69 protein-coding genes and 1 pseudogene are annotated in these 55,401 nt (G+C 26.9%); 54 read left to right on the top strand and 16 right to left on the bottom strand.

Translation table 11 applies throughout. The annotated features are described in order from the left end of the window. The first annotated feature begins 12 nt into the window (after positions 1–12). The 8 genes from KGF36_RS17555 (at position 13) to KGF36_RS17520 (ending at position 6,838) form a co-directional block, all read left to right on the top strand. Positions 13–228, top strand: coding sequence for a hypothetical protein (locus KGF36_RS17555; protein ID WP_227829922.1), 216 nt, complete (start codon positions 13–15; stop codon positions 226–228). Positions 229–241: 13 nt separating this feature from the next. Beyond that, on the top strand, positions 242–1,282 hold the full coding sequence (locus tag KGF36_RS17550) for a hypothetical protein (RefSeq protein WP_227829921.1): 1,041 nt from the start codon (positions 242–244) through the stop codon (positions 1,280–1,282). Beyond that, on the top strand, positions 1,283–1,606 hold the full coding sequence (locus KGF36_RS17545) for a hypothetical protein (protein WP_227829920.1): 324 nt from the start codon (positions 1,283–1,285) through the stop codon (positions 1,604–1,606). A gap of 1 nt (position 1,607) precedes the next feature. Then, positions 1,608–1,745, top strand: a complete 138-nt coding sequence (locus KGF36_RS17540; protein WP_227829919.1) for an XkdX family protein — start codon at positions 1,608–1,610, stop codon at positions 1,743–1,745. A gap of 128 nt (positions 1,746–1,873) precedes the next feature. Continuing rightward, a complete protein-coding gene (locus KGF36_RS17535; protein ID WP_227829918.1) occupies positions 1,874–3,529 on the top strand; it encodes a glycine rich domain-containing protein in 1,656 nt (551 codons plus the stop codon). Positions 3,530–3,856: 327 nt separating this feature from the next. Then, positions 3,857–5,650: a hypothetical protein gene (locus KGF36_RS17530; protein ID WP_227829917.1), complete on the top strand. Its 1,794-nt coding sequence runs from the start codon at positions 3,857–3,859 to the stop codon at positions 5,648–5,650. A 121-nt stretch (positions 5,651–5,771) separates the two neighbouring features. Then, the gene (locus KGF36_RS17525) at positions 5,772–6,038 is read left to right on the top strand and encodes a hypothetical protein (protein ID WP_021382756.1); all 267 of its coding nucleotides are present in this window, start codon (positions 5,772–5,774) and stop codon (positions 6,036–6,038) included. After that, positions 6,038–6,838: an N-acetylmuramoyl-L-alanine amidase gene (locus KGF36_RS17520; protein ID WP_227829916.1), complete on the top strand. Its 801-nt coding sequence runs from the start codon at positions 6,038–6,040 to the stop codon at positions 6,836–6,838. The genes KGF36_RS17525 and KGF36_RS17520 overlap by 1 nt, the downstream gene beginning before the upstream one ends. Before the next feature lie 114 nt (positions 6,839–6,952). Here KGF36_RS17520 and KGF36_RS17515 read toward each other — a convergent pair whose 3' ends face one another. The 5 genes from KGF36_RS17515 to KGF36_RS17495 form a co-directional block, all read right to left on the bottom strand. After that, entirely contained in the window at positions 6,953–7,318 is a 366-nt protein-coding gene (locus KGF36_RS17515; protein ID WP_227829915.1) for a hypothetical protein, read from the bottom strand. Beyond that, a complete protein-coding gene (locus tag KGF36_RS17510) occupies positions 7,318–8,124 on the bottom strand; it encodes a ParA family protein (RefSeq protein ID WP_227829914.1) in 807 nt (268 codons plus the stop codon). Before KGF36_RS17510 ends, KGF36_RS17515 begins: the two co-directional genes overlap by 1 nt. 366 nt (positions 8,125–8,490) lie before the next feature. Beyond that, on the bottom strand, positions 8,491–8,934 hold the full coding sequence (locus tag KGF36_RS17505) for a hypothetical protein (protein WP_227437160.1): 444 nt from the start codon (positions 8,932–8,934) through the stop codon (positions 8,491–8,493). Between the two features lie 452 nt (positions 8,935–9,386). Next, entirely contained in the window at positions 9,387–10,091 is a 705-nt protein-coding gene (locus tag KGF36_RS17500) for a DUF4367 domain-containing protein (RefSeq protein WP_227437162.1), read from the bottom strand. Then, positions 10,084–10,626 (bottom strand): RNA polymerase sigma factor, encoded by a 543-nt coding sequence (locus KGF36_RS17495; RefSeq protein ID WP_227437164.1) that lies wholly within the window; start codon positions 10,624–10,626, stop codon positions 10,084–10,086. The genes KGF36_RS17500 and KGF36_RS17495 overlap by 8 nt, the downstream gene beginning before the upstream one ends. Positions 10,627–10,917: 291 nt before the next feature. Here KGF36_RS17495 and KGF36_RS17490 point away from each other — a divergent pair, with 291 nt between their 5' ends. Together KGF36_RS17490 and KGF36_RS17485 are read left to right on the top strand one after the other, a co-directional pair. Next, entirely contained in the window at positions 10,918–11,430 is a 513-nt protein-coding gene (locus KGF36_RS17490; protein WP_227829913.1) for a nitroreductase family protein, read from the top strand. Positions 11,431–11,475: 45 nt separating this feature from the next. Continuing rightward, entirely contained in the window at positions 11,476–11,787 is a 312-nt protein-coding gene (locus tag KGF36_RS17485) for a hypothetical protein (RefSeq protein WP_227829912.1), read from the top strand. A 249-nt stretch (positions 11,788–12,036) separates the two neighbouring features. On the opposite strand, the gene KGF36_RS17480 is transcribed toward KGF36_RS17485, so the two are convergent. The 5 genes from KGF36_RS17480 to KGF36_RS17460 all read right to left on the bottom strand — a co-directional run bounded on the left by KGF36_RS17480 (position 12,037) and on the right by KGF36_RS17460 (position 17,241). Then, positions 12,037–12,420 carry a hypothetical protein gene (locus KGF36_RS17480; RefSeq protein ID WP_227829911.1) on the bottom strand — a complete coding sequence of 128 codons (384 nt, stop codon included), beginning with the start codon at positions 12,418–12,420 and terminating at the stop codon, positions 12,037–12,039. Positions 12,421–13,238: 818 nt separating this feature from the next. Next, positions 13,239–13,388, bottom strand: a complete 150-nt coding sequence (locus tag KGF36_RS17475) for a type I toxin-antitoxin system toxin (RefSeq protein ID WP_227829910.1) — start codon at positions 13,386–13,388, stop codon at positions 13,239–13,241. 203 nt (positions 13,389–13,591) lie between these two features. Next, the gene (locus KGF36_RS17470; protein ID WP_227437176.1) at positions 13,592–14,806 is read right to left on the bottom strand and encodes a replication initiation protein; all 1,215 of its coding nucleotides are present in this window, start codon (positions 14,804–14,806) and stop codon (positions 13,592–13,594) included. 1,284 nt (positions 14,807–16,090) lie between these two features. Continuing rightward, the gene (locus KGF36_RS17465) at positions 16,091–16,285 is read right to left on the bottom strand and encodes a hypothetical protein (RefSeq protein ID WP_227829909.1); all 195 of its coding nucleotides are present in this window, start codon (positions 16,283–16,285) and stop codon (positions 16,091–16,093) included. A gap of 248 nt (positions 16,286–16,533) precedes the next feature. After that, complete coding sequence (locus KGF36_RS17460; RefSeq protein ID WP_227829908.1) at positions 16,534–17,241, bottom strand: hypothetical protein; 708 nt, start codon at positions 17,239–17,241, stop codon at positions 16,534–16,536. 658 nt (positions 17,242–17,899) lie between these two features. Here KGF36_RS17460 and KGF36_RS17455 point away from each other — a divergent pair. Continuing rightward, positions 17,900–18,418 carry an FxLYD domain-containing protein gene (locus KGF36_RS17455; protein ID WP_227829907.1) on the top strand — a complete coding sequence of 173 codons (519 nt, stop codon included), beginning with the start codon at positions 17,900–17,902 and terminating at the stop codon, positions 18,416–18,418. A 380-nt stretch (positions 18,419–18,798) separates the two neighbouring features. Here KGF36_RS17455 and KGF36_RS17450 read toward each other — a convergent pair whose 3' ends face one another. Both KGF36_RS17450 and KGF36_RS17445 read right to left on the bottom strand, forming a co-directional pair. After that, on the bottom strand, positions 18,799–19,005 hold the full coding sequence (locus tag KGF36_RS17450; RefSeq protein WP_227829906.1) for a helix-turn-helix transcriptional regulator: 207 nt from the start codon (positions 19,003–19,005) through the stop codon (positions 18,799–18,801). 4 nt (positions 19,006–19,009) lie between these two features. Then, the gene (locus KGF36_RS17445; protein WP_169470180.1) at positions 19,010–19,321 is read right to left on the bottom strand and encodes a DUF6442 family protein; all 312 of its coding nucleotides are present in this window, start codon (positions 19,319–19,321) and stop codon (positions 19,010–19,012) included. Between the two features lie 236 nt (positions 19,322–19,557). Here KGF36_RS17445 and KGF36_RS17440 point away from each other — a divergent pair, with 236 nt between their 5' ends. Together KGF36_RS17440 and KGF36_RS20305 are read left to right on the top strand one after the other, a co-directional pair. Beyond that, positions 19,558–19,953, top strand: a complete 396-nt coding sequence (locus KGF36_RS17440; RefSeq protein ID WP_227829905.1) for a hypothetical protein — start codon at positions 19,558–19,560, stop codon at positions 19,951–19,953. 1,394 nt (positions 19,954–21,347) lie between these two features. Next, positions 21,348–21,482 (top strand): hypothetical protein, encoded by a 135-nt coding sequence (locus tag KGF36_RS20305; RefSeq protein ID WP_255287871.1) that lies wholly within the window; start codon positions 21,348–21,350, stop codon positions 21,480–21,482. Between the two features lie 9 nt (positions 21,483–21,491). Here KGF36_RS20305 and KGF36_RS17435 read toward each other — a convergent pair whose 3' ends face one another. Then, complete coding sequence (locus tag KGF36_RS17435; protein WP_227829904.1) at positions 21,492–21,866, bottom strand: helix-turn-helix domain-containing protein; 375 nt, start codon at positions 21,864–21,866, stop codon at positions 21,492–21,494. 157 nt (positions 21,867–22,023) lie between these two features. On the opposite strand from KGF36_RS17435, the gene KGF36_RS17430 reads away from it, so the two are divergent. From KGF36_RS17430 to KGF36_RS17380, 11 genes are all read left to right on the top strand, one after another. Beyond that, positions 22,024–22,197: a hypothetical protein gene (locus KGF36_RS17430; RefSeq protein WP_227829903.1), complete on the top strand. Its 174-nt coding sequence runs from the start codon at positions 22,024–22,026 to the stop codon at positions 22,195–22,197. Positions 22,198–22,200: 3 nt separating this feature from the next. Beyond that, positions 22,201–22,407 carry a hypothetical protein gene (locus KGF36_RS17425; protein ID WP_227829902.1) on the top strand — a complete coding sequence of 69 codons (207 nt, stop codon included), beginning with the start codon at positions 22,201–22,203 and terminating at the stop codon, positions 22,405–22,407. A gap of 29 nt (positions 22,408–22,436) precedes the next feature. Continuing rightward, positions 22,437–23,309 carry a conserved phage C-terminal domain-containing protein gene (locus KGF36_RS17420; RefSeq protein ID WP_227829901.1) on the top strand — a complete coding sequence of 291 codons (873 nt, stop codon included), beginning with the start codon at positions 22,437–22,439 and terminating at the stop codon, positions 23,307–23,309. Positions 23,310–23,672: 363 nt separating this feature from the next. After that, positions 23,673–23,987, top strand: a complete 315-nt coding sequence (locus KGF36_RS17415; protein ID WP_227829900.1) for a hypothetical protein — start codon at positions 23,673–23,675, stop codon at positions 23,985–23,987. Continuing rightward, a complete protein-coding gene (locus KGF36_RS17410) occupies positions 23,974–24,189 on the top strand; it encodes a hypothetical protein (protein ID WP_227829899.1) in 216 nt (71 codons plus the stop codon). The genes KGF36_RS17415 and KGF36_RS17410 overlap by 14 nt, the downstream gene beginning before the upstream one ends. 24 nt (positions 24,190–24,213) lie before the next feature. Continuing rightward, positions 24,214–24,501 carry a hypothetical protein gene (locus tag KGF36_RS17405; protein WP_227829898.1) on the top strand — a complete coding sequence of 96 codons (288 nt, stop codon included), beginning with the start codon at positions 24,214–24,216 and terminating at the stop codon, positions 24,499–24,501. Positions 24,502–24,504: 3 nt separating this feature from the next. Beyond that, positions 24,505–24,669, top strand: coding sequence for a hypothetical protein (locus tag KGF36_RS17400; RefSeq protein WP_227829897.1), 165 nt, complete (start codon positions 24,505–24,507; stop codon positions 24,667–24,669). 16 nt (positions 24,670–24,685) lie between these two features. Further along, entirely contained in the window at positions 24,686–24,898 is a 213-nt protein-coding gene (locus KGF36_RS17395; RefSeq protein WP_227829896.1) for a hypothetical protein, read from the top strand. Between the two features lie 11 nt (positions 24,899–24,909). Further along, positions 24,910–25,059, top strand: coding sequence for a hypothetical protein (locus tag KGF36_RS17390; protein WP_227829895.1), 150 nt, complete (start codon positions 24,910–24,912; stop codon positions 25,057–25,059). A 14-nt stretch (positions 25,060–25,073) separates the two neighbouring features. After that, on the top strand, positions 25,074–25,352 hold the full coding sequence (locus KGF36_RS17385) for a hypothetical protein (RefSeq protein WP_227829894.1): 279 nt from the start codon (positions 25,074–25,076) through the stop codon (positions 25,350–25,352). Positions 25,353–25,473: 121 nt separating this feature from the next. Further along, entirely contained in the window at positions 25,474–25,914 is a 441-nt protein-coding gene (locus KGF36_RS17380) for an RNA polymerase subunit sigma (RefSeq protein ID WP_227829893.1), read from the top strand. 320 nt (positions 25,915–26,234) lie between these two features. Here the strand turns inward: KGF36_RS17380 and KGF36_RS17375 are convergent, their stop codons facing one another. The 3 genes from KGF36_RS17375 to KGF36_RS17365 all read right to left on the bottom strand — a co-directional run bounded on the left by KGF36_RS17375 (position 26,235) and on the right by KGF36_RS17365 (position 31,340). Beyond that, positions 26,235–28,868 carry a binary toxin-like calcium binding domain-containing protein gene (locus KGF36_RS17375; RefSeq protein ID WP_227829892.1) on the bottom strand — a complete coding sequence of 878 codons (2,634 nt, stop codon included), beginning with the start codon at positions 28,866–28,868 and terminating at the stop codon, positions 26,235–26,237. Positions 28,869–28,918: 50 nt separating this feature from the next. Beyond that, entirely contained in the window at positions 28,919–30,304 is a 1,386-nt protein-coding gene (locus KGF36_RS17370; protein WP_227829891.1) for an ADP-ribosyltransferase, read from the bottom strand. Between the two features lie 280 nt (positions 30,305–30,584). After that, complete coding sequence (locus tag KGF36_RS17365) at positions 30,585–31,340, bottom strand: LytR/AlgR family response regulator transcription factor (RefSeq protein WP_227829890.1); 756 nt, start codon at positions 31,338–31,340, stop codon at positions 30,585–30,587. Between the two features lie 293 nt (positions 31,341–31,633). On the opposite strand from KGF36_RS17365, the gene KGF36_RS17360 reads away from it, so the two are divergent. The 30 genes and pseudogenes from KGF36_RS17360 to KGF36_RS17215 all read left to right on the top strand — a co-directional run. Next, complete coding sequence (locus tag KGF36_RS17360) at positions 31,634–32,773, top strand: Fic family protein (RefSeq protein ID WP_227850732.1); 1,140 nt, start codon at positions 31,634–31,636, stop codon at positions 32,771–32,773. Between the two features lie 25 nt (positions 32,774–32,798). Next, the gene (locus tag KGF36_RS17355; protein WP_227437227.1) at positions 32,799–32,987 is read left to right on the top strand and encodes a hypothetical protein; all 189 of its coding nucleotides are present in this window, start codon (positions 32,799–32,801) and stop codon (positions 32,985–32,987) included. Between the two features lie 252 nt (positions 32,988–33,239). Further along, positions 33,240–33,917, top strand: coding sequence for a Bro-N domain-containing protein (locus tag KGF36_RS17350; RefSeq protein ID WP_227829888.1), 678 nt, complete (start codon positions 33,240–33,242; stop codon positions 33,915–33,917). Between the two features lie 14 nt (positions 33,918–33,931). After that, on the top strand, positions 33,932–34,474 hold the full coding sequence (locus KGF36_RS17345) for a hypothetical protein (protein ID WP_227829887.1): 543 nt from the start codon (positions 33,932–33,934) through the stop codon (positions 34,472–34,474). A 3-nt stretch (positions 34,475–34,477) separates the two neighbouring features. Next, positions 34,478–35,122, top strand: coding sequence for a tyrosine-type recombinase/integrase (locus KGF36_RS17340; protein WP_227829886.1), 645 nt, complete (start codon positions 34,478–34,480; stop codon positions 35,120–35,122). A 204-nt stretch (positions 35,123–35,326) separates the two neighbouring features. Then, positions 35,327–35,782, top strand: a complete 456-nt coding sequence (locus KGF36_RS17335; protein WP_021382780.1) for a helix-turn-helix domain-containing protein — start codon at positions 35,327–35,329, stop codon at positions 35,780–35,782. 223 nt (positions 35,783–36,005) lie between these two features. Continuing rightward, positions 36,006–36,563, top strand: coding sequence for a recombinase family protein (locus KGF36_RS17330; protein ID WP_227829885.1), 558 nt, complete (start codon positions 36,006–36,008; stop codon positions 36,561–36,563). 304 nt (positions 36,564–36,867) lie between these two features. After that, on the top strand, positions 36,868–38,607 hold the full coding sequence (locus tag KGF36_RS17325; protein ID WP_227850730.1) for a hypothetical protein: 1,740 nt from the start codon (positions 36,868–36,870) through the stop codon (positions 38,605–38,607). Between the two features lie 22 nt (positions 38,608–38,629). After that, positions 38,630–39,907 carry a phage portal protein gene (locus KGF36_RS17320; protein ID WP_227829883.1) on the top strand — a complete coding sequence of 426 codons (1,278 nt, stop codon included), beginning with the start codon at positions 38,630–38,632 and terminating at the stop codon, positions 39,905–39,907. Beyond that, positions 39,885–40,640, top strand: a complete 756-nt coding sequence (locus KGF36_RS17315) for a minor capsid protein (RefSeq protein ID WP_227829882.1) — start codon at positions 39,885–39,887, stop codon at positions 40,638–40,640. Before KGF36_RS17320 ends, KGF36_RS17315 begins: the two co-directional genes overlap by 23 nt. A 58-nt stretch (positions 40,641–40,698) precedes the next feature. Then, positions 40,699–41,301, top strand: coding sequence for a DUF4355 domain-containing protein (locus tag KGF36_RS17310; protein ID WP_227829881.1), 603 nt, complete (start codon positions 40,699–40,701; stop codon positions 41,299–41,301). A gap of 24 nt (positions 41,302–41,325) precedes the next feature. Further along, positions 41,326–42,249, top strand: coding sequence for a hypothetical protein (locus tag KGF36_RS17305; RefSeq protein ID WP_021382814.1), 924 nt, complete (start codon positions 41,326–41,328; stop codon positions 42,247–42,249). An 11-nt stretch (positions 42,250–42,260) separates the two neighbouring features. Further along, positions 42,261–42,542, top strand: coding sequence for a Rho termination factor N-terminal domain-containing protein (locus KGF36_RS17300; RefSeq protein WP_227829880.1), 282 nt, complete (start codon positions 42,261–42,263; stop codon positions 42,540–42,542). Continuing rightward, positions 42,535–42,906 (top strand): phage head-tail connector protein, encoded by a 372-nt coding sequence (locus KGF36_RS17295; RefSeq protein WP_227437250.1) that lies wholly within the window; start codon positions 42,535–42,537, stop codon positions 42,904–42,906. The genes KGF36_RS17300 and KGF36_RS17295 overlap by 8 nt, the downstream gene beginning before the upstream one ends. 11 nt (positions 42,907–42,917) lie before the next feature. Beyond that, positions 42,918–43,265: a hypothetical protein gene (locus tag KGF36_RS17290; protein WP_227829878.1), complete on the top strand. Its 348-nt coding sequence runs from the start codon at positions 42,918–42,920 to the stop codon at positions 43,263–43,265. Next, positions 43,265–43,621 carry an HK97 gp10 family phage protein gene (locus KGF36_RS17285; protein WP_169470315.1) on the top strand — a complete coding sequence of 119 codons (357 nt, stop codon included), beginning with the start codon at positions 43,265–43,267 and terminating at the stop codon, positions 43,619–43,621. The genes KGF36_RS17290 and KGF36_RS17285 overlap by 1 nt, the downstream gene beginning before the upstream one ends. An 8-nt stretch (positions 43,622–43,629) precedes the next feature. Next, positions 43,630–44,079, top strand: a complete 450-nt coding sequence (locus KGF36_RS17280; RefSeq protein WP_227829877.1) for a DUF6838 family protein — start codon at positions 43,630–43,632, stop codon at positions 44,077–44,079. Further along, positions 44,080–45,135 carry a phage tail sheath subtilisin-like domain-containing protein gene (locus KGF36_RS17275; protein WP_227437124.1) on the top strand — a complete coding sequence of 352 codons (1,056 nt, stop codon included), beginning with the start codon at positions 44,080–44,082 and terminating at the stop codon, positions 45,133–45,135. It abuts the gene before it with no gap. Between the two features lie 15 nt (positions 45,136–45,150). Continuing rightward, a complete protein-coding gene (locus KGF36_RS17270) occupies positions 45,151–45,591 on the top strand; it encodes a phage tail tube protein (protein ID WP_227437126.1) in 441 nt (146 codons plus the stop codon). 15 nt (positions 45,592–45,606) lie between these two features. Continuing rightward, entirely contained in the window at positions 45,607–46,023 is a 417-nt protein-coding gene (locus KGF36_RS17265; protein ID WP_227829876.1) for a phage tail assembly chaperone, read from the top strand. Positions 46,024–46,049: 26 nt separating this feature from the next. Then, positions 46,050–46,199 carry a hypothetical protein gene (locus KGF36_RS17260; RefSeq protein ID WP_227829875.1) on the top strand — a complete coding sequence of 50 codons (150 nt, stop codon included), beginning with the start codon at positions 46,050–46,052 and terminating at the stop codon, positions 46,197–46,199. 3 nt (positions 46,200–46,202) lie between these two features. Beyond that, entirely contained in the window at positions 46,203–49,592 is a 3,390-nt protein-coding gene (locus KGF36_RS17255; protein ID WP_227829874.1) for a phage tail tape measure protein, read from the top strand. A gap of 10 nt (positions 49,593–49,602) precedes the next feature. Next, the gene (locus KGF36_RS17250; protein WP_227829873.1) at positions 49,603–50,238 is read left to right on the top strand and encodes a LysM peptidoglycan-binding domain-containing protein; all 636 of its coding nucleotides are present in this window, start codon (positions 49,603–49,605) and stop codon (positions 50,236–50,238) included. Positions 50,239–50,477: 239 nt separating this feature from the next. Continuing rightward, a complete protein-coding gene (locus KGF36_RS17245; RefSeq protein ID WP_255287872.1) occupies positions 50,478–52,007 on the top strand; it encodes an NlpC/P60 family protein in 1,530 nt (509 codons plus the stop codon). Between the two features lie 14 nt (positions 52,008–52,021). Next, positions 52,022–52,348 carry a DUF2577 family protein gene (locus KGF36_RS17240; protein WP_227829871.1) on the top strand — a complete coding sequence of 109 codons (327 nt, stop codon included), beginning with the start codon at positions 52,022–52,024 and terminating at the stop codon, positions 52,346–52,348. Beyond that, positions 52,348–52,779, top strand: a complete 432-nt coding sequence (locus KGF36_RS17235; protein WP_227829870.1) for a DUF2634 domain-containing protein — start codon at positions 52,348–52,350, stop codon at positions 52,777–52,779. Before KGF36_RS17240 ends, KGF36_RS17235 begins: the two co-directional genes overlap by 1 nt. Beyond that, positions 52,772–53,824: a baseplate J/gp47 family protein gene (locus tag KGF36_RS17230; RefSeq protein ID WP_227483715.1), complete on the top strand. Its 1,053-nt coding sequence runs from the start codon at positions 52,772–52,774 to the stop codon at positions 53,822–53,824. The genes KGF36_RS17235 and KGF36_RS17230 overlap by 8 nt, the downstream gene beginning before the upstream one ends. Position 53,825: 1 nt before the next feature. Next, positions 53,826–53,969, top strand: coding sequence for a hypothetical protein (locus KGF36_RS17225; protein ID WP_227829869.1), 144 nt, complete (start codon positions 53,826–53,828; stop codon positions 53,967–53,969). A gap of 12 nt (positions 53,970–53,981) precedes the next feature. After that, positions 53,982–54,443, top strand: a pseudogene (locus tag KGF36_RS17220) (putative phage tail protein); the annotation flags it as partial. Beyond that, the coding region (locus KGF36_RS17215; protein WP_227854912.1) for a phage tail protein at positions 54,444–55,401 on the top strand (958 nt) is incomplete at its 3' end.

Here is a 55,401-nt window from a genome sequence, read left to right as displayed (position 1 = left end):
GAGGTGATTTAATTGACTTTTAAAGAGTTAGTTAACAAAGTTAGAAATCTTGTTTTAGAAGCAAAGAAAGTAACTATCGAAGATATAGAGAATAATTTTATAAGTGATAATGTAGAATATGCTTTAAAAGAATTAGCTGACAAACAAAATAATCTTAATGCAGAAATAAATGGTCAAAAAGTAAGAGGAATATCAATAGCGAATACATTAACAGATATGTTTTTGTGAAGGAGAGTGAATGATGGCAAAATTAAATGAAAATAGCAGTTTGAAGGAAATAATGGATAGTCTAGAAAATACTGCAAAGGAAATTGAAGAAAATAAGGTAATATATGATAATGCAATTACAGTAGTTGATAAAAAAACGAATTTCAATGACTCAAGCAGTATTATAAATATTCTTTATGATGATAGTTATATCTATGTATTAAAAGCATCGAAATTAGTAAAAACAGATTTAAATTTTAATGTTATTTTCTCAATAAGTTATCCTATTTTTAAATGTTTCTGTATTAGTGAAGATTATATTTATGCTTCTACAACAGAAAACATATATCAAATTAATAAAAAAACTGGAGCTGTAAATAGAACTATAACTAATAATTTTGTTGACAATATGTATTTTTATAATAATATTTTATATTGCTATAAAAATAGTACAGCTACTATGATACTAATCAATGCTTCTTCAAATTTATTTAGTATAAACTTAACTAAAGATTGTATTCCTCTTTCTATAAAAAGTTTTTCAGCAGTTGGAAATATAAAAGTAAATAGTGCAGGTATATATGTATTAGTACAAGATAGTTCTGACATAGCATCTATATATTTATTAAATCATAATTTAACTCAGAAAATTGCATCAGCAATTTTACGTGATAGTAATGGAGCACGTAAAATTATGTTATTAAATAACGAAGTTTATGTTTCTTGTAATCGAGGTCTTACAGGTTACCTAGGCGAAGGCTATCTTAATAAATATACTTCAAATTTAAGTTTGCAAATAAAATTATCAGATGATAAATATAAATATTTGATAGGTCTAGATAATGATAGTAATTATATTTATGCAACAAAGAGTCGATATGAACTTGAACACTCAAAAATAGTAAAGTTTTCAAGTAATTTAAGCGAGCTAAACTCATATGAGTTTGAGGGGTATGGTTCTCCAAATATAATTTATAAAAATTATAATATTTATATTAATGGTAATATTGATAATGGCACTATAGCAAGGCTGGCATTAACAAAAAAATTCTATGTGAAAAGGGAGATGTTTTAATTGATTTTTTTAGGTAATTTAAGTAATACAAATTATATAGATGTAAAAAAAGTTGGATTGATAAACTATACACCTTCTGATTTGTCTAGTGAGGAATTAAAGCAAGGAATACTAGTAGATAATATTATGCAAGAAGAACTTAGAGAAGGGTATTACTCTACTTTATACGTAAATACATTAACAAAAGAAACGCACTACAAATATGAATTAATAGTAAAAAGTAAAGAAGAGCTTGAAAAAGAAAACTTAATTAATAAAGTAAATTCTACAGAACAAACAATAGCAGATTTAACATTTCAATTAATGTCAAATGGGGTGATATAATATGAATTGGTATAAGATAATAACAGATTTCTATAGCAATGGGAATTGGACTAAAGATCAAGTTAAAACAGCAGTTGCAAAGACTAAGATAACAGCAACAGAATATAAAGAAATTGTAGGAGAGGACTATATAGCATAGTCTTTTTTTATTTCTAAAAATATATAAATTAATTAACATTTTGCCTACACTTCATATACACTTTGCAGACATTTATAGTTTTAAAATTAGGTACAATGAAACTATAAATTAAGAAAGAGGTGGATTAAATGGCAACAGTTTATGAATTTAATTATACAGGAAGTGAACAAAGTGTTACATTGAAACCTGGTAAATATAGAATTCAGTGCTATGGGGCTAGTGGTGGCTATACATCAAGAGCGGACTTTACACCAACATATAAGCCAAAAGGTGGTTACTCTGTGGGGGAAATTACATTAAAAAAAGATACTTTATTATATGTTTATGTAGGCAGAAGTGGAGAATCCGTTAATAGTCAATCTCGTTTATTTAATGGTGGTGGTTCTGGAGGTTATTCTTGTGGTGGTGGTGCTACTGATATAAGGCTAGTTGGTGGTTCTTGGGATAATGAACAAGGACTATTTTCTCGTATTATTGTAGCAGGTGGTGCTGGCGCTAATGCTGCTTATAACAAAAGTGAGAAAGATAGTTCTGGTGGTGGTCTAAAAGGAGGTAATGGTGGTGGTTCTGGTGGTGAATATACGCCAGGAGCTACTCAATATGATGGTGGTAGGGGTTCTTCTTCTGAATATGATGGTTCATTTGGATTAGGCGGTGGCTCTAATTATTCAAACTGTTTTTTTGGAGGAGGAGGAGGATGGTATGGTGGTGCAGGTGGTCGTAGCTCTGCTTATATATCTGCTTCTGGTGGTAGCGGATATATCTTAACTAAAGACAGTTATAAACCAAAAGGGTATACACCAACATCTGAGTATTATTTTGAAAATACTACCATGAGTATTGGAGGTAATACATCTATGTCTAATGGCTATGCTAGAATAACATTAATCCAAGCATTACCATTTTTGAACATATCCTCATATAATTCCACTACAGTAATATTTAAAGCAAACCACACAGACCCTGCATTATTAACTAAAATTGAAGTATTTATTGATGATGTATTAAAAGAAACTATCACAACAGATTTAACAATAGAGAAAACAATTAACTATACATTGGAAGATAATGCGCTGCACACACTTAAAATAGTTGTTACAGATAGTACTAATGTTATAGCAGAAAAGGTATTAAGTATAAGTAAGTATATAATGCCTTTATGTGATGATGCAAGTTTACAAGACATAAAAACCAAAATTAAAGAAATGAAACATGGTTTAATAAATGGAAAAACTTCTATAATAAATGTATTATCACTAAAGAATATTGAATCAAGTTTAAATAATTCTTTAGTGGAGTTGTCAGAAAAGATAAAGGGGTCATTTGATAGTTCAGATGCAAGTGTACAGGATTTACAAAATCAATTAATAGAAAAGAACAATACTATAAGTAATTTACAGGATTCTTTAAGAGGAAGCATGAAACTTTATTCAGGAACTGCAAATCTTATAAGCCCTTCTTCATATAAGAAATTTGATACTTATGAGAATGCCACAGTTGTTCAGTGTAGTTACATTTCAATTAGTAACATTACTTATAACCCTGTGATATTTATTGCATATAGTAGTATTGAAAGTGGAACTAATGACACACGCTCAACTAATGCTACAGCTATTTACTATAGTGGCCATTTTTTCTGTTCTTCCAAAAATACTGCACTTGGAAGACAAGTCTCCTCTTATCTTTGGAGTCTTAGCGAATTTAAAAATGGTAATACTATAACGTGTCCTATCATTGGAAGTGGAAGTAGTAAAATTAATTGGATTGCTTTGGCTTATAATTAATTTTATATTTTAGTACAAATAAGGTGATTTTAATGAATAAAGAACTTTTAAAAAAATATGTAATGACGCGAAGTAACAATAAATAATCATAATAAAGAGATAGAAGAATTAAAGATAAAATAATTGTTTTCGAAAAGTTCTGCAGTTAATATACAATTTAACATAATGCTACAAAAAGAGAACATATATTATAATAAATGTTCTCTTTTATCCCTAAAAATATATAAGTTCACTCACATTTTTCCTAAACTCTGTCTACACTTTGTAGATTTTTATAGTTTTAAAATTATGTACAATAAAACTATAAATTAAGAAAGAGGTGATTAAATGTCATATCCAGGTTTAAGAGTTCCATCGCTTTTTTTAGTAGAAAAACCATCTACTAAGACTACTATAAATGCTTGGAATTATGTAAAAGACTACCAAAATGATTCATATGGCTCGTATCGTATAACCAGTTGCTCATTAAATGATGGAAAGTCAACTATTTATGGAGAAAGGGCAGTTTATGATTTATATCCAGGTAATAGTTATAAACTTACTTATGGTTATTTCTTTACTCCAAATGGAGAAATAAATGGAATTAGAGATTCTGATACTTTCTATATACAGTGTCAATATAAGTCAACAACTCCAAGCATAAGTGGTGTAGACAGTTCTTTAGGTTCTAAAAGTAAGGGGTTTGATATAAATTATACAATAACAAATGAAGATAGTTACACATATACAGTAAGAGCATATCTAAATGATACTTTATTTGATACAAAACAAGCTGTAAAGGATACACAGTACACTATAAATGTGCCAGATTCACTAGTTTTTGCATTGCAATTAAATTCTAATAATAAGTTAAAAATAGAAGTAACCGGAGGCTATGGTATAAGTGCAATATATAGAAATTATACATTCATAAAATCTAATAATCCTCCTACTATAAGTGGCATAAACGAAGATATAGGAAATAAAAGCAGAGGATTTTCTTTAAAATATATAGTTAATGATTTAGATTATCAGGATACTGTAAATGTTACTATTAAATTAAACTCTATAATTTTAGAAAATATTACAAATATAGAAAAAAATAGAGAAAAAGAACTTATACTAACTGATGATTATATACTAGCACTTCCAATTGATTCTACTAATAATATAAGTATCATTGCTACTGACAATAATGGCATAAGTATAACAAGAACATACACATTTACTAGAACAAATAATCTGCCTACTATAAAATTAAATGAAATTAGCACTAATAAAGTTAAATACATTGTATCTGATTTAGATAGCAACTTAAATAAAATAGAAGTGTTTTTAGATAATGTATTAAAAGAAACTATAACCACAGATTTGTATTTAGAAAAAACATATAATTATACATTAAATGATAGTGCAATACACACAGTTAAAATTAAAGCTACAGATATGCATGGATTAAGCGAAAAGTTAATAAGTGTATCAAAAGAGATACAACCACCACAGGATGATTCTTCCTTACAAGAAATTGAAAGTACAGTATCTACAATGAAAAATACCTTTATAAATAGTAAAACACATATCATTAATAAACTAGTGTTAAAAAATATAAATGCTACATTAAATAATACGTTGATAGAAATGGGAGAGATGATAGGCACAGCATTCAGTTCAGCAGATGCTAGTGTGCAAGATTTGCAAAGTCAACTTACAGAGAAAAATAATACTATCACCCAGTTAAATGGTACTATAAGTAATTTGCAAGAAGAGGTAAATAGTCGATTAAAAATTTACACATTTTCAGGATATATTGAAACTGGTGATTCTAATAATTTTGGCGGATATGGTAATAGCAGAGGACATTGGTATTTTCCTTTACCTTTTAAACCTAAATTTTTTCTTGTTACTGGTGTTCCTGGTACTTTGCCAGGTAACAGTTATAAACCTGCTAAAGTTGAAGGTGCATATAATTCTTTAACAGAAATGAGATATGCATATATAAACAATTCAGACTCTAGTGTTTATTTTAGTTCTTTGGTTAGCGACCAAGCTATTAGCCTTGGTCAAAATATTTTCCATGCTTATATTTCTACTAAGACTATATATACTTATTATACTACTATTACTGTTTATGCTATTGGATAATATAAATATATAATTAATTATTCATTACATTTAAAAATATAAAGAATCTTTTACAATTAAACATTAAATAAAAGAGACTTAGTTTGAATCTAAGTCTTTTTTAATATAAAAGGAGGTTATTATGGAAGAGCTAGTAACACAATTAAGTAGCCTAGGAGCAATAGGCATATTATGTGCTCTACTATTTAAAAATACAATGCAAGAGAAAAAAGAGGATAGAGACATGTATAAAAAAACTGTAGAAAACTTTATTGAATTATCCACTCAACAACAGGAAATAAATAAAAATTTACTTATGGAAATGGGTGTAATGAAAACAGATGTAGAAGAAATAAAAGAAGATGTAACAGATATAAAGGTTATGCTACAAAAAGAAGGTGATAAATAATGAAAATAGCAATAGTACCAGGGCATACCCTAACAGGAAAAGGAACAGGAGCAGTTGGATATATAGATGAAGGAAAAGAAAATAGAATCCTAACTGATTTAATTGTTAAATGGTTAAAACGAGGAGGAGTAGCTGTATATACTGACAAAGTAGACAGTTCTAATGACTACTTGTCAGAACAATGCCAAATAGCCAACAAGCAAGATGTAGATTTAGCAGTGCAAGTTCATTTCAATGCAAATAGTACAACCCTAAACCCAATGGGTACAGAAACAATATATAAAACTAGTAATGGCAAAATGTATGCAGATAGAGTAAATGATAAATTAGCAACTGTATTTAAAAATAGAGGTGCAAAATCAGATGTAATAGGCCTCTATTGGCTTAGCCATACAAAAGCACCAGCAATATTAATAGAAGTATGCTTTGTAGACAGTAAAGCAGATACAGATTATTATATTAGGCATAAAGATATAGTTGCAAAATTAATAGCAGAGGGTATTCTAAATAAGAAAATAGATAGCGAAGAGGTAAATAAAATGTATAAACATACAATAGTTTATGATGGAGAAATTGATAAAATACCTGCAACTGTGGTTGGTTGGGGATATAATAATGGAAAAATATTAATATGTGATATAAAAGATTATATTCCAGGAAGAACAGAAAATTTATATGTTATAGGAGGAAAAGCATGTAATAAAATAATGAATATAACTAAAGAAAAATATACTATGATAGAGGGAAGCGATAGATTTGATACCCTTTATAAAGCACTGGAATTTATAAAGAAATTATAATGTCAAATTAATATAAAATGTATTCTATTAGCTATATTATACATTTTATATTAATGTAAATAATAACTTATTTTTAAGTTATTATTTACATTAATATATATTTTATAAACCAACTTATTTTTTAGGTCCTTTATTCTTATTTCTTTTATCATACTCTTTTGCTATCTTATCTATGTTTAATTCTTCTGGTAAGTGCTCTTTAGTTGCCCTTACATTAGCCCTAATAAACTCATTTATTACTTTATTTAATGTAGTCTTTTTAAGGTGTGCTATAGTCTTTAATACTTTCAAATCCTCATCATCGATATATAATGTAACTTGTCCCTTTTTAGTCTTTTTATTTTCTTTTAAATCTAATAAGTTTATCCCTGGAAGTTCTGTATGTTCATTAAATTTATTTTTAATTTCTTTATTGATTTCATTTTTATAGTCTTTTCTAGGTATAGATATTTCTTCCTCTTCTAATTCAAATTTACTCATTATAATACCCCCTTATTAGTAAGTTCTTCTATTAAATCATTTAATTCTTCTCTAACTTTATGAGCCTTTTTTATCTTTCTACAATAGTCATCTATACTTAACTTATTTAGCACGCAATTTTTTACTATAGTGCTTTCACTTATTTTTACATCTGATAAATCTTTTTTTATACTATCAAACCTATCTAAATAATCCATAAATATATCTCCAGAAGTTAACTTTCTTGAAGTAAAAGAATTTATTACAACTGCTCTTTTTGCCTCATTAGTTTCTCCCATATCTTCTAGATCTTCATTGTATTTTTGATAAAATAGTTCACAACCTCTTATACTTGCTATATCTTGAAATTCAAGAGGAGTAATAATACTATCTGAAATGAATAAGAAATTTCTAGCAATCAAATCATATGAAGGAGATAAATCTATTAATATATAATCATAATTTTTAAGAGTAGAAATATTTTTCTTAAACCACTTAAAAGCAACTTTCTCTCTACTAGTTTTTATAGTTAAATACTCTGATAAAACAGATAAAGATAAATCACTTGGTATTAAGTTTACATTTGGATAATCTTTTAATGGAGATTTTATTATTAATTCTTCTGCACTTATATCATCCTTAAATGCATCTAGAATTGTTTTTTTATTATGTACTATTTTATATATGAATTGTGTAAAGTTTGCTTGGGTATCTCCATCAAGTATAAGTATTTTTTTGTCTTTTTTTGATAAATTAAGAGCCATTAGATATGCTAATGTCGTTTTCCCAACCCCACCTTTTACATTAAATAAACTTACTATTTTCATTTTAATCCTCCTGTGAGTTCTATTGATATATGATATTATATCACACTTCCGCCTACATTCGGGTTTTTTGTAAAAAAATTATATAAAACTTATAAATAATTTATCATATAATTTATAAAACAATTTATTTATAAGTTTTACTCAATTACTCAAAGATAACACAAATATAAAAGGAATAGATATTATCTATTCCTTTTATATTTGTGTTATATGTAAAATTACCTGAAGTTTATTACTTTTTAAAAATATCAATTACAAGTATAAGTATTATTATTAATAATAGAAAATTAGCAGACTGAATTAATATAATTGGCCATTCAAGATATATTATTTATAGTCACCTCATCTTATGTATGCAATATTTTTTTAATATCTTTTTTCACTACTTACTATATTTTTGCTTTCAGAATTTGCTTTTATTGTAGAATGAACTCTGTAGTATCCTCTTCCTATAGTTTTTGATTTAGAAAGAGTACATGAACTATTTCCTGAAGCATTCCAAGTTTGAATTGTTGACCATGTTTTTCCATTGTCATTACTTTTCTGTAACCTAGCAATAATTGATGTACTTTTCACATTTGATGAACCTCTAATGGAACAGATTACTCTCGCTGTATTTCCTGAAATATTTAAAGTACAAGTACCAGACTTAATATAAGACATTTTTACCATAGTATCATCTATATAGTCTACAGCTGAATATTGCTCAATATTCTTGTCTTTATATTCATCGGCAAATATAGGCATTGCAATTGCTGATGAACATATTAAAGCGCACATACTACTTATAATCATTTTTTTCCAAACCATAAAATCACCCCTTCATTTGCTTTTTATTATTTTTTACTTAATATATAACGAATAAAGAAGTGATTTCTGGACACTTATATAAAATTTTTTATTAAATTTTTATCATAATTACAAAATAGATATTCATAGCTATAATAGTTATAAATACCTAGAATACTATATATTGTAACTATCCCCCAATAAACATATATAAACTTGTAATTATATTAATAAATCATAAATACCCAATTTAGATCAGGTTTTACTAATAAATAGGTTCTTTGAGTTTTAAATCATTTTTCTAATATAAAAGGCTTATTGCTTTGTCTTGTCTTAGTTATAATAGCTAAGATATATTTGTATTTGACTTACATTCCATTTTTTAAACTATAAAAACCACCTCTTTTTCTTATAAATTTTTATAACATCAAATATATAACGAATAAAGAGATGGTTTTTGGACACTTAAGAAATTATTTTATGCTTTTAGCCATTTTTAATAAAATATTTTTATATAATTCTAAATCCTTATTATTTTGATAATCTACATTTAACAGATATATAAAGTTGTTGTCATTCCAAAATACTTGTAAGAAAGTTTCTTTTTCTATATATTTTGCCTTATACCCATTTATAAATATATCTTTAACTTTTGCATTTTCTGTATCTAATATAATAGAATTCGTATCAATTTCAGTACTTGTATATTCTATTCTTATACCTTTTTCATTTTCATATGCAATCATAAAATTATCAACCCTATCTGCTTCTTTGAATCCTTCTGGGATGTATCCTGGTTCTTTAATCTTAAGGTTTTTGATTTCAATATTTTCCTTATTTGAAAATACAAAAGAAGTTAAATCTTCATATACTCTTATTACCAATTCATATAAACGTGTACGCAATGCCTCACTACTCATAGTAATAGTAAATAAACTAGCTAAAACTATTAAAAATACAATAGCTGTTCGTTTTGAATAAAAAATAATCTTATTTGTAAGACTACTTCTTTTTTGCTGCTTAATAAGTTTTTTCATCTTTCGTTCAAAACCTTTTGAAAAAACATGATTTAATTCATCATCTGAAGGAAGGCTGTCAAGAATAATTTTTGTCGCGATTGGGATACTTTCTTGAAGCATATCATCTGTAATATCAAAATCATCTTTTTTATTACTCAATATTTCCAACCTCCATTTCTTCTAATATTTCTTTTAATTTTTTCCTAGCACGTTGAATCCTCTTATATACATTCTCCTCCCCTAAATTTAATGCATTTGCTATTTCTTTATTTGAAAAACCATACTGGAACTTTAAAGAAAGTACTTGAAAGTAACTTTCATTAAGTTTTGCAAGTGCTATAGCTAAATTACTTTCACATACTTTATCTTCTATAGAAAAATTTATCGCCCTGTTTTTATACTCTTCTTCAATATCAGATACTTTTTCCCTTTTTCTTTTTCTGTAAAAGTCTATAGCAATCCTTTCTACTATTATAACGATAAAAGCCTTCGTTCTTGGACTATCTACTTCATCAATTTTATCTATATTTTTAATTATTCTTAGAAAAGCATTATGTACAGCATCTTCTGCTAAATGATCATCCTTTAATATTTTATTGGCCACATAAAACATTATCTGTCTATATTTTTCATATATCTTTTCAAACTTGATTTTATCTTCTTCAAACTCAAGCATTGATAAATAAATTAACATTTATAATTCCTCCAAAGTAAATATCTCGAATCAATATTTTAGAGTCTAATTATAACATATATGCATATATAATTCTATTTAAATAGAGTATTATTATACCTGTATTTAGAACTAATATTACATGTTTTAAATTATATATTAACTTATAAAATAATTTATTTTTTATATTACTTTATAAATTCTATTATTCTATAAAAAAATAGGTGTTTATTTTTTTATAGAATCTATAGATTGAATTTAAAGTAATGATATTATATAAATATAAATAATTTTATTTAAAGGAGAATCTATATGTTGGAAGTTATAAAAAATAGACGTTCAATAAGAACCTATATAGGTAAAAAAGTAGAAGAAAGCAAAGTAACTGAAATACTAAAATCAGCTATGCAAGCACCATCATCAAAAAACGCTCAACCATGGGAATTTATTGTAGTAGATGATAAATACCTCTTAAAAGAACTATCAGAGTCACAGCATAGAGCAAAGCATATAGAATTCGCACCACTATGTATAGTAGTACTTGGAAATAGAGATAGATTCTTGAAGCCTGGTAAATGGATGCAAGATTTAGGTGCTTGTACACAGAATTTATTGTTAGAAGCTACAAATCAAGGATTAGCTGCTTGTTGGATAGGTGTTTTTCCTAAAAATAAAGTAGTAAATAAGGTTAGACAAACTCTAGATTTACCAGCAAAATTAGTACCTTATGCCATAGTATCTATAGGATATAGCGAAGAAAAAAATGAATTTATAGATAGATTTGATAAAGATAAAATACATATAAATATATATAAAGATAGATAATATTTAGTAATATAAATGAAAATACATAGTAAAAAGGGGGCTTTTATGAAGAAAATACTTTCTATGATATTACCAAGCATGATAATACTTGCAATAACTCTATGGGGTCGGGCTGAAAAAAATATATTACTTGGATTATTTTTACTGTTTCCAATCATCTTTGTTATACAAGGGATAATGTATTCAGATTTCAAAAAGGAATTGCTTCTAGGATTCATTTTATCATCTATAGCATTTATAGTACCTGTAAATTTAATGTATAACATGGGAAATTGTATAGATTTATTAATAGTTTATAATATGTTGGGTATTGGAAGTTTCTTAGTTAAAAAGAAAATATCTTCTAGGCATAATTAATCCTTTTCAAATTGATTTTTGCTAATTTTAACAATAATCTTTCATGCATGAATTTCACTTTTATAGATTGTATTTTTTATCTTATCTATAAAATTAATTCTAATATAGTTCAGTTTTTAGTTGACTTCATACAAAAATAGAATATAACTTATATAATAAGTTATATTCTATTTTTATACTAATTTAAAAATAATTTTAATTATAAATCATTTTCAAATTTATAATATCTTTTTTCATCGCATCCAATTACTATTTTTTCTTTAAATTTATAGTTTCTTCATTTCCATTCCAAGATATAATTACTTTATAACTAGATTCTCTATTTGAATAAAGACCTGATCTTTGTATTTTTATTGTCTTTTCTCGGCCTGCTTCTAAAACTTCTCCATTTACAATTACAACTGCATCTTTACCATCTATAAACTCATATGAACAATCGAATTTTTGGTCAAATACTTTTTTACTATCTTTATATTTTATTTCTAATTCTGATCGTTCTTCAGTAGTCACAAACTTAGCTGTCCAATGTTCAGACTCTCCAATAAAAATATTTTCATCATCTGTTTTACTAAATATAAAAAATATAGAGATTGCAAAAACTATAAAAATACCTAAAAAAAGTTTTTTTACCATATCAATCCCTCCTTTAAATAATTACTTGTATTATATCATTAAAATGACTTATTTCTAATATTTTTCTTAATATTCTAAATATTTTCACTTTTTTATTTTATTACAATGAAGTCTATGATATAATTTAAAAAAGGGGTATTTTCCAATAAAAAAGTTATTTTAAACATATTATTAAAATTTTGAAGGTTGTTGATGATTATGAATAAAAAAAATATATTCAATGATATGTTTCTTATTATTTATCCAATTATAATATTAATATCTATGTTTTTTAACTCATTATTACATGAGCAGATAATAAGATTTAATATTAATAAACTTCAAGTTATGGTTTTTATATTAGTTTATTTTTTAATATTTGCATTATTTATATATAAGTTTTTTATAAAAAAAGAGAGTTTTCATATAATATCTTTGATTATAGGCATGTTTTTGATAATAATCATACAAATCCCACAAGTTTTATTAATGATTTCACATAATTTATTCAGTATTGTTTATGGTCAACTTCAATTAGAGATATTTATGTTTGGAACACTTTTAACTTTATATATAGTGATGATTATAATGTATTATAAAAAAAATCATAAAAAAATAAGAGGTTAATACCTCTTGTTTTTTGTTAGATACAAAAACGAACTCTATTACAATTTATATTATATTAAAGTTACAATTATTATAAGTAATCTTGATTTTTTTATGTGAATTTTAAAATTATGTAAAATTGTATCTTCTTATTAATTTTGTGATATAATAAAAGCAAGAAGAACTACAATCTATTTAGCAGTAAAGTGGAGTTCATAATTTTAAAATTAAAACTATTTTTTGCGGAATTTGATTTTTAAATCAAATTCCCAGCCACTCTTTCGCACAGAGTGGCTTTTTACTTTCGCAAATATTTTACTAATTAAGTAAAATATCCAACTAGCAATAATGCCAGCAATTACATTAAGTAAAAATTCATTCATACCAACACCTCCTTTCTTCTGGAGGCTATATCTTTCGTTCGTATGAACTCCACTCTATAGATTATATATTTTATTCTGCTAAAATTTATTATACCATAATTTGGTACCTAACTAACTTCATTTTAATAATGATTAATAAGTTATATATCAATTTTATTTTAATTTATTATATAATTTAATTAATAAATTAAAATATAACTTGTTTAAAAAGTTATTCTATCTTTTTCTTTTTCACATTTATCATAGACTACTTTGAATGCCTTGTATTTTTTCTCATCAGGTTTAATTATTCTTTCAAGAAAAGTAACAGGATTCATATCAAGTATTTGCATTTCTTCTAACTGTTCCTCGGTTAAACTCATTTCTATAAGTTCTACTTCAATTGCATTTTCTTTTGCTTTTAAGTAAGATATTTTATTTCTTAAAATCGAAGAAAATAATTCATAATTTGTTGCAACTATTTTAGAAGAGTTGTCCTTTTTTAAAGCAATTTCTTCTGCTTCTAATAATAGTTTATAATATTTTGGTTCACTAAAATTGTATTCTCCAAATTCTATCTTAAATAGATTTTTCAGTTTATCACTCAGAGAGATTTCTTCTGGTATAAAAAACTCTTTTTTATTTAAGTTTATATTTTTATTTTCAAGCCTTTTTTCAATAACATCTTCTTTATTTTCATATGATGTTTCTATATTTTCCTTTTTCTCTCTTATGGAAAATTCTATTGATTCAACACTTCTACCTTTTCTTATTGGTTTATATTCAACAAATATATCTGACTTCTCATTAATCTGTTCTGTACTCTTTTTTAATACATATTTATCAAGATCATAATATCTTTTGTATTTATCTTGTATTTCTAGAAGTTCTTTAAAGTAATCTAATTTAAAAACTATTCCTTGCCTTGTCCCACTCCATTGTTTTAATAACTCATAAATTCGCATAGCAAAAAAAGTTGTAAAAGAATAAATACTTGCAAAATCTAATTTAGTAAAATTTTCCTCTATTGCTTGTATGTATTTAAATATATGCTCGTCTATTATTAGAGTTATTTCGTTATAATCCAAATCCCCTTTTATAGCGTACCATTGAGTTCTTATAAACTGATCTCCTATAATTACACGAGGTTGATTGTTTTGGATTCCTTCAATTAGATTTTTAAACTCCTGTTTAGTTATATTCTTATCTACTATTCCACTATAGTCTTTGTATATAGTATCGAATTTGAAAGAGATCTCTCTTGAAGAATAATTCCTCTTTTGAATTATTTCAAAAAGCTTATAAACAAATTTCTGTTCAGAAGCAGAAAGAGTATATTTTCCTTGTATAAGATTATTGTGTTTTACAAGACTATTGTAGTCTTTAAATATTTCTTTTTTATCATATTTATTATAAATAACTCTTTTTACATTACCCATATATCTTAATACATGCCTCCTTCTTTAGTTTCTAATAAAACAATAATACATTTTTAGTTACAGCTATATATTAACCTATTTTTCACGAAAAATATATTATTTTTCGTTTTTATTTTCCCAAATGCTCGTTTCTTCATTTTTTGAAATAATTTATTTGAAATTAATTATTAAAAGTTTATCTTAAAATATACCAAAATATTGAAATTTAAAGGTTTTATAAGACTTTTTATTTTTTATATCTACAAAGATTTTATTTTTTATGCTTTTATCTCAAATTAATAAATTCCCAAACACTCGTCATTAAAAACTCCCAAATGCTCGTTGTTAAATTCCCAAACACTCGTCGTTAAATTCCCAAACACTCGTCGTTAAATTCCCAAATACTCGTCGTAAATTCCCAAACACTCGTCGTTAAACTCCCAAATACTCGTCGTAAATTCCCAAATACTCGTCGTTCGACCTCTGTACATAAGTAATTTCAATGCGTCCAAATCGCCTAAAATAATAAAATATAAAATAAATAAAATGTTTTTAAAATAGAATAGAATAGTAAAAGGGAAAACGTGAATACTTTTCTATTCTGTGCTGCTTATAAAAAATATAAATACCTTTCTTTTATAAATTATCAAGTTATATAAATAATATCTAAATTCTTATTACTTATAGAAACATTTTAGATAAAAGATGCATCTCTCGAATAAATTTAAAAGGGCTTTTTAAAGAGTTTAAAAACGTCTGTAACGTTTTTAAATAATAAATACAATAATTTACTTTATGATAAGGACAAACTACCTTAAAATGGCAATAAAATGCAATACATTATATATTGGATAATAATAGAGTTATATCTAATTAGACAACTCAATCTTGTTAATGAAAGGTTAATAATTTAAAAAAAGATGTGTTATTGAAAAATCATAAAATATATAACAATATCTTATCTAAGAGGAACTTAAAAAGGGAGGAAAAGTAATGGATGGTTTTTTTTGGGCATTAATTAAAACATATATAATTCAGATTATCTTGGTTATTTTAGTTTTTTTTATGGCTTTTATACAAAGTAAATTCAAGTTTAAAAATAAGTCTTTAAATTTTATAAAATAACTTATATATAAATTTATTTATAAAATTTAAAGATAATTTATTAATGTTAATAAGTTATTTTAATCTCTAATAAATTAAATATATAAAATAAATGCCCTTAAAATCTATTTATTCAGATTATAGGGCATTTATTTTATATAAAAAATGACTAAATTTAAAAACTAGTATACATAAATTTAGTTATTTTTTCTGAAAGTATTTTAGTAAGTTAATAGCTATAATTACAAATGCAAAACAAATATATACTTTAACTAAAGTTGTTAAAATCGGTTGTATGGAAATATTTTTTATTCCTACAAGCCAGATTAAAAGCAAAAGAATAATTGCCACTATATACATACATCCATTTACAATTTTTAATGTATTCTTTTTCATAAATATCATCTCCTATACCCTAATCTTATATATTTGATTTTAACTAAAATTTTACTATCTCAGACACAAAATTTATTTGATAAAAAAAGTTTAGGGCTATGTTCTATAATTTTTTTAGGACACTTAAAAGAGGGGTTTAAAAAGGCTGATTCCCATACAATATTGAGAATCAGCTTTTAACTGTTTCTTAAGTAACATATTTTTACAACCTTAATAAAAGTGCCATTTTTTTCTTTAAATAATGCTTATTACACAGTATATTGGTAAGTGTATGTTCCAAATCTTTGATTAGTACTTGATACAAAAGACCAATTATATTTATAATTTTGTTTTGATCCTGTTGTTGCACGATAAAGTGTTCTATGCAATGTTCCTCCAATAGCATTACTTGCTAATACACTTAAAGCACCTGAACCCATAGCTGCTATGACACCAGCTGCACCTAGAGTAGCTAGATATACTGCTATTGCACCAGCTACAACAGCAACTGTTGTTCCTTTTGACCAAGAAATTTTATTATGATAAGTGCCTTGAAGTTTCCAATTAAGTTTTGATAAAATATTAGAATTATCAAGTTGAGGATCATTTTCAGAAACTGTTTTAACTTCACCTAATTTTTCATTATCTAAATAAAAAGTTGAATTTTTCTCATTGTATGTCAATATGTTTGACACAGAATTAGTTGTGTCTGTAATTAAAATACTTCTTTGACCCTTACTATCATAATAATATTTGTATGTATAATTTATACCTTCAATATTTATATTTTCTGTTGCGTTTTGTGAATACAGATTACTTTCATTTTCACCAGCAAAAACTTTACTAGGAATTACTGTAACTATCATAGCAAGACAAAGAGATGTTGCAATACACTGTTTTATTACTTTGTGTTTATTAGAGATTGTAGTAATTGTTGATTTAAACATTTCATTAATTAAATTTAATATTTTATTCATTTGTTTTCCCTCCTGTATTATGTTTACATTTTAAATATAATCATCAAATTTTTTATTATTATCTGATTATGTTTTTTCCATTGCATTTATTATTGATAAAAGATGACTATTTCTTTTATTCTTCATGTAAATCCTCCTAACTATAAAAAATTTAAGGTTTTAAAATTAACCTTTACATATATTACAACGTACATAAAATAGATTTCTGGACAGAAATTTTAAAAAATTTATATTTTTAAAACTAAATGTTAAAAATATAGTTTTATAGTACTTAAGTATGATGTAAGTGATGATGAATATACATGTCTAATGATTTTATATGTTTTTCATTAAAAATTATGTGAGCGCGAAAGATGTCTAAATAAGTATTTATAAAATTTCCAATTTTATGCAAATAAGATATGATTTAAAAAGATAATTTAAATAAATGTTAATACAGACAATTAAAAAAAAATAATAAAGATTTTTAAATAATAAAGCTTAAAAAAGAATGGTATAAAAGCTAGGCAATTAAGGACAAGCATCTATTAAATATAACAAAATATATGGGACATACCTAATAAAATTTCTTTAATAGCATGATATTACAGTTTTAGACATTACATATATACTATAATATGATTGAGGTTATCATAAATTAATCAGAGGGGGATTCAAAATGTCAAAAATGATTCAATGTAAATCATGTTCAAAGGAAATAGCATCTAATGCTAAATCATGTCCTAACTGTGGGGCTAAAAACAAAAAACCATTCTACAAAAGAGGTTGGTTTATAGTTATAGTAGTATTTGTTTTATTATATGCTATTGGAACTAGCGGAAGTGGTGGAAATGATGATACTGCTAAAGGTAATGATGATGGAACAAATCAAACAGCTAGTGTAGATAAACCGGCTGAACCTAAAAAAGAAAAATATGAAATAGTTGGTGATATAACATCAGAAACTGATAGTATGGCAACATATATAAAAGGTGTTATCAAAAACAATAGCGGAGAAGATGTTTCGTATGCACAAGTAACATTTACTTTATTTGATAAAGATGGAAATCAATTAGGAACTGCAATGGATAATATAAGTGACCTTAAAAAAGATGGTACTTGGAAATTTAAAGCTATGGGAATGAATACAGATGGAGAAATTGCCTCTTATGAATTATCAGAGATAACTGGTTTCTAGAGGAATGAAAATATAATTAGAGTAAAAATGTTTTACATTTCTCTACTTAAGTAGAAATAATTAAAAGCTATGAACTATAGAAATCAAGATCTATTCTTCATAGCTTTTTATATAATAGAGGTATGAAGGCTTAATGTATAGTATTTTAAATCATATTATAATATTTTTATATTAGCTAAGTGTAAAACGAAGGAGTTTCAAACTACTCTAGTTTTTACCTGAAATATAAATTAAATAAAAAGGATATATAAAATTTATAAAATAACTTATATAATAAGTTTAATGAAAATGTAGACACAAGTTTAAAACTTTATGGCTTAAAACAGAGCAACATAAAACTCCTATATAATTTAGAAGATTATATAGGAGTTTTATATTCATTAAAAATAGAATAAATCTTCAAACTTTTTATCTAGAGCAATACACAAAATAAGTGCTAATTTTGCAGTCGGATTAAACTGACCTGTCTCTATTGAACTTATGGTATTTCTTGATACCCCAACTATTTCAGCTAATTGAGTTTGTGATAACTTTTTCTCTGCTCTTGCTGCTTTTAAGTGATTTTTTAAGATTAGTTCATCATTCATATATTTACCTCAATGATGCTGAAACAAAATTAATTAATGAAAGAATTGTTAAAATCGAAGAAGCAACAGCCAAAATTAAGTTCCCTTTATCACGTGTAAATTGGTATTTTACAGTATTTTCAGCAGCCCCAAATGTCCAAACTAAAGCAAATACTGCATCATTTTCTTGGCCAGTGAAAAAGCCAAATATTAAGATGAAAAAAGATACACCAGCGAAAATTGAATAACCTATTTTTCGCCATTTATTTTCAATATATTCGAGCCATTCATCATTATTTGATTGACGGCTTTTTTTTAGAATTTCATCTTTATCCATATAAAGCACCTCCGTTTTGAATGCAAAGTTTACTTGGTATCTTTATTATATCATGCCAAGTTTTGTTGTCAATAATTTTGAAAAGAAAACTTGGCAAAAATATGCTATAATGAATGTATAATATGTAATGTGCAACATTAAAAAATAGTTAAAATGGTTGAAAATACAGATTCTGATTTGGGATTTTATATTAACTAAGTGAAATGTAAATAAGATAATAATAGGAGTGATTTTCAATGCTGATAAATTATTACGATAGAGGTTATTTTAAACAAATATATATTACAAGTATTCTTGTAATAATATTTTCGATAATATGTGCATTCAAGGTAACTTTTTTATTCTTATTACTTGCAGGTTTTTATCTTGAACAAACATATAAATTTTTAATAAAGTATAAAAATAAACTTTATATTTCAATTACTGATGATGATATTTTAATTGATAACAGGTATATTTTCAGAGGTAAAAATACTAAAAATCATATCAACCTTAAAGATATAGTAAGTGTAAATAAACAAGATAATATTATCGAAATTTTTACTAACGAAAACTCTTATTGTATATATCTAAAAGCTTTAAGCATTGAAAGTGAAGAATATCTAATAAGTAGACTAAAATCATTTTTTTGATTGTATATATTTTATAAGTAGAAAACAGAGTAGTTAAAACTACTCTGTTTTTGCAATTAAAATTTAAAAATGCATTATAGCTAAAGTGTATATATACGTTATAAAATAACTTATAAATAAAATTATTGATAATGTTTTAAAAAGTTGTTTTCTATATCTAATTTAATTATCAAACTGAGATTCTTATTAGATAAATTATGTTATAATAAATGTATAAATATGCAGTGTTCGATATTTTGAAAATAAAAACTGTAATGCTTGTAAACACTGCGTTACAAGGTGTTTTTGGAAAATATCAAAAAGCACTACTTGTGGCTCACTGCAAATTTATATATTTTCTATATCTTAAAGTATTGAAAATGCTCAATTTATTTTGGCCTTTTATATTAACTAAGTGGTATGTAAAGTTTGTACCTAGGTGTTAGTATAGCTTTTTGACACCATCTTTTATATTAACTAAGTGGTATGTAAAGAATTGTGATGGAGAACAACTTCAGAGTGTTATAAAAACTTTTATATTAACTAAGTGGTATGTAAAGAGGATATAATTTTTTATCATCAATAAATTCCTTTTATCGTTTTATATTAACTAAGTGGAAAACAGAGTGGTTTTAAACTACTCTGTTTTTATATAAAGTAAAAATAGAAATATAAATTAAGAAAGAAGTGTACATATAATTTATAAAATAAATTAAATAATAACTTTTATAAAATGTATATATAAATTTAAATAATTTTGGTTCTCTATACTCAGTTTATTTAATAAACGAAAATTTTTATTAGATAAATTATGTTATAATAAATATATAAATATGCAGTGTGCAATATTTTAAAAATAAACACTGTAATGCTTGTAAATACTGAGTTACAAGGCGCTTTTGGAAAATATCAAAAAACACTACCTTGCGCTCACTGCAAATTTTAATATTTTCTATATCTTAAAGTATTGAAAATGCCCAATTTATTTCGGAGTTTTATATTAACTAAGTGGTATGTAAATAGTTCATCACGTAATATTTTCAAAGTGGTTTTTTCTGTTTTATATTAACTAAGTGGCAAGCAGAGTAATTTTTAATTGCTCTGTTTTTTATTTACAAATTTAAGATAATAATTTTATATGGTAAAAATTGGAAGTTGATTATTGTTAAAATGGGTACTATACTTGTAGTATAAAAGAGATATATATCGAAATAATACATACAAAACTATGTACATAAAATACTTTTAAAATAATAACAATTTGATTTTAAACTTATTTTATGACATGACATAAATCAAAAAAATATGAATTATATTAGTTTAAATATTGAAGAAAGGAGTAGTCTGTTATTTTTCAGAAATAGCGAAGTTTTAGAGGAATAAATCAGAATATTTTGAAAATAAGGGGGGATAATATGAAAAATATAAAAGAGGAAGTTAAAAAACTTGAAAAAATTTTAAAAGAAAATCCTAAACTGTTTGGGTACATAGAAGGTAGGCTAGATGAAAAAATAGAGTTTATAGGAAAAATTATAAGAAAAGAGACATAAGCTCTTTTCTTATAATTTTTCATTTTGAATTTTTAAATAAGCATTATCAATTATTTTTTCTATTGCTTCCCTATCTTCCTCTTGTAGTGCAAGCATCTTTCTTAGCATTACTTTTATTTCTTCACTTGTTTCTAAATCTTCTGTAAGATCTATAAACATATTTCCCTTGCCTTCTAGGAGCCATTTTTCATTTACATCAAATTCTCTACAAATATCATTTATAGTTCTTTGCGTAATTTTCCTATGTCCCGTTTCATATGAAGAGATTTGAGAAAGTGATAATCCTAATCTTTTACCAAAATTCTTTTGTGTTAACTTCTTGGCTATTCTTATATCTTTTAATCTTTGTTGTATTTCTTCATTTCCTAAATTTTGTTCTTTCATGAAATCACCTCCCTGCCAGTACAATTATAGCATATAAAATTACGCAAAGCAACGATTGAAAGACACCAAACTACGCAATACAAAATTAAGGCGCAAAGCGTGTTGACAAACTATGCAATGCGTATTAAAATAAAAATATAGAAAGGGGGGCATTGGTATGAATCAAGAAAGAATGAAAGAATTATTTTTAAAGCTTGAATGTATACAAGAAGTAGAGCCTCGAGAATTTGGATATATAAATGGAAGAATTGATGCAGGCTTTGAAATTCTCAAAAAGGAAATAGCAAAAATATCTAAAACTAAAAGTTTAAATGATGAAAAGGGGGCATAAAATTTGAATTTTAAAAAATGTAAAATAGGCGAATCAATACAACTAAAATCTAAGAGATTTAATTTTGAAAAAGATTGTATAGTAACATCTATTATAGGTAATGAAATAAATTTAACTTATTACGATAATGAATGTAAAGAAATAGTAAATAAAGTATTGACATTAGAAGATATAAAATATAACGATTATGAACTTGTATCATTACACTGAAAAATTTTTATTAGAAGTGAGGAGATGAAATGGAGCTTTTGAAAGATGCAAGAAAGAAAGAATGGTTTTGGCTGGAGAATGCATTAGTTGATAGGGAGGATCTAAGTGTTTACGAAAAAATGATTTATATAATATTAGCTAGATATTCCAACGAAGAAAGTTTTTGTTTTCCTAGCCACAAAACTATTTCTAAAAAATGCGGATGCAGTGAAAGTCAAGTTAAGAAAGTTATAAAAAACTTAGAAGATAAACAACTTATAAAAAAAGAAAATAGGAGTAAATTAAATTCAAAGGAAAAAGATAGCAATATCTATTTCGTATTAACTTCAAAAGAATGCAAGTTACGTGGTAACCCACCCCTAGGTCATGATGTGACCTACCCTAGGTCACGTGGTAACCCACCCCTGGGTCATGATGTGACTAGTAAAAAGACTTATATTAAAAAGACTTATATAAAAAGTAATATATATAGTCCTACAGAGCAAGAAGAAAAGGGAAATGATAAAGAGATACATAAAAGAATTATTGATTACTTAAATAAAAAAGCAGATAAATCTTTTAAGAGTACAACCAAAAAAACTATATCCTTAATTAACTCGAGACTCACAGAAGGATTCGTTGAAGAAGATTTTTACAAAGTAATAGATAACAAAGTGCATGCATGGTTAGAAGATGCTAAAATGAGCGTCTATTTACGTCCTGAGACGTTATTTGGCAACAAGTTTGAATCTTACTTAAATGAGCAAACTAAAATGGATAAAAATGGAAATGAGAAGGTTAAAAGAGATAAAGAAGTGAGTAAAAATAGATTTGCTAATTTTGAACAGACATTTACTCAATATAGTAATAAAGAGTTAGATGAAATTATTAAGAAGAGTCAAAAAGTAAAGTTTGAAAAATAAGTGTAGAAAATAGGAAATTTTATAAAGTAATAAATTTGAACAAAATTCAATATTGAAGAATATAAAAATTCAATATTGAAAAAAATCATTTTTCAATATTGAAAATCGGATTTTGAAAAAGTATTGAATTTCAATACTAAAAAAAGTCTAAAAATATAGTATTTGCAAGGCTTATATAAATTAATTTCCTAACAGTGTACACACAGATTTAGATATGCTAGCAAAAAAACTTAAAAGTAGTGCAAGGATAAAAAGGCTATATAAATTTATAAAAAGTTTTAAAAGTGTTATTAAATTATAGCCAAAGTTTATTAATTAATTTCCTCGTAGAAAAAATAACTTTTAATAGAAAGAGGTACAAAAATGAAATTAGAAAATATGTCAAAAGAACAAAAAATAGCTATCATTCCTGTAGATGAGGCGATAGAAAAAACTAAAGAATATGAAAAAGATATAAACAAATACTTAAGAGAAATAAAAAACTGTAAAGAAATAAAAGTAAAAATTATAAGAAAAAACGGAAGCAAAATAGATGTTACATTTGTAAATAAATATATGAAACAGTGGTTGGATGAAGAAATTGAGATTTTAATTAATGTCATGAAAAATGAGGTTGTTCAGTTAAAAAAAGAATTGCTTAAAATGAGAGAAGCAGGTGAGAAAAATGAACAGAATTAGTATCACACAAGCGCTAGCAAAGTTTGATAGTTTGCTAGATAAATACGATAATTTTCCTGATTATGTGTATACGCTTGAGTATAGAAGTAAATTTTATGAGTGGATAAAACATCTTGAAAGAAAAAATGAACTAAAAAAATTCAGGATAGTTAATGCTGTAATCTTTGAACTGAATGGAGAAGAAGCACCGTTTTGGAATTAAAAATACATTGATAAAGGAGAGTATATGTTATTTAATATTGTAATTTTAATATTATGCTTTGATGCAGTTTTCAGCATTAGAAACAACATTAGATTAAGAAAAAGTATTAAGTTAATAGAGCAAGATATAAAAGAGATTGATAACTTTAAAAACAGTTTATACAAAAGTACTAATTCATCATTAGATATTGCAGTCAAAATAAATAGAGCTTTTAATGATGCAATTAAAACAGTAGAAAAGACTAAAGAAATAGAAAGTGAATGTCAAAAGATATATGAGCAATTAAAAAAAGATATACAAAAAGGGGTATAGTTCATGAAGAAAATATCACATATGAACATATTAGAAAAAACAGAATTCATTAATAAAATAGCATCAGAAATAAAATCTGAATGTACATCAATGAGTAGATATGATTCATTGTTGAAAGCAACAGAAGTTGTAAAAGAAATGGAAAAAAGAGAAGAATATATATCTTAAAGAGGAGAATTGAAAAATGGTTAATAGAGAAAAAGAATACATAGTAAAATTCAGAACAAAAGGTACTAAGGTTAGAGGTAAACAGTGTGAAATAGCATTTTCAACTATGGATAATGCAGAACATTTTTATGAGCATCTTTTAGACTTGAAAGAGAATTATGATATTGAGATTTCAACTAGAATAGTAACTGATAATAGAATCATTAGAATAACTAGAAAAACAGTTTAGGGGGAAATCTCTTGAAAAAAGTAAAAGTAATTGGTGGTAGGGAAAATGAATGTCCAGTATGCGGTGGAAGTGTATTTAAACTTAAAACAACCATAGGAATAGTTTGGCAATGCAAAGACTGTGGTTGTATGTATCAAGACTTTGAATGTAAGAAAAATTAAAGGAGGAATTTAAGATGGAAGAAAATATGAAAAGCCTTATTGAACATAGTGAAAATATAAAGAATTTGAAGGAAAGCATGGAAAGTACAATAGATGAGTTAATTAATCTAAATGTTGGTAGTAGTGGAATTGATGTATATAGAAAAATTATGCAAGAAGAAATACATAAAGAAACTATAAATGTATGTAAAGATAGTAAAGAAATAATTATTATCAAGAAAAGAGAAGAAGAACAAATGCTAAAGGATATAGAAAAAAATGAAAGTAAAATTGAAGATTTTTTAAGAAAATAGGCTTTGGTAATAAGTAAAATTCAAAAAAGAAAGAGGAGCATTACTTCACGCTCCCATTTGTCAAAACTCTAAAACTGTCATCACAAAATCATTATAACATAAATGGGAGTGTGAAGTAACATTGGCCAATAAAAAAGATACTTTATTCAGTAGTGCTGAAGGTAAATTATATAGTTATAAAAAAGCAAAAGCAGAAATAGAGAAAATATGTATTGATATAGAAATAATAAAGAATGACTATAGAGGATGCAGTGGTATTGAGGTTAGAGAGAAATCAAGTAGAATATATAACACTAAAAGTATAGTTGAGATAGAAGTTGAAGAGAAAGAAAGGAAAATGTTATTAAAAGAAAAAGAGAAAAGACATAAGGAATTGTTAGTTGAAAAAATAGATAATGCAATGAAAATATTAAGTGAAGAAGAAAAGAAAATAGTCCAATATAAGTATTTTTCAAATAATAGGACATCTTGGGAATATGTTGGTAGAATGATTGGATTTTCAACAAGTAAGTGTAAACAGATGAGAATAGAGATTATAGAAAAGATAAAAAATCTTCTTTAAGAATTAATAAAATGCCATAAGAAAATCGTTGAAAAAATATGATTTTCTTATGCATAATTTATAATTTATGTGTCAAGAGGTTTGAACTTGTTTTATCTTGTATCAGTTAATACCTAACTCTTATACAATATGAATTTTTTTAAAATTATGTCTAATTTAGTGTATAAATAACTAAATTAGATACATAATAATTGTGTAAAGAATTCCAATTTAGTATTTCTCAAAAATAAAAAAATATTACTGGAAATTTTAATTTCCAGTAATATAAATTATAAAAAATCTTATTTACACAAATCTATAGACATTCTAAATAAAATTATTTACTTATGATATTCATAAACTAATATTTCTCTATTATCAGGAGTTACAGCATATATCTTCATTGGTTGATATGTTAATATTTTTGCCAAATCTGTATCATAAGTTTTAAAGTTCACATAGTTAGTTTTAGGCTGATTTTTATCTCCTCCATAATTACGAAGTTCTTTATCTCTAGTACCAATATCTTTATATACTCCATTTTCAAGAGTTGCATATACATGATATTTATTAATATAATTAAGTACATCTTTATTAGTATCAGTAAGCTTGAAATAGTATCCATTATAATAAGATTGTCCAGTACTCGTATTCCACTCAAAATCTGCATAATATGTTTTATGTGCGTCTATTATTTCTTGATCAGTTGGAACTTTAACTTCTTGTTCTTTAAGTATTTCAGGTGTACTATTTAATTCTGTAATAGATAAATTATCTAAGAATGTTGTGCCACTACCATTTAATGTTATTTCTACATCAGAAGAATCTTTTCCAGTTGTTTCAAATTCATAACTAAATTTTGTGTAATTTTTTTCTGGTACTAAATAATCTGTCTTTTGTTCCTTCGCTTTTACATTTACACTTATTGAATTAGAGGCTGAAGGGTCTTTTGAGTATCCACTAAAAACATAACGTTTATAAGGCTTTAATTTAGACATAGGTATTGTAATCTTTGTTTGTCCATTTAATTTATTAGCTGCACCTTGTAAACCATCTTGATTTGTATTATTAACATTACTCCATGCACTAGGATAAGTATTATAACCATCAAAATCATTAAAATATGAAGGTGTCTTTATAAGTATATTCATGCCTCTTTCAAGTTTAATATTGTATATTTTTTTATCATCTAGAGTTTTTAATCTCTCTTTAATTGTGTCAGCTGTATAATCATCAAATACAAGTTCAATACAGCTTTCATCTATTGGTGTTCCTTTAAAATACAATAAGCCATCTTTTTTAGTAGCACCAAAAGCTTTTTCAATTGCCTCTCCAATTGTTAATTGTGGAGTTTTATCTTCGGGGTCATATGAATCTTTAGCAGCCACACGTCTTTCATAAGTTCCATCTCCTGTATCTAGTATAAGAGATGCAGAAATACTATCAACTTGACTTATATAATCTGACCAGTTGTTTCCTTCTGTTACAATTTGTCCATGACTATTCTTTGTACCAAAATTTCCACTAACTTGTGTTGTTTCCAATTTAATATTTTTCCCAGCATCTAATTTTTTCATCTGTTCATAATTTAATGGTATTAATTTAGAACTAAATTGATCCATTGTATTAAGTGCTAGAGGAGATACACCTTTTTTAGGATAAGTATCTCCAGGAGATAAGTTATTACCAATTTGATTTTCTTGTGCTTTAATAGTTGATAATGTATCTCCATCCAATACTAAGTTTGTTGTTGGTGTAACTTTATACATAGGTGCAGTACCTGTATTATAATATCTAACATTTGCATTTATATACGCTGACTCACTTTTACTTATTTGTAATCCAGTATTCCAAGATTCACCATTACTATCCTGTACAGCAGTTGAATTGTCTGTTGTATGAGAATAATTTGCTGTTACACTACCTGTAAATCCATTTTGATATCCAGCAGTGACAGACATACCAACTGTATTTGCATCAGTTTTACTGTTTGTAGTAGATCTAGAAACTGATTTTCCTTGATCTGTAGAAACATGATCATTTGTAGATAATATTAATTTTTCCATACCTACACCTACAATTGGATATGCCGCAACTAATGGGTCTCTTGCTTCTTTACTTATAGCTCTATCAAATGTACCAGAGGCTTTTTCATAATCTGTATATGGGTCTCCAGCAGTATTTGGTTCCAAATAGTTTGAGACATATTTTTTATATCCTTGCTCTGCAAAACTGTCTTCCCATTTTACTGCAATTAAATCTTTAATAGTATATCCATTTCTCTCATATGCATCTGGTATATTATCGTTATCTGTATCTAAGTCCTCATCTTCCCAATCAGACATTAGATTTGGGTCAAAGAAATTATTATTTGGGATAAATGGATCATTTTTTTCTATTTTAGAGTAATCTCTCAAGAATAAATTTTCTTCTGGTATAACTACTTTGTTACCATTTGATTCCCAATAAAGTTTAGGTGATGATAAGTTGTCTATTGAACCTAAATTTTTATCTTGTAATTCTATTCTAACTTTGTATTCTTGACCTTTTTTCATGTTGACTTTAAGTTTACTTGCCACATCACCTTTTGCATTTACTTGCATTAACACATCATCTCTGTTAGTTGATAATGTATATTCACCATCTTCTGAAGGAATTATTCTTCCTAACCAACGTACAGATTTTACATCTGATTTGTCTTTATCCAAAAGCTTGTCTACTTTCTTTTCTTCAAACTTTAAATTACCATTTTTTATTGGAGCCATTAATTCTAGGTCTTTAAAGTGCTCATCTGCGAAATAATACCCCATTAGTCCATTACTTGGAACCATATCTTCACTTGCTATTTTTCTTTTTTGAGTTGTATGATTATTTGTAGTAGTCTGTGCATATACAGGATATGCCAAAGCCTGACTAACTATAGCTGTAAGTGTTAAAAAACTTAATAATTTTTTATTTCTCATTTGTATTTTCAATATTTTTCCCCCTCTAATTTAATATTAAAATAATTTTTTATATAAATGAATTAAAGTATTACTGTCCCATCAATTATTATTTTTGTTCTAGTTCCTTCTTTAAGGGTACTAACATTATCAATTCTATATTTAGATCCCTTATTTAAAATAAATTCATATTCACTCGGAAAACCACCACCAGTTAGGCCTGATACATAAGCACCTTCAACACCTTTAGGTAATTTTAAACGTATTATAATTAATCTAGAAGTAAACATAAGTTCATTTTTACTACTTATACTAGTACTAATAAAATTTTCATATTTTTGAATTTTTCCTGACCATTTATCTTTAAATGCTTCAACATTTTCAGTTTTACTGAAATCACTTTCTGGAGAACCAATTGTCATACCAAATTCAGCAACACCTACTCTTCGATATACTGTTAAATTAGTTGGCAAAGGATAGCGTTTCATTATATTGTCAAGTATTTCAATTTTAGCATCTAGCTCTGGATTAGGGTTATTTACTGGTCCATTTGCTATTAAATAAGGATTAATTGATTGATATCCTCTACTCATATAATCATTTAATGTAGCTTTATCAGTATCACTTAAACTCTTGCCTAATTCTGAATAAGCATTCATACCCCATTCATTACCTTCGAATCCTCTATCTTTAAAATCAAGACTATTTACTAAAGATGCTTCAACTTTTATATATTGTTTTCCACTTATAACTACACGAACTGTTTTATCAACTTTTATACTATAACCTTGTTCTATTAGAGTGCTTACGGATTCACCATTTTGATATGGTAATATTCCAGTACCTTTAGGCAATTTTAGATGTACAAACAATGGTGTAGGTTTATTATCTGATTTATCTGGTTCAGATAGAGAAATATCTTTAAATCCATCTTGTGAAAATAATCTATCTTGAACTGTAGTTTTAAATTCATTAAATTTTTCTAAACTTATTTCATTCTGTGAATTTCCTCTGAGCTCTCCCTTAAAAGCAAATTTATCAGTAGATTCAAAATAGTAAACATACATAGGTTTATCTATCTTATTTTTAGATATTGCACTTTTAAGATCTTCATATTTTTTTTCTAATGGATTATTTGATATCGCGTCAGCTGTAAAATAATTTCTTTCTTTAGAATATTTACTTATCTCTACTGGATCTTTTTTATATTCTGAAAGAGCTTCTTTTTCTGGTTTTGCAAGTGCTTTTTCTACTCTTTCAGCTTCAGACCTTTCCCATTCTTTAGCCTTTTCTTTATCTTTAAGAAAATCTTCTGGTCTTTCTATTCCTGCTTTATAACTATTAGTACTTATTTTCTGTTTAGAATATCCAGATAAATTTTCAGCATAAGTTCCTTCGCTAAATAAGATGCTTGTTAAAATAAGACATAATACCAAGACTCTAGAAATATAATTTCTAATCTTTTTCATTTAAAATACCTCCCTCACATTACTTTAAATATTTAGTAATTTAATTATACAATCTAAATACAAAAATATTAGCTAGATTTCAAAATCAATATTTTTTTATTCTTTAAATGGTTTATACAATATAAAAAACAATTTAAGATATAAAAAAAAGAATTTTTATGTTTTAAAAATAAGTGTTTAGGAAATATAATAACAGTTTGTGTAAAATAACATATTATTAAAAACTATAAAAAAGATGTAAAATAGTGCATTATTTTACATCTTTTTTATAGTTTTTAAACTAATATTTTTTTATTTTAAACTCTTTTTTTACAACTTGTAAGGTTTTATCAGATATAGGACATTTATCTCCATTACTCATTTTTACATATTTTTCTTTTACATTCATAGAAAGTATATGTTCTTTATTGATTATAAAGGATTTATGTATACGAAATAGGCGTTGGTCTAAATCTACTATAGATTTTAAGCTTCTGTATAATTCTATTTCATGTTCTCTAGTTACCAATTTTATTTTATGAGGTATAGTACATGTTTCAAAGTAAATTATATTACTAAATGGAATTCTCAAAAGTTCAAAATCTTTATATACATTAAAAAAATTTTCTTGATAATCTATTTTTCTAAGATATCTTTTGTGTGTAATTTGAATACAATCTTTCATTCTTTTTTCAATAATATCTGTGTCGTATTTTGATATAAAATCCATAACTTCCAACTTATAATCGAAAATACTGAGGGCTATTTCTACATGATTTGAAAAAAATACAATAGGACTTATATAATCAATTTCTCTAATTTTATATGCTAACCATAATCCGTCACATATTTTATTATTAAAAGTATATTTAAAATTAATTCCAATTAAAAAAAGCCTTACTTTATTTTTCAAAGTGATATCTTTAAGTAATGAATCTGCATTATGATATAATTTCACAAAATCATTGTCAAATCTCTCTTTAATTAATATGTTGTTTATTTTATTGCATAATTCCATTGCAAAACTAGCATCATTATCAAACAATAATATATCCATTTTGACTCCTCCTCCATATAGTAAAAATGAAAATTACAAGTAATAAAGAAAAAAATTATTATACTTATATAATATAACTTTGAACATACTACATCAATAAAATATTTTACTTTTATAAAATATTTTACTTTTATAAAATATATTTTAAATATTTATTTTTAAATTTTTGAATTATTTATTAAGATTTATTATGTTTAAAGCTAAAATTAATTTGATAATTATAAAATTAACAATCAAAAATAGTGTAAAAACTAATACTTTTTGTTAATATTAATAGATAAAGATAATCTAAGGTGGTGATTAAACTGACAATAGAAGAATACAAAAACAAATACTCTACTGGAAATAAAATTGTACTTCCTCTAAATAGTTTTGATAACAAAGAACTATACTATCATGAAACTGAGAATATATTAAATTTAATAAATGAAACAAATAAATTAACATCAAGTAAGATATTTAAAGTAATAGAAGATAAAAATGACTTGGCACTGGAGTCTTATTATTCTAGTGTAATAGAAGGTGCTTTTTCAACTAGAAAGATTGCAAAATCTATAATTAGAGGAAAGATGAAACCTAGTAATAAAAGTGAGTATATGATTTATAATAATCATAGAGCCTTAGAATATGGATTAGATAACCTAGATAAATTGTATAGTCATAAATTCATATATGACTTACATCATATATTGGGTGAAAACTGCTTAGATTCAGAAGAGTACGAGTATAGAGCTGAAAAAGTATATGTATGTGATTCAAAAGGTAAGATTATACATACAGGGCTTGATTCTTTGAAGATATATGACTTTATGGGTAAATTAATAGAGTTTATGGAAAATAGCAAAGTCAGTGACTTAATTAAGAGTGCTATAATTCATTTCTACTTTGTATATGTTCATCCTTTTAGTGATGGTAATGGAAGAACATCTAGAGCCTTATCATATCTATATTTGATTGATAAAGGATATGATACTTTTAAAGAGTTTTCAATATCATATATGATATCTAAAAACAGAACTAAGTATTATAAGGCTATACTTGATGTAGAGAATAAGGGATATAATTTAACTGTATTTATAGAGTTCATGTTAAAGTCCATAATACAATCTATAAATGAAATGAGAGACATGCATGATAGGAAGTCTTTAGAGAGTGTGTTGAAAGAAGAGTTATTTGAAAATGATATAACTCTATCAGCAACAGAAGAACATATATTAAAATATATCTGTAGTAAAGATAACTATTCTATGACATTAGAGAACTATATTAAAAAGAATAAAAGTAGGTACTTAAAGGCTGGAATAAAGGAAATCGAATTAGTTGACCAGTTAATGGAAGTGTTTAATAATCTTGAAGAGATAGAGATTTTATCTAGAGAAAAGGATGTATATAAAGTTAATGATAAGTACTTGAAGATGCTTGATATAGACTAATTTAGATAATCTAGAGAGGGAATATATGAATAATAAGAAAAAGGCATTTTTGATTTCTGGAGCTATAAATGTAATTTTATTAATCATTGTTTTTGCATTGTTTAGTTATAATATTATAGAAAATAGTACAAGAAATATGATAATAACTGTGATTCTAATTTTTATTTTTGAAATTATAAAAATAAAAATTCTAGAGAAATATTATAACCTATAAACAAGAAATATCTTTCCTAAGAGCATATTGTAAAGTATGCTCTTAATTTAGTTATATAGATTTAAATGTAAATAATGTCTTTTTTGTAGACGATTTATGTACGATTTATGACCGATTTGTGTACGATTTGTGTCTTTTAATCATGATAATATTATATTATGAAAAAATATATTAAATAAAAAATGGCTTGGAATTTATATTCTAAGTCTTTTTTTATACAAAAATTCAATTATTAGATTAGGAGGTAGTAGTATGTTGAAAGTTTTGCAAGAGAAAAATATAAGGATGATATGGTCAAAAGATGGTAGTGAGGTTTGGTTTAATGCAAATGATGTAGGAGATGAATTAGGTATAGCAAATATTCGTGATACATTAAGAAATATAGATAGAGAATATAAAAAGAAATTTAATGAGTCTACTGTCGGAGATTCCGACACTAGAAATTTTAAAAGTAAATTGCCAAACTTTGGTACTATCTTCATTACAGAAGAAGCAGTATATAATATGTCATTTAGAAGTAATAAACCAGAGGCAAAACTATTTACAAAGTGGGTTTCTAAAACTCTTAAACAAATTAGAATACATGGTTATTACATTGCTACAGAAAAAGACCAAGAATGGATAAACATAAGAACAGAAGGCAAAAAAGTAAGAAAAGACTTCACAGATGAAATACAAGAGTTTGTTTATTATGCTATTAGTCAAGGTAGTAATAAGCCTCAAATGTATTATAAACATTTTACTGAACTTGTAAGAAAAAAACTAGGAATCCCAAAAGATGTAAAAAGAGATGAATTAAATCAAAGTGAATTGTTTGATATACAAGCACTGGAAAGAGTTATATCTATGAAGTTACCTAAGTTAATAGATAAAGATATGAACTATAAAGAGATATATAGGAAAATTAAAGAATTAATAGATATAATTTAATGCTATCTAAATAGATGGTATTTTTTTATGCAATAAAACAAGTATTTTTAAAAGAGGTGTTTGAAATTAAACGAGATATAACAGATGAAATTTTAAGTGCTGCATATATACCAGACAATCTAAAGTATTATGACAATGTAATGAGAGAAACTCCTGGTATGTATGGAAGGGAATGTTCTTTAGATTTTATAAAGAAAAAACAAGAAAAACTTCTGAAACTAAAAAAGAAGATTAAAAGTAACTATCATTCTAAGATTGATAAATTAGATTTGTATTTAAAAGTTTTAGAAGAAAGTATAATTGATGAATCTGATCATGTTGAATTAGTTACGTTTAAGTTATATTTACAGTTAGAAAATGTAGTGAAAGTAACTAGAACTGTAAATGACTTAGGATTTAGAATAAAGACCAGTACTTATTCTAAAGAGAGAAGATACACTACAAATGATATAACCTCTATAATTACAGATTCTTTTGCTAATGTAGATGAAGATTTAAAAATGTTAGTTCAAGAGAGACAAAGAAAAAATTACTATGGGAATAAGGAGTGTTTTTAATGAATGGAAGCACATAAAGGACAAAAAGTTAATCCTATAAAAGATATTGAAGATGTCTTTAGGCTTTTAAATTTTTTAGAGGAATGGAATGAAAGAAATTACTTGTTAGCTCTATTTGGAATGTGTACTGGACTTAGAATAGGGGATATATTAGCACTTAAAGTTGCAGATGTAACAGATGTAAAATTAGATAAAAAAGGGAAGAAGATAAGAGTATCTAAGGATTGGATTAGAGTTATAGAGGAAAAAAGGGATTATGATAGAGAAGTTTTCTTATCTGATGTAATAAAGAGTGCTATAGAAAACTATACTCAAGATAAACCTGGAGAGGAGTTCTTATTTAAAAGTGGTAAGAGAAAGAAGTTTAATAGACCTATTCAAACAAGGCAAGCAGGAAGAATAATAAAAGGAGCAGCAAAAAAGGTAGGAATAAAAGAAAATGTTGCAACACACTCTTTAAGAAAGACATTTGCAAGACATATTTATGATGAAGAAGAAAATAAGACTTATGCTTTAGAACTTATAAGAAAAATATTAGGTCATAAGACTATAGAAATGACAAGGAAATATATTGGAATAGATAAAGAAGAAGAAGTTAAAGCGATAACTAAATTTACTAATAAATTGAAGAAGAGGAAAAGAGTTTAGAAATATCCTATATTATATCTAATATTTAGGATGTTACGTTTTTCAACAATAGGACATTATATAAATTTAAATAGCCTTAATGATAGAATTTGCAAAGAACAGGATAGTTTTATTAATAAGTCTGAAAAACACTATTAAAGGACATTTATACGAGGAATTTAAGATAATGTATAAACATAAAAAATGAAGCAAAGGAGTGATTGTTTGAATGACAAAGATGTTGAAATAGTTAATGATAGCTATAAGAGGTTAAGAGAATTATCAGAAGATGAGTCTAATGCAGTATATCTATTGATTTCAGGGCTGACAGTAACAGAGGTTGCTAAAGCAATTGGTGTTACTAGGCAAACTATTTATAACTGGATGAACAGAGAGCATATTAGGAAAGAAATTGACAGACGTAAACAAGAGCTAACAAACCAAGGAAACTTATTGATATTAAAGGATTTAGAAACTTATATCAATAACATCAAGGAATTAGCTAGTGATAAGAGTGATAAGAGGGTTATGCTAGCAGCTAATCAGTATCTTATAAATCGTATCTATGGTACTCCTACAAATACAATTATACAAGCAGAAGATGATAGTGGTGGTATGGGTATGGATACAACAGAAATAGAAGCAGCCATAGCTAAGATAAGAATAAGAACAAAAAAGTAATACTTAATACTCATTAATTTTAATTAAAAAAACTACCATTTTATAGATATTTGATGTAAAAATAAAGCATGGTGTAAATTTACATTGTAAAATATCTATTTTGATGTAAAAATAAAATTAAAAACGTAATTAATTTACAAAAAGAAGGATAAGTCTTTGACTCTAATTTTACATTTATGCTATAATATTATTTATAGAGTAAACATAGGTGGAGGGATCAAAGATGGTAGTAGGTTATATGAGAGTTTCAACAGCAGAACAAAATGAAGATAGACAATTAGTTACAATGAAAAAGCATAATGTAGAAAAAAAATATCAGGAGAAAATAAGTGCCAAAGATACTAAAAGATCACAACTAAATGCAATGTTAGATTTTGTAAGAGAAGGAGATACAATAATTGTACATGATTTTAGTAGACTTGCTAGAAGTACTAAAGACCTATTAGAAATAGTTGAGCTCTTAGAAAAGAAACATGTAAAGTTAATTAGTGATAAAGAAAATTTAGATACAAGTACACCTACAGGAAAACTTATGCTTACAATGCTTGGTGCAATATATGAATTTGAGAGAACAAACATGCTAGAAAGACAAAGAGAAGGTATTGCTATAGCTAAAGAACAGGGTAAATACAAAGGACGTAAAGAAGTTAAGATAGAGAACTTTGGTAGTTATTATGATAGATATAAAACTAGAGAACTTAATAAGACTCAATTGGCTAAAGAATTGGGAGTAAGTAGACCAACATTAGATAGATTAATAAAGAGCCATGAGAGTAACTAAGAAGAGCAATATATATGCTTAAGTTAATTTTAGTGGGGCAAATTCATAGAATTATGCCCTTTAATTATGTCTGAAATAATTATAAATAACTGTTTTTAAGTATAGGGGGGTATCCTTCTATTTTGAAAAAAGTATTTTTTATGGAAAATGAGTTCTGGAAATTTTCTAGCAAAATTTAAAAACCAGAGATACATCTTGAAGAAGGTGATTTTATTATAGAGAAAATTATATTGTTCATTTTATTAATTATATTATTAACTGAACCTAACAAGAAAATAGAAGAGATAAAAGGATGTAAATACGAGTGGATAATTTAGAAAGAAATATACAACTTATATTTAGTTATCTAGCAAAGACTTTTATAAGAAATGGAGTAGCAATAAAAGATGCTGAAAATGAAACAAATGTACTTATAAAGTCTAATGCAAATAATCTTTTTGGTGTTAATGGTCTTGCCTATCAACTTGGGAAAATAAATTTAGAATTTTTCTGTATGTATTTTATGCAAGATACCTATCTACCAAAGGAAGATAATGCTGCTGCACCTATAGCTAAAGTTCATCATGAGTTATGGGAAGATATACAAGAATCTATAATTGGAGATGGATTACAACAATTAGGAAGAATTTATCCAAGAGGTACAGGTAAAAGTGCATTTGGAGATTTGGCAACAACTGTATGGTCACACTGTTATAAACATAAAATGTACACATTAATTTGTTCAGATATAGGTTCTACAGCAGAAAAATTTGTAAAAGATATAAAGAATGCTTTACTTGAAAATGAGTATATCAAAAAAGCATTTGGAGTACTTTTAAATGATAATGATAGAAAATATATTTGCAATAGTACTCAATTAGAATTAACTAATAAAACCTTTATTGAAGCAATATCATCTTCATCACCAATGAGAGGAAGAAAATACAATAATAATCGTCCTGATCTTATCATACTTGATGACTATCAGTCAGAGGAAAATGTTAGAACAGAAGATGCTAGAGAAAAAAAGTTTAAAAGATTTTCTGATGATGTAAAATATGCTGCACAAAAACCAGTTATAAGAAACGGTAAAACTATAAAAAGAGGAACAACTTTTATAGCATTAGGAACTTTGCAACATAAAGAATGTTTCTATAGTAGGCTAAAGAATTTACCAACATGGAAGTTTAAATGTGAAAAAGGAGTTTTAGTTGATAATGTAGATGAATTATTTAATTCTGGTTTATGGCTAAAATTCAAAGAGTTGTTATTTGATTTCAAAAACACAAATCATCTTGAAGATGCTAAAGAATTTTACTGGGAAAATGAAAAAGAAATGAAATTTCCTATATTATGGCCAAGTTTTTGGGACTGTTTAGATATGGCTTTAAGTTATTATGAAAATCCAACCTCTTTTAAACAGGAAGTACAAAATGATGTAAATTCAATAGGTGAAAAATGGTTTAAAACAGTCAGAACTGAATCTAGAGAATGTATTGAAACACATAACTTCAAAAAGACAATGCTATTATGTGACCCAGCATCTGCTGGTGGATCTAAACATGACTATAGTGCTTTTCTTGTTGGGAGTGAGTCAGGTAATGGTTTACTATATGGGAGATTAGCAGAACTAGCTAAAATAAATGCTAGAACTGACTTTGATAAGTATATAGGACACATGATTTATTTATTAAAAATATATCCAGATATAACACATGTTTATATAGAGAAAAACACATTTAATGGTGCAGATGCTAATCAATTAGAACTTAAAATAAAAAATGATGATGTCCTTTACTACAGAAATATAGAAATCACTAATGAGCATCAGAAGAAAAACAAGGATGATAAAATCTCTACTTTAATTCCAGTTTTAAACAAAGGTCAAATGATTTTTGCAGAAGAAGATAAGGCATTTATACAGCAAATCCTTGATTTTACAGGACAAAAGTACTCTCTACATGATGATGCACCAGATATATCAGCAGAATTTATAAATAGGATTTTTAATATTAAAGTAAATGAAAGTATTACACTATTAGATAGAAGAAATTTAGGTCTTTGATTGTATGGAGGTGATGCATTAAGTGGAAATAGATTTAAGTTTATTAAGAGAAATATATGAGGACTGGAGTTTAAAAAAGCAAGAATACAACACTATGTATAAGTATTATAAAGGTGAAACAGATGCTATTAGTAACTATAAAATGGTTACCAAGAGATCTAATAATAAGATAAACACTAATTTCTTAAAAAAGTTTATTAATGAAGAAGTTGCTTATTCTCTCGCAAATAAAATCACCTATATAAGTAGATTGGGTGATGAGAAGATTATAAATGATTTAGAATACTATACTTGCCATTGGAGTAAAAAGCATGATTCAGATTTATTGAGATATACACTATTATTTGGATTTTGTTATGAACTTTACTATGTAAAAAACAATGAAATGAAAGTAAGAATAATAAAACCAACAGATGGCTGTCATTATGAAAATGAAGATGGAGAGATTATCTATTTCTTTAGAGAATTTAAAAAAGATTTTAAAGATGATATTTATATAGATATATATGATAAAGAATACATCTATCATTTTGATTCAAACTTTAAAGAGATAGAAAAACCCACAGTAAACAATATATTTGATGGTAATGTTCCAATATCAATTTGCAAAAGAAGTGAAGAACTAGGAAAAAATACAATATTTAATGATATAAAAGGGTTACAGGATGCTTATGAAACTAATTTAAGTGATATAAGTAATGAAATTAGTGATTTCAGAAATGCTTATCTAACTTTTTCTGGCTGCAATATTCGAGAAGAAGATTTACCAAGAATGAAGGAACTTGGAATACTTCAAGTTAATGGAGAAGGTAAAATAGAGTGGCTTATTAAAGATATGAATGATACATTTGTTCAAAATACATTATCTTCAATAAAAGAAAATATGTATGAAATTACATCCCATATAAATCATAATGAGAAAATGCAAAGTAATACATCAAGCCTAGCTGTTATAGCAAGATTAATAAGTACTGAATGGATTTGTAGTCAAAATAATGATAGTATTGCAGATACTTTATCTAATAGACACAAACTATTATGTATTTGGCTTAATAAGAAATATGGTTTTAGGTATGATTACAAAGATATTAAAGCTAAATTTACACCTAAAATACCACGTGATGATTTAGTTGTAGCAAATATAGTAAGTCAACTTGGAGATAAATTATCTACTGAAACAGGGCTATCTCAATTAAGTTTTATTGATAATCCTCATGCTGAAATGGAAAAAGCAAAAAAAGAGCAGGAAATAGTTTCAGAAGGAGAGATTTTATTAGATGAATCAGAAAGCGATAACTAAATTGACTGAAGATATATATAAATCTGCTGAAAATAGGACAAAACCATTTTATAAGTATCAAAGAGAAAACAGAGATAAACTTCTATTAGAGATAGCAAAGATATTGCTAACACATGATATTATCAATGAATATTTAAACATTAATAATAAAGATAAGAAAAATCTAAGGTCAAAACTTAATAAAATTATAAATGAGTATTCTAACAATTATGATGATGAAGTCAAGAATATAGAAACTATTTTATCTGATTTATCTAAGAAGAAATATTCAAATTTGATAATTTTATTAGGAGTAATACTGAAAGTAAAAGATATGAACAATAAAGTTATAAATAAGATAGTGAATAATAAGGTTGATGGAAAACATTGGAGTGACAGACTTTGGAAGAATAAAAAAGGTATAGAAGAGTCTTTAAAAAAAGAAATAAAGAGTTTTCTAAATGGAAAAACTTCTGTAAATAAGATAGAAAAAGCAATAAGAGATAAGTATTCAACTGGAGCAAGTCAGACAAGGCGATTAGTAGAATATGAAGTATCTAGGTGCCAAAGTGAAGTAAATGAGTATTTTTTCAAAACACAAGGTATTATAAAAGTAATGTATTGTGCTGATTTAGATTCTCGTACATGTAATGATTGTAGTATTTATAATGGATTAACCTTCTATGTAAATGAACCAAGACCCTCATTACCACAACATTGTTTTTGTAGATGTGAATATATACCTGTTATCTAACACATATTGATTTGATATGTGTATTTACTATGTACAAATTTATAAAAAGGAGAAAAATATGCAAAAAAGAGAAATGATAGAACTATTACAAAATATAGAAGACGAATCAGAGATAGATTCTTTATTAGAAAATTTAGACTTGTTTAAGTCAAAAGAACCCAAAAGTCCTACGATAGATGAATTTAAATCCTTAATTTTAAGTGATTCAAACTTTAAGTCTTTTATGGATAAAGAAAACAGTAAATATTATAGTGAAAAGTTAGAGCATTTCAAGAAAAATGATATGCAAACACTTATAAATGCTGAAGTTCTAAAAAGAACTTCTACAAATGAAACAGAGGAACAAAAAGCAATAAGGGAACTAAATGAAAAATTGGATAGATTAGAAAAAGAAAAAAGACACACAGAAATGATTTCTAAATATAAGGATATTTTAGTTGAAAAGAAAATACCTACAAACTTAATTGAATATCTACTATCTGATGATGATGAAAAAACAAATGCAAATATAGATATCTTTGAAAACTCAATGAAAAAATATATTCAATCTAGAGTAGATGAAAGGATTAAAGATGGTTCATATACGCCACCTGGAAAAGAAGGAGATAATGAACTATCAGAGGTTAGAAAGCAGATAAAACAAGGTTTAAATAGTTTCTAAAAAAAGAGGAGGATGATTTTATAAATGGCTAATGTATTACAATATGTAACGCTTTTTCAACAAGAATTGGATTCACAAATAGTGGTAGGTTCAACTACTGGATGGATGGAAAGAAACTCTGGTCAAGTTATATATGATGGAGGTAGAGAAGTAAAGATTCCTAAAGTGTCTATGGATGGTTTAGGGGATTATGATAGATCTAAAGGATACGCTCCAGGAGCAATAACACTTGAGTATGAAACTAGAAGAATGGAAATGGATAGAAGTAGAGAGTTTATGCTTGATTCAATGGATGTAAATGAAACAAACTTCGTTGTAAATGCCTCTTCTGTAATGGGATTATTTCAAAAGCAACATGTTATACCAGAAATAGATGCATATAGATACTCAAAGATATTTTCAGAAGTTTCTAAGGTTGATGAACGTGTAAAATATTCTTATGAAGTATCTGCTGCGAGTATTTTAAGTGAATTAAAATATCAGATAGCATCAATTCAAGATTCAACTGGTGATATACCTCTTATTATTAGTATGTCTAGTATAGTGGCAAGTATCTTAGAACAGTCTACTCAACTTGATGATATTGAATTTGGTGATGGAGATATAAAAAGAATTGTAAAATCTATAGATAATGTACCTATAATAAAAGTTCCATCAAAAAGAATGAAAACAGAATATATATTCATGGATGGGAAAACATCTGGTCAGACAGCAGGAGGTTTTAAGGAAGGGCCAAAAGCACTAGATATAAACTGGTTAATAACTCCATCATCTGCTCCAATTGCAATATCTAAGACAGATAAACCAAGAATATTCACTCCAGATCAAAATCAATCAGCTGATGCCTATAAAATAGATTATAGAAAGTATCATGATTTATGGCTATTAGATGAACCAATAAAACTTTGTAGAGCATGTGTAAAACAAGCAAAGGCTACTCAAGAGTAGAGGTGAAATAAATGTTTGTATTAAAAAAAGATAACGTTATTAGACTTGCTAATAATGAATATGAAAGTAATAATTTAGCATCAAAGGGATTTAAAATATATTTAGAAGAAGTGACTAAAGAGAATATTGATAAAAAAGAGGAAAAAATCGAAAAAGTTAAATTAATCTCTAATGATTTGTTTAATCTATCTAAACCAGAACTTATGGAAATTGCTAAAGGTAAAAATATAAAGGGATATTCAACTAAAACTAAAGAAGAATTAATCCAATTACTAGATGAGTACAATGCTTGATAGTATTAAGTTAATTTTAGGAATAGAAAATGATAGATATGATAAATTAATAATCCTTTATATAAATAAAATAAGTGAAATGGTTTTAGAATATTGTTCTAGACAGGAATTAAGTATAGCACTAGAAGGGTTTGTGGAAGAAAAAGTAATATCAATATTATCTTCAAGATTTGAGGAACTTAAGAAAAACAGTGGACTTGATAATCTAGAAAAAAACTTAAAAGCTATAACTAGAGGTGATACAAAAATAGAATATAATACTTTAACATTGCAAACTGCTGAAAATAGCATAAGTTCATCATCTTTTTTAACTGATGCTGATAAAAAATTTCTAAGTCCATTTTGTGTTGTTAATATGTACTAAGGGGTGATTAAGTGACAGAGGCAGATATATTAGAAATGACCTATCTTGATAAAATGACTATCATCAGAAAGTCAAAAGGTTGGAATCAAGAAACATGTTCTAATGATTTTAGTAATATTATTATAGCTGAGAATATCCCATGTGCAATTTCAAGAAAAGAAGAAGCCATTGTAAGTGGCGATATTGGAGTTATAGTCATAAATAGAAAGTTATTTTGTAGACCAGAAGTAGATATAAAAACAGGCGACACTATAAATGCAACTTATAGTCATGGAGAAGAAGCTATATTTAAGGTTTCTAGGGCAAATATATATCCAAGCCATATGGAAATACCTATTACAGAAGCGGAGAGAATATAATGGGAATAGATAATTTAGGAGTTTTTGAAGCATTAGCCTTAGATTTAAAGTTAAATGCATCAAATTTTAATAGAAAAATCAAGAAGTTTACAAAAGAAACTGGGCAAGAACTAGCAGAAAATATAAGAGATGAAACACCTGTGAGAACTGAAAAGTTAAAAAATGGATGGGAAGAAAATCAGCCTGAATATGATACTTATATTGTTGAAGATAAGGTTGAATATGCTACTTTAGTAAATGATGGCCATTCAACTAAAAATGGTGGCATTGTCCCTGGTTCTTTTATGGTTGAAAAGGGAATTGAAAAAACAAAAGAAAATATGACAAGCGCAAAAGCAAATTTATTTGATTGGTAGGTGATTGGTTGCTTACAAACAGAGATATTATAATAGCAGTTAATGAAAGAATAGAAAATGAGTTTAGAGATACAGATATTTTTATTAATGAGGATAATATACAAGGCTTTGAGGAGGCTTGTTTTTTTGTGCAACTTTTACCTGTTTCTAATAATATTGCAAATAAAGTTTTAGATACTAAAAAGATATTCATAGATATTGAATATTATCAAAGAGCTAGAAAAAATAAACTAAATCTATATGACATACAAAGTAGATTAGAAAAAATATTTAATAGAAATATAAAGGTTAAAGATAGAGGTCTAAATATAGAAAATATATCTCCTTCAATATCAAAAGATTCTGTAGGTTATAAATTAACTTTCCTAATTACTGTATCTTATTTTGAAGAGATTTACTTTAGTAAAGAAACATATGAAACTATGGAAAGTGTAGATTTAAAGATAGGAAGTGATTAAATGGGTTTACCAGAAATTAATATATCCTTTATTCAAGCTGGAAAAACTTTTGTTAAACGTTCTGGTGGTATTGTAGCACTTATTTTAAAAGATACAAAGAATACAGGATTGATTGAAATACAGGAAATAGAAGATATTCCAAATGGCTATTCTGCTGACAATTTAAACTATATAAAGATGGCAATGAGAGGAAATATATATCCTCCAAATAAAATATTAGTTTACACATTAGATGTAGATGAATTAATAGATGATGCTCTAGACTTTCTTGAAACTTGTGAGTTTAATTACCTTTGTATGCCAGAGGAAACAGAGCAAGAGTTGCCTAAAATTAAGGCCTGGATTAATAAGATGAGAGAAGATAATAAAATAAAGGTTAAGGCTATAACTGCAAATAATGTAGCAGATTATGAAGGTATAATAAACTTTACAACAACTGATATTGAAATTAATGGTAAGAAATATACTTCGAATGAATTTCTACCAAGGTTAGCAGGTTTTATCTCAGGAACTCCATCAACTCAGTCTATAACATATGCAAATATACCAGAAATAACTAACATACCAAAACTAACAAGGGTTGAAGCAAATACAAAAATAAATAATGGAGAGTTAATTTTAATAAAAGAAAGTGGCTCTATAGTTGTTGCTAGAGGGGTAACATCCTTTACAACAACCACAGATTCAAAAGGTGACATATTTAAAAAAATTAAATTAGTAGATACATTAGACCAAATTCATAATGATCTTAAAAAGATAATTGTAAAAAACTATATAGGAAAAGTCCCAAATACCTATGATAATAAGTGCTTACTTATAGTCGCAATACAATTATATCTTCAAGAATTAGAAAAAGATGGTCTCATTGATCCAGGTTCAACAGTAGAAATAAATTTAGATGCACAAAGAGAATGGTTAAAAAAACAAAATATAGATACATTTAATATGGAAGAACAACAAATAAAGGAGTATAACACAGATACTCTCGTTTTTTTAAAAGCAAAGATTAAATTAATAGATGCTATGGAAGATGTCTATTTAGACATATCTATGTAGTTTGGAGGTTATAATTTGAGAGCTAGAATGGAGACAAATAGAATAATATCTGGTACATTTGGGGAATGTTGGATTGATAACAGACAACTAACATCTGTAAAAGGACTAGAGGCGAAAATTGAAATAGAAAAAGAAGAAGTAAAAATTTGTGGTCAGGTAATGGTTGGACAAAAATTTATGGGAGCCTCTGGTAAAGGTTCAATAACATTATTTAAACTAAGTTCTTTATTTGGAGAATATATCGAAAGTATGCTAAATGAAGGAAAAGCATTTAGATTTACTATAATAAGCAAGTTACAAGATCCAGATTCATATGGAGCTGAAAGAATTGCACTTTATGGATGTATGTTTGATGATTTAACTTTAGCTGATTGGGAAGCAGGAAAAATGGGAGAAATAGAGGTTCCATTTACATTTGAAGGTTTTAAATACTTAGATAAAATCAAGGAAAAATAGGAGGAAATTTATTATATGAACACAGTTGAAAAATTATTAAAAATGGATGCAGGTAAATTAAAAATGCCATCTAGTATATATGAATTGTATTGTAAAAAGTTAGATGACACTTTAGAAATTGAATGTAATGCCATTGATCCAGAACGTTTTGATGAGATAAGAGTTAATTCAATGGATGTTGATAGTGGCAATTTAGAGAGTATTAATGTTTACGAACTTAAGGTGAACACAATACTTGAATCATGCCCAATGTTTAGAAATATGGAAGTTGTAGAAAAGTTCGGACTGGTAACTCCTAAAGACCTTATAAAAAAGTTACTATTAGCTGGAGAGATTGATAATTTATATGAAGAAGTTAATAAGGTAAATGGTATAGATGCAGAGGGCGATAGAAAAAGACAGAAGGAAAAAGATAAAGAAATAAAAAACTAATTAAAACGGATGGAAAAGTCAACTTAATGTACTTATTATTTAAGTATAAAGGGATAATGCCATCCGTTTCTTTTCACATGCTTAAAGGTGAAACAAAGATTGTTAGTGTTTTTATGGACCAAGAGTTGGATGAAAGAAAAGAAGAAATAAAATTTGGTGCTGGGAGGTTGTTTTAATCTATGAGTTCTAGTACAAAAGTTTTACAGGCAGTAATAAAAATGAGAGATGAAGCAAGTTCAACTTTAAGAAGAGTGACGGCTAATACTAGGGCTTTGCATGATTCATCCTCTCAAGCATCAAGAGCATTAAATAATGTCCAGAACAATTTAAAAAGTGTTGGTACAAGTGCATTAAAAGCAGGAGGACTTATAACTGCTGGAGTTGGTGGGGCATTTGCTGCTGCAACAAAAGTTGGAACAGAATTTGAAAGTGCCATGTCTCAAGTTAAGGCTACATTTGGAAATTCCTTAAAGCCAGGTGATTTTGAAGCTATGTCAAAGGCTGCTAGAGATGCTGGGAAAGCTACAACTAAAACTGCTGCTGATTCTGCCAATGCACTTCAATATATGGGACTTGCTGGATGGGATGTTCAAAAATCAATGCATGCCTTAATGCCAGTACTTAACTTATCAGAAGCAGCATCTATGGACCTTGGTTTAGCATCTGATTTAGTAACTGATAGTATGAGTTCTATGTGTTTAGAAGTTGATAAAGTAAGTAAAAGTGGCAAAGTACTAGCTGGCGCTGGATTAAGTGAGTACTTAGATAAGGTTGCAAATGCATCTACTAAATCAAATACAAACATACAACAGTTAATGGAAGCATTTAATGTTGCAGGAGGTACATTTAGTAACTTAAAAGTTCCATTATCTGAAGCAACTGCTATTATGGGAATACTTGCAAATAGAGGAGTTAAAGGTACAGATGCAGGCCATGCTTTAAACTCAATCATGATAAACCTTACAACAGGTGCAGGCCAAGCAGGTAAGGCAATGAAAAAACTTGGAGTAAGTGCATTTGATAATCAGGGTAAATTTAAAGGTATGTCAAATGTACTTAAAGAAGTTGCAAATAAAACAAAAGATATGACTGATAAACAGAAAAATTATTACTTAGCAGCCATAGGGGGAAAAACTCAATTAAAAACGTTACAAAAGTTACTTGATGGAGTTGGAAATGAGTATGATAGCTTAAAGAAAAAAATAGATAATTCAAAAGGTGCCTTAAAAACAATGTCTGATGTAATGAAAGATAATACTAAGGGTGGACTTGCAACCTTAAAATCAGCCCTTGAAGAAACTGGAATTACTATTTACTATCAACTAAAGCCAGCAATAGCATCTGTTGTTGATAATCTAACTAAAATGACGGTTTGGTTCAATAACTTAAGTGAACCAATAAAAAGAGTTATCACTAATGTAATGCTTTCAGTTGGAGCATTTGGCGTACTTTTACTAACTATAGGAGCAGTATCTTTAATTGTTTCAAAAGCTATAGGTGTATTTAGTTTCTTCGTTCCAATAATACTAAGAGCAAAAGTTGCTTTTAGAGCTTTTGTAATTGGGATGAAACCATTAAGTGCAGTATTTTTGGCTGTAATGGGTCCTATAGGATGGACTATAACAGCTATAATTGCATTGTCAGTAGCATTTACTGTTGCTTATACTAAGTCTGAAGTCTTTAGAAATAAAGTTAATTCATTAGTAAAATCATTTGTAGAATTCGCAAAACCTATAGTAAGTTTTTGTATGCCTGCACTTAAACAATTAGGTGAAAAATTTAAAGAATTATTATCTTCACTTGGACCATTATTTGCATCTATATTAAATTTAGGTAGTGTGATAATGAAGGTGTTAGGGCCTGTCTTAATTGGTGTAATAGGGTTTCATATAGCAAAATTAGTTTTAATTTTATCTACTTTGGCAACGGCATTTAGAGCTGTTGTAGATACTATAACTAATGTATTAAATGGTCTAGCATCTATTTTAAATGGAATATTTGATTTAATTATTGGCATTGTCACAGGTGATAGTAAAAAGATGATGAATGGAGTTAAACAAATATTTGATGGCGGAGTAAAAATTATAAAATCAATTTGGAAAGGTTTCATAGATTTTATAACTGCTCCAATAGAAGCAGTGGCTGATATTGTAGATAGTTTATTTAAGGATAAAGCGAAATGGCTTACAGATAAATGGAGAGATTTAAGAACCTTCTTAGAAAATCCAATTGAAGCAACCGCAAAAATATCTACTAAAACAAATGTGAATATACCTGGAAGTAAAGCGGCAGATGCAGCTGGAAAATCTACACCAAATACAGGTGGCTTAAAACAAACAATGGCAAATTTAGAAGGTTCATTTAGTAATTTTAAAACTTTTATTAAACCTATGACAGATTCTATAAGTCAAGGTGTTGAATCTGGAAAGACTAAATTTACAGAACTGCAAAATAAGATATTAAATGATGTTAAACCTGCACTAAAGATTCTAGAGGATTCTGGAGTAAATTTTAAGAATAAATTTAAGGAGTCAATAACTTCAATAAAAGATAAATTTAATGAATTAAAGGATATATTAGCTGGAAATATTAAAACAAATATAGATAATCTAGTAAAAGCATTTGAACCTTTAAAACCTCATTTAGATAATTTGAAAGAGTGTTTTGATAAGGTTAAAAAAGCAATTACTGACTTTTTTACTCCAGCCAAACAGGTTGGAGATACAGTAGACCAGGTAAGCCAACCAATGGACAATATGAAAAAGTCTACCGATGGCATAAAGTTAGCATTTCAAAACTTAAGTCAAGCACTTGCCCCTGTTAAAGCTTGGTTTCAAAGATTTATGCCTTTCCTATCACAAATAGGGCAACAATTATTACCAGCTATAGGAATAGCAATAGCTGGTGTTGTTGGTGGAATAATTTTAGCATTTATATGGTTTTTAAATACATTAACAGCAATAATAACAACTGTTTCTGGAATTATAAACGGAATTATATCTTTTATATCTGGAATTATAAATGTTGTAATGGGACTTATAACAGGAAATGCTGACCAGACAATGGATGGCCTTAAACAAATATTTGATGGCGGAGTAGGTATAGTTAAATCTATATGGAATGGTTTGGTCGATTTAGTTAGCGGAATACTAGAACCTGTAATAGATCTTGCTGATTCATTTTTTAAAGATAAAGTTAAAGGAGTAAAAGAGACTTGGAATAAACTTAAAGAATTTTTTAAACATCCAATTAAAGGAACAATAGAAATATTTAAAAAAGGTCCTAACTTACAAATAGGGAAAGGTGCAGATGCTGCTGGAACTAATACAAGAGGAGCGTTTGGTATAAATAGAATTCCTAGAAATGATTATCTAATTAGAGCACATGAAGGAGAAAAACTTTTAACTAAACAAGAGGCCAATCAATATAAGAGAAATAGCTCAAATGGAAGTTTATTTCTTGATAAGTTAGCAGATACAATAATTATAAGGGAAGAAGCAGACATAGATAAAATTGTAAAAAAACTAAACAGAAAAATATCTCTTGCAAATGCTGGAGGAGTTCTTTAGGAGGTATCTAATGGAAATATGGTTAAGACAAGCAGATAATGCATTTAGATTCCCTATTCTACCACCTTCTTTCGAGATAAATGGAAATGCAACAATAAATACATCTAACATATTAAGCATTGGAGATATCGCAGTATTTGGAGGGGTTGGACTTAAGAATATAGAAATAACGTCCCTTTTTCCAAGTCAAGAATATAGTTTCTGTAATTACAATGGATTCCCAAAACCTTATGATTGCGTAAATTTAATACAAGGTTGGATGAAAGAGGGATTTATATTAAGATTTATAATTACAGAAACTAATGTAAACTTTGAATGTATCATAGCAGATTTTAATTACAAAGAGCAAGATTGTTCAAGAGATGTTTATTTTACCTTAAGTTTAAAAGAATATAGAAGGATACAAATATCTAAAGTAAACATTAATAATGATGAAAAGTTATCTTCTGAAAAGAATGTTCCACTAACAAAAGGGTTTGATACTAAGCAAAAAACACATAAGGTTGTTGAAGGAGATACTCTTTTTAAGATAGCTAAGAAATATTATGGAAATGGTGACCTTTGGCAGAAAATTTACGAAGCCAATAAGGATAAAATTAAAAGCCCAAACATAATACAAAATGGATGGATTTTAATAATACCATAAAAGGATGGTGATTTATAATTAATAAAATCAAAATACAAGTTCATATAAAAAACGGAAATATATATAATATAACTGATTTAGTAGACAAATGTACCTGGTCTGGAGATTATAGATCACCATCAAGAACACTTGAATTTTCTATAATTCAATCATCATCTGATATTAACTTTAGGCAAATAGATATTCCAGTGGCAAGTACAATTTGTTTCTATGTAGATGATAAAGAGATTTTTAGAGGCATGATAATAGACAGATCTCTTGATTCAAGTAATAACAGTATTGATTTTACTGCAAAAGATATGGGTTTTTTACTTTTACAAAGTGAAGTTTCGTATAATTTTAAAGATAAATTAGTTGAAGATATTGCTAAACAAGTTTTTACAGATAATAAACTCCCACTAGGTAATTTACCTAAGACTAATGTTAAATACACTAAGATGTTTATTGGTGTAAATGGATATGACACTATAATGAGTGTTTATACAGAAGCAAGCAAAACAACAAAGAAAAAATACATGATAGAAGCCAATCTTGATAAATTTAATGTCATTGAAAAAGGAATTGTTACTCTAGATATTACCTTTGAAGAAGGTTTTAATCTTATTAATACAACTTTTTCAGAAAGTATGGAGAATGTTAAAAATAAAGTACTGGTTGTTGATCAGTATGGCAATAAGGTTAACGAAAAAATAAATGACTCTATATTTAAAAATGTTGGAGTAATTATGCAAAAGGTAATACAACAACAAGAAAATGACACTGTAGATATAGATAATGAGTTTAAAGACATAGAAAGAACTTGCTCTTTAAAAGGATATGGTGATATAAGTTGTATAACTGGTAGAGGTGTAAAAGTAAAAGATTCATATACAAAATTAATAGGACTTTTTTATATAGATACAGATAAACATATTTGGCAAAATGGAGATTATCAGATTGAACTTGAACTTAACTTTCAAAACATTATGGATGAAAAATCTGCTGGTCAAGATGAACAAAAAGAAGATGGCAGTTCAGAGTATACTGGAGGAACAGAGTTTCCTGCTGAATTTACGGCTTATTGTCCTAGAAAATCTGAGGGTGGAGATACAGATTGTAGAAAGAAAAAATTAGACCCTTCTAAAAAAACATGTGCCGCCCCTATGGTTGGTGCTTTCAAACAATCTTACTATACAAAAGATTTCTTAGATAAACATCCATTATTAAAATATGGTGATGAAATACAATTAGTTACAGGAGTTTCAAATCGAGATGGAACATACAAAGTAAATGATGTTGGATCTGCCATAATTATAGACAAAGATGGAACTTATCACATAGATATTTTATTTGGAAATGTAGAAGATATGATGGCTTTTGGAAGAAGAAAAGGAAAAATAGTAATAGGTGGTTATGCTGGAAACATGACAGAAAGAGCAAAAGCAGTAATAGCAGAGGCAAAAAAACATCTAGGAAAACCATACAAATGGGGTGGCAATGGACCAAGTAACTTTGACTGTTCTGGACTTATGGTATATTGCTTTAAAAAGGTTAATGTTAATTTACCAAGAACATCTAGTCAACAATCTAAAGTTGGTAAAAAAGTAGAACAAAGTAATTTGCAAGCAGGAGATTTAGTATTTTTCCATAATCCAGTTAGTCATGTTGGTTTATATATAGGTAATGGAGAATTTCTACATGCCCCACAAACAGGTGATGTAGTTAAAATAAGCAAAACAAGCAGTAGTTATTACACTAAAAACTTTGCTACAGCTCGAAGAGTTTTATAAAAAGAGGTGATAGAATGGCAGATCCAATTAATGAATTTATAGGAATAATGAGAAAAGAAGGTAAATATCATAATCAGCCTTCTTTTTTTATTGGTAAAGTTAAAGATAAATTGCCAGATTTAAAGATAGAGATAAATACTCTTTTATTGGAAAAAGAAAATCTTTTAATAGATAGTTGGATACTTAATAGTCAGATAGAAACATTTGAAACAGAAATAAATCAAGAACACAAACATAATATAAAAAATCCTTTTATTAATAATCTCGAATCTGGAGATATGGTAATAATGTTTAAAATAGGCGATAAGTTTGCCGTTGTAAGTAAGTTGGTGAGTTTATAATGAGTACAATCTTCCCTTTCATGGGTGTTCCAGAGGATTATACTTCTCCATCCAATGAAGAATTACCTATTTTCAAGGAATTTGCTTGGAATTTTGAAAAAGATGAAAAGATAATTGAAAATGGAGACTTTAAAGTAGTTGAAAGAAATGAAGCAATCAAAGTATGGATTTATAAAACTATAAAGACAGATAAGTATGTTCATTTAATATACACTTGGGATTATGGAACAGATATAAAAAATCTCATAGGACAAAAGTATACTAAAGGCCTTACTGAAAGTGAAGCAAAAAGGTATATACAAGAAGCACTCTTAATTAATCCATATATATTAGAAGTTAATGTAACAAATACAGAATTTAAGGATGATAATTTATCTATAAATTTGAATATAAAAACAATCTATGGAGAGGAGAAGATTACTTTTGTATGATAACCAAACATTTAGTACCTTAAATAATAGAACATTAAATAACATAGACCTTCCTCTTTACAAAGGTCAAGGATCTTCTCTTTATAATATAGTTTCACCTGTTAATTCAGAACTTGCACAGTTATATATAGAACTTTCTTATATACATAAAAGAGTTTTTATTCAAGATAATTTTGACGATTTTCTCGATAGAAGAGTCAATGAATTTGGAGTATATAGAAAGTTAGGTACAGAAGCAATAGGTGAAGTAACATTTGAAGGCAAAATGGGAACTCAAATACCAAATGGAACAATAGTATCTCACAGTGATTTACTATTTGTAGTTATTAAAGATATTACAATAGATGAAAATAGTAAGTTAAATGTAAGCCCTATACAGGCTTTGGAGGTTGGCGTTAAGTACAATTTATCAGCTAACACAGAATTTAAACTTATAGACAATATAAATGGTGTAACTAAAATTTATAATGAACTGGACCTAAAGGGTGGAACAGAAATAGAAACTGATGAAGAATTAAAAGAAAGGTTCTATAAAATACAAAAAAATCAAGCAACGAGTGGAAATAAAGCACATTACCAGTCTTGGGCTTTAGAGGTTGAAGGTGTTTATAATGCAAAAGTAATTCCTTGTTGGGATGGACCAGGTACAATTAAAATTCTAATTTATGGTCAAAACAATCAATCAGTTGACAATGAAGTATTACAAAGATGTGCTGAACATATAGAAGAAGAAAAACCTATTGGACCTACTGTTACAATTGTTACACCAAGTACTTTTGATATTACTATTAGTGCGACTTTAACACTTGAAAATGGATATGATATTGAATCCATAAAAGTTGTGTTCTTAGATATTATAAATTCTTATTTAATAGAAAATTCAAGAGAGATTATTTATATAAAAATAATGAGTTTATTAGCAAGCATAGAAGGAGTGCATGATATAAAAAATCTACTTATAAATGAAGATATTAAAAACATAATAGTTGATGAAGAAAAAGTTCCTGCTGTTTCAAATGTTACATTTAATATCGAGGTGAGTTAAATTGAAGTTAATTGACCACTTACCAAGTTTTGCAAACAATGAAATTGACATACAAATTCAAGATGCACTTGAAAATGAACTTCTAACATTACTTGATGAAAAGAATGATTTATTAGATCAGTTTTTTATAGATACAGCAACTTGAGGGCTTGATGACTGGGAAGATCTATTAAAAATAAAAACAAATTCTAAGTTGGATTTTAATACTAGAAGAAGTAATATAAAAGCCAAATTAAGAGGTAAGGGTACAACTACAATAGAAGTTATAAAGGCAATCTCAGAAGCTTACACAAAGACTAATGTTGATGTAGAGGTATTTAGTAATCTATTTAGTTTTACACTTAGTTTTATAACAAATAATTGTAGTTATAACACTATCTTGGAGTTAGATAAGAAAATAGAAGAAATAAAACCATGTCATCTTGAACACAAATTTGAGATGATTTTATTCAATAAAAATCACATGTTTGCAGGTTCTACAACGAATACAGGTGAAACAGTTACCATATACCCATATACTCCAACAAACTTTGAAAGTTTTGGAGAATTAACTATAGCTACAGGTAATGATAGGAGTATGGAAAAAGTAACTTTATACCCAAAACAGGAGGTGATATAATTGGCAGAACAAAAATATTATACCCTTTTAACAAAGATAGGTATGGCATCTATTGCAAATGCTACAGCACTTGGCAATAAAGTAGATTTGGTGAAATTACAACTTGGTGATGGAGCAGGAACAGAATATAATCCAACAGAAGAGCAGACAACACTTAAAAAAGTAGTTTGGGAAGGTTCTGTAAACAATGTAAAAGTAGATGAAGAAAATCCTAACTGGATAGTAATAGAAACTGTAATACCAGGTAGCGTTGGTGGATTTATGATAAGGGAAGTAGGTATATTTGACTCGTTAAATCAATTAATTGCAGTATCTAAATATCCTGAAACATATAAACCAACTGCTGATTCGGGAAGTGTAAAAGATTTAGTTATAAAAATTATTTTAGTAGTTTCTAACACTTCAAGCGTGAATTTAAAAGTAGACCCAACTGTTATTTTAGCGACTTTAAAAAACATACAAGAGTTAGACACTAAAATAGATACAACTAAAACAGAGTTAATAAGTAACATAGAAACTACTAAGACAGAGTTAAACACTAGAATTGACACAGAAAATGAGAAACAAAATATCAAAATTGACCAGCTAATAGCAGGGGGTTCTAATGTAGCATCTACTCAAACAATAGATATTGATGATTGGGTAGATGATGAAGAAGGTGGATTCAAGGCAACTGTAACACATAACTTATTAACACAAAGAATAGTTGTAAATATTATAGATGCTACTACAAAAGAGAATGTAGTTACAAACTTTAGGATTATAGATGATAATTCTATTGAAATTAGAAGTGAGACAAAAACTGAGTTAAATGTTTATGTGATAAATGGGAATGCAGAGACTCATTTTATTAATGCGACCGTTGATGATAATAGAGTGAGTGAAATGACTACTTATTCATCTAAAAAGATAACTGATTCTATTGGTAATATACAACTTGTAGATACCAGTATAAGTA

Origin of the sequence: Clostridioides sp. ZZV14-6009, from assembly GCF_020658095.1 — a bacterium.
Lineage (GTDB): Bacteria > Bacillota > Clostridia > Peptostreptococcales > Peptostreptococcaceae > Clostridioides.
This window is presented reverse-complemented; position numbering and strand designations above follow the sequence as displayed.

Excerpts from the sequence above, each read along its gene's own strand:
- KGF36_RS17480 (WP_227829911.1), bottom strand. The coding sequence starts at position 12,420 with ATGGTAAAAAAACTTTTTTTAGGTATTTTTATAGTTTTTGCAATCTCT.
- KGF36_RS17315 (WP_227829882.1), top strand. The coding sequence starts at position 39,885 with ATGAATCAGAAAGCGATAACTAAATTGACTGAAGATATATATAAATCT.
- KGF36_RS17445 (WP_169470180.1), bottom strand. The coding sequence starts at position 19,321 with ATGGATAAAGATGAAATTCTAAAAAAAAGCCGTCAATCAAATAATGAT.
- KGF36_RS17330 (WP_227829885.1), top strand. The coding sequence starts at position 36,006 with ATGGTAGTAGGTTATATGAGAGTTTCAACAGCAGAACAAAATGAAGAT.
- KGF36_RS17275 (WP_227437124.1), top strand. The coding sequence starts at position 44,080 with ATGGGTTTACCAGAAATTAATATATCCTTTATTCAAGCTGGAAAAACT.
- KGF36_RS17450 (WP_227829906.1), bottom strand. The coding sequence starts at position 19,005 with ATGAATGATGAACTAATCTTAAAAAATCACTTAAAAGCAGCAAGAGCA.
- KGF36_RS17465 (WP_227829909.1), bottom strand. The coding sequence starts at position 16,285 with ATGAAAAAGAATACATTAAAAATTGTAAATGGATGTATGTATATAGTG.
- KGF36_RS17420 (WP_227829901.1), top strand. The coding sequence starts at position 22,437 with ATGGAGCTTTTGAAAGATGCAAGAAAGAAAGAATGGTTTTGGCTGGAG.
- KGF36_RS17495 (WP_227437164.1), bottom strand. The coding sequence starts at position 10,626 with ATGTTAATTTATTTATCAATGCTTGAGTTTGAAGAAGATAAAATCAAG.
- KGF36_RS17365 (WP_227829890.1), bottom strand. The coding sequence starts at position 31,340 with ATGGATATATTATTGTTTGATAATGATGCTAGTTTTGCAATGGAATTA.
- KGF36_RS17430 (WP_227829903.1), top strand. The coding sequence starts at position 22,024 with ATGAATCAAGAAAGAATGAAAGAATTATTTTTAAAGCTTGAATGTATA.
- KGF36_RS17310 (WP_227829881.1), top strand. The coding sequence starts at position 40,699 with ATGCAAAAAAGAGAAATGATAGAACTATTACAAAATATAGAAGACGAA.
- KGF36_RS17250 (WP_227829873.1), top strand. The coding sequence starts at position 49,603 with ATGGAAATATGGTTAAGACAAGCAGATAATGCATTTAGATTCCCTATT.
- KGF36_RS17345 (WP_227829887.1), top strand. The coding sequence starts at position 33,932 with ATGGTATTTTTTTATGCAATAAAACAAGTATTTTTAAAAGAGGTGTTT.
- KGF36_RS17400 (WP_227829897.1), top strand. The coding sequence starts at position 24,505 with ATGAAGAAAATATCACATATGAACATATTAGAAAAAACAGAATTCATT.
- KGF36_RS17415 (WP_227829900.1), top strand. The coding sequence starts at position 23,673 with ATGAAATTAGAAAATATGTCAAAAGAACAAAAAATAGCTATCATTCCT.
- KGF36_RS17460 (WP_227829908.1), bottom strand. The coding sequence starts at position 17,241 with ATGAATAAAATATTAAATTTAATTAATGAAATGTTTAAATCAACAATT.
- KGF36_RS17255 (WP_227829874.1), top strand. The coding sequence starts at position 46,203 with ATGAGTTCTAGTACAAAAGTTTTACAGGCAGTAATAAAAATGAGAGAT.
- KGF36_RS17295 (WP_227437250.1), top strand. The coding sequence starts at position 42,535 with ATGCTTGATAGTATTAAGTTAATTTTAGGAATAGAAAATGATAGATAT.
- KGF36_RS17505 (WP_227437160.1), bottom strand. The coding sequence starts at position 8,934 with ATGGTTTGGAAAAAAATGATTATAAGTAGTATGTGCGCTTTAATATGT.
- KGF36_RS17435 (WP_227829904.1), bottom strand. The coding sequence starts at position 21,866 with ATGAAAGAACAAAATTTAGGAAATGAAGAAATACAACAAAGATTAAAA.
- KGF36_RS20305 (WP_255287871.1), top strand. The coding sequence starts at position 21,348 with ATGAAAAATATAAAAGAGGAAGTTAAAAAACTTGAAAAAATTTTAAAA.
- KGF36_RS17510 (WP_227829914.1), bottom strand. The coding sequence starts at position 8,124 with ATGAAAATAGTAAGTTTATTTAATGTAAAAGGTGGGGTTGGGAAAACG.
- KGF36_RS17455 (WP_227829907.1), top strand. The coding sequence starts at position 17,900 with ATGTCAAAAATGATTCAATGTAAATCATGTTCAAAGGAAATAGCATCT.
- KGF36_RS17485 (WP_227829912.1), top strand. The coding sequence starts at position 11,476 with ATGAAGAAAATACTTTCTATGATATTACCAAGCATGATAATACTTGCA.
- KGF36_RS17385 (WP_227829894.1), top strand. The coding sequence starts at position 25,074 with ATGGAAGAAAATATGAAAAGCCTTATTGAACATAGTGAAAATATAAAG.
- KGF36_RS17540 (WP_227829919.1), top strand. The coding sequence starts at position 1,608 with ATGAATTGGTATAAGATAATAACAGATTTCTATAGCAATGGGAATTGG.
- KGF36_RS17340 (WP_227829886.1), top strand. The coding sequence starts at position 34,478 with ATGGAAGCACATAAAGGACAAAAAGTTAATCCTATAAAAGATATTGAA.
- KGF36_RS17350 (WP_227829888.1), top strand. The coding sequence starts at position 33,240 with ATGTTGAAAGTTTTGCAAGAGAAAAATATAAGGATGATATGGTCAAAA.
- KGF36_RS17235 (WP_227829870.1), top strand. The coding sequence starts at position 52,348 with ATGAGTACAATCTTCCCTTTCATGGGTGTTCCAGAGGATTATACTTCT.
- KGF36_RS17300 (WP_227829880.1), top strand. The coding sequence starts at position 42,261 with ATGTTTGTATTAAAAAAAGATAACGTTATTAGACTTGCTAATAATGAA.
- KGF36_RS17515 (WP_227829915.1), bottom strand. The coding sequence starts at position 7,318 with ATGAGTAAATTTGAATTAGAAGAGGAAGAAATATCTATACCTAGAAAA.
- KGF36_RS17520 (WP_227829916.1), top strand. The coding sequence starts at position 6,038 with ATGAAAATAGCAATAGTACCAGGGCATACCCTAACAGGAAAAGGAACA.
- KGF36_RS17370 (WP_227829891.1), bottom strand. The coding sequence starts at position 30,304 with ATGAAAAAGATTAGAAATTATATTTCTAGAGTCTTGGTATTATGTCTT.
- KGF36_RS17410 (WP_227829899.1), top strand. The coding sequence starts at position 23,974 with ATGAACAGAATTAGTATCACACAAGCGCTAGCAAAGTTTGATAGTTTG.
- KGF36_RS17475 (WP_227829910.1), bottom strand. The coding sequence starts at position 13,388 with ATGAATGAATTTTTACTTAATGTAATTGCTGGCATTATTGCTAGTTGG.
- KGF36_RS17525 (WP_021382756.1), top strand. The coding sequence starts at position 5,772 with ATGGAAGAGCTAGTAACACAATTAAGTAGCCTAGGAGCAATAGGCATA.
- KGF36_RS17355 (WP_227437227.1), top strand. The coding sequence starts at position 32,799 with ATGAATAATAAGAAAAAGGCATTTTTGATTTCTGGAGCTATAAATGTA.
- KGF36_RS17395 (WP_227829896.1), top strand. The coding sequence starts at position 24,686 with ATGGTTAATAGAGAAAAAGAATACATAGTAAAATTCAGAACAAAAGGT.
- KGF36_RS17265 (WP_227829876.1), top strand. The coding sequence starts at position 45,607 with ATGAACACAGTTGAAAAATTATTAAAAATGGATGCAGGTAAATTAAAA.
- KGF36_RS17285 (WP_169470315.1), top strand. The coding sequence starts at position 43,265 with ATGGGAATAGATAATTTAGGAGTTTTTGAAGCATTAGCCTTAGATTTA.
- KGF36_RS17470 (WP_227437176.1), bottom strand. The coding sequence starts at position 14,806 with ATGGGTAATGTAAAAAGAGTTATTTATAATAAATATGATAAAAAAGAA.
- KGF36_RS17535 (WP_227829918.1), top strand. The coding sequence starts at position 1,874 with ATGGCAACAGTTTATGAATTTAATTATACAGGAAGTGAACAAAGTGTT.
- KGF36_RS17305 (WP_021382814.1), top strand. The coding sequence starts at position 41,326 with ATGGCTAATGTATTACAATATGTAACGCTTTTTCAACAAGAATTGGAT.
- KGF36_RS17530 (WP_227829917.1), top strand. The coding sequence starts at position 3,857 with ATGTCATATCCAGGTTTAAGAGTTCCATCGCTTTTTTTAGTAGAAAAA.
- KGF36_RS17490 (WP_227829913.1), top strand. The coding sequence starts at position 10,918 with ATGTTGGAAGTTATAAAAAATAGACGTTCAATAAGAACCTATATAGGT.
- KGF36_RS17245 (WP_255287872.1), top strand. The coding sequence starts at position 50,478 with ATGATAATAGACAGATCTCTTGATTCAAGTAATAACAGTATTGATTTT.
- KGF36_RS17260 (WP_227829875.1), top strand. The coding sequence starts at position 46,050 with ATGTACTTATTATTTAAGTATAAAGGGATAATGCCATCCGTTTCTTTT.
- KGF36_RS17240 (WP_227829871.1), top strand. The coding sequence starts at position 52,022 with ATGGCAGATCCAATTAATGAATTTATAGGAATAATGAGAAAAGAAGGT.
- KGF36_RS17550 (WP_227829921.1), top strand. The coding sequence starts at position 242 with ATGGCAAAATTAAATGAAAATAGCAGTTTGAAGGAAATAATGGATAGT.
- KGF36_RS17405 (WP_227829898.1), top strand. The coding sequence starts at position 24,214 with ATGTTATTTAATATTGTAATTTTAATATTATGCTTTGATGCAGTTTTC.
- KGF36_RS17440 (WP_227829905.1), top strand. The coding sequence starts at position 19,558 with ATGCTGATAAATTATTACGATAGAGGTTATTTTAAACAAATATATATT.